The sequence below is a fragment of the Streptomyces sp. NPDC002640 genome (assembly GCF_053592575.1).
Genome location: NZ_JBSFVZ010000004.1, coordinates 1 through 57,671, shown reverse-complemented (window position 1 = coordinate 57,671; position 57,671 = coordinate 1). Strand labels below are relative to the sequence as shown.

At 73.1% G+C, this 57,671-nt stretch carries 45 protein-coding genes (1 of these 45 running past the window's edge); 32 read left to right on the top strand and 13 right to left on the bottom strand.

Annotated features, from left to right (window positions below):
• Positions 1 to 373, bottom strand: partial view of an ATP-binding protein gene (locus ACWD3O_RS06875; RefSeq protein ID WP_451415073.1) — the 5' end (the start) only. The gene continues 1,748 nt to the left of window position 1, outside the view; only the first 373 of its 2,121 coding nucleotides appear in the window; the start codon lies at positions 371 to 373; its stop codon lies off the left edge, out of view.
• A gap of 174 nt (positions 374 to 547) precedes the next feature.
• Here ACWD3O_RS06875 and ACWD3O_RS06870 point away from each other — a divergent pair, with 174 nt between their 5' ends.
• The 7 genes from ACWD3O_RS06870 to ACWD3O_RS06840 all read left to right on the top strand — a co-directional run bounded on the left by ACWD3O_RS06870 (position 548) and on the right by ACWD3O_RS06840 (position 9,402).
• Entirely contained in the window at positions 548 to 1,990 is a 1,443-nt protein-coding gene (locus tag ACWD3O_RS06870; protein ID WP_451412033.1) for an aldehyde dehydrogenase family protein, read from the top strand.
• Positions 1,991 to 2,079: 89 nt separating this feature from the next.
• Complete coding sequence (gene dxr / locus ACWD3O_RS06865) at positions 2,080 to 3,321, top strand: 1-deoxy-D-xylulose-5-phosphate reductoisomerase (protein WP_451415072.1); 1,242 nt, start codon at positions 2,080 to 2,082, stop codon at positions 3,319 to 3,321.
• Positions 3,322 to 3,332: 11 nt separating this feature from the next.
• Entirely contained in the window at positions 3,333 to 4,628 is a 1,296-nt protein-coding gene (locus tag ACWD3O_RS06860) for a M50 family metallopeptidase (RefSeq protein WP_451415217.1), read from the top strand.
• Between the two features lie 175 nt (positions 4,629 to 4,803).
• Entirely contained in the window at positions 4,804 to 5,961 is a 1,158-nt protein-coding gene (gene ispG, locus ACWD3O_RS06855; RefSeq protein ID WP_451412031.1) for a flavodoxin-dependent (E)-4-hydroxy-3-methylbut-2-enyl-diphosphate synthase, read from the top strand.
• 127 nt (positions 5,962 to 6,088) lie between these two features.
• The gene (locus ACWD3O_RS06850) at positions 6,089 to 6,937 is read left to right on the top strand and encodes a GNAT family N-acetyltransferase (protein WP_451412030.1); all 849 of its coding nucleotides are present in this window, start codon (positions 6,089 to 6,091) and stop codon (positions 6,935 to 6,937) included.
• A 119-nt stretch (positions 6,938 to 7,056) separates the two neighbouring features.
• Positions 7,057 to 7,605 (top strand): GNAT family N-acetyltransferase, encoded by a 549-nt coding sequence (locus ACWD3O_RS06845; protein ID WP_451412029.1) that lies wholly within the window; start codon positions 7,057 to 7,059, stop codon positions 7,603 to 7,605.
• A 96-nt stretch (positions 7,606 to 7,701) separates the two neighbouring features.
• Complete coding sequence (locus ACWD3O_RS06840; RefSeq protein ID WP_451412098.1) at positions 7,702 to 9,402, top strand: proline--tRNA ligase; 1,701 nt, start codon at positions 7,702 to 7,704, stop codon at positions 9,400 to 9,402.
• 143 nt (positions 9,403 to 9,545) lie between these two features.
• Here the strand turns inward: ACWD3O_RS06840 and ACWD3O_RS06835 are convergent, their stop codons facing one another.
• The 3 genes from ACWD3O_RS06835 to ACWD3O_RS06825 are packed head-to-tail and all read right to left on the bottom strand — an operon-like array spanning position 9,546 to position 11,513.
• Positions 9,546 to 10,451 carry an aminoglycoside phosphotransferase family protein gene (locus tag ACWD3O_RS06835; RefSeq protein ID WP_451415071.1) on the bottom strand — a complete coding sequence of 302 codons (906 nt, stop codon included), beginning with the start codon at positions 10,449 to 10,451 and terminating at the stop codon, positions 9,546 to 9,548.
• A gap of 33 nt (positions 10,452 to 10,484) precedes the next feature.
• The gene (locus tag ACWD3O_RS06830) at positions 10,485 to 10,898 is read right to left on the bottom strand and encodes a DUF4439 domain-containing protein (RefSeq protein ID WP_451415070.1); all 414 of its coding nucleotides are present in this window, start codon (positions 10,896 to 10,898) and stop codon (positions 10,485 to 10,487) included.
• An 18-nt stretch (positions 10,899 to 10,916) separates the two neighbouring features.
• Positions 10,917 to 11,513, bottom strand: a complete 597-nt coding sequence (locus tag ACWD3O_RS06825; protein WP_451415069.1) for a hypothetical protein — start codon at positions 11,511 to 11,513, stop codon at positions 10,917 to 10,919.
• A gap of 298 nt (positions 11,514 to 11,811) precedes the next feature.
• On the opposite strand from ACWD3O_RS06825, the gene rimP reads away from it, so the two are divergent.
• The 9 genes from rimP (at position 11,812) to ACWD3O_RS06780 (ending at position 23,879) form a co-directional block, all read left to right on the top strand.
• The gene (rimP, locus tag ACWD3O_RS06820; RefSeq protein ID WP_451412025.1) at positions 11,812 to 12,309 is read left to right on the top strand and encodes a ribosome maturation factor RimP; all 498 of its coding nucleotides are present in this window, start codon (positions 11,812 to 11,814) and stop codon (positions 12,307 to 12,309) included.
• A 2-nt stretch (positions 12,310 to 12,311) separates the two neighbouring features.
• Positions 12,312 to 13,304 carry a transcription termination factor NusA gene (gene nusA, locus ACWD3O_RS06815; protein WP_451412024.1) on the top strand — a complete coding sequence of 331 codons (993 nt, stop codon included), beginning with the start codon at positions 12,312 to 12,314 and terminating at the stop codon, positions 13,302 to 13,304.
• A gap of 146 nt (positions 13,305 to 13,450) precedes the next feature.
• Complete coding sequence (locus ACWD3O_RS06810) at positions 13,451 to 13,759, top strand: YlxR family protein (RefSeq protein ID WP_451412023.1); 309 nt, start codon at positions 13,451 to 13,453, stop codon at positions 13,757 to 13,759.
• 149 nt (positions 13,760 to 13,908) lie between these two features.
• Positions 13,909 to 16,959 carry a translation initiation factor IF-2 gene (gene infB / locus ACWD3O_RS06805; RefSeq protein ID WP_451415068.1) on the top strand — a complete coding sequence of 1,017 codons (3,051 nt, stop codon included), beginning with the start codon at positions 13,909 to 13,911 and terminating at the stop codon, positions 16,957 to 16,959.
• A gap of 222 nt (positions 16,960 to 17,181) precedes the next feature.
• Positions 17,182 to 17,475 carry a DUF503 domain-containing protein gene (locus tag ACWD3O_RS06800; RefSeq protein ID WP_451412021.1) on the top strand — a complete coding sequence of 98 codons (294 nt, stop codon included), beginning with the start codon at positions 17,182 to 17,184 and terminating at the stop codon, positions 17,473 to 17,475.
• 41 nt (positions 17,476 to 17,516) lie between these two features.
• A complete protein-coding gene (gene rbfA / locus ACWD3O_RS06795; protein ID WP_451412020.1) occupies positions 17,517 to 17,987 on the top strand; it encodes a 30S ribosome-binding factor RbfA in 471 nt (156 codons plus the stop codon).
• Complete coding sequence (gene truB / locus ACWD3O_RS06790) at positions 17,984 to 18,889, top strand: tRNA pseudouridine(55) synthase TruB (RefSeq protein ID WP_451415067.1); 906 nt, start codon at positions 17,984 to 17,986, stop codon at positions 18,887 to 18,889. The genes rbfA and truB overlap by 4 nt, the downstream gene beginning before the upstream one ends.
• 379 nt (positions 18,890 to 19,268) lie before the next feature.
• The gene (locus ACWD3O_RS06785; RefSeq protein ID WP_451415066.1) at positions 19,269 to 22,661 is read left to right on the top strand and encodes a trypsin-like peptidase domain-containing protein; all 3,393 of its coding nucleotides are present in this window, start codon (positions 19,269 to 19,271) and stop codon (positions 22,659 to 22,661) included.
• A 273-nt stretch (positions 22,662 to 22,934) separates the two neighbouring features.
• On the top strand, positions 22,935 to 23,879 hold the full coding sequence (locus ACWD3O_RS06780) for a bifunctional riboflavin kinase/FAD synthetase (RefSeq protein WP_451412017.1): 945 nt from the start codon (positions 22,935 to 22,937) through the stop codon (positions 23,877 to 23,879).
• A 163-nt stretch (positions 23,880 to 24,042) separates the two neighbouring features.
• Here the strand turns inward: ACWD3O_RS06780 and ACWD3O_RS06775 are convergent, their stop codons facing one another.
• The 3 genes from ACWD3O_RS06775 to eccE form a co-directional block, all read right to left on the bottom strand.
• Positions 24,043 to 26,910, bottom strand: coding sequence for an SCO5717 family growth-regulating ATPase (locus ACWD3O_RS06775; RefSeq protein ID WP_451415065.1), 2,868 nt, complete (start codon positions 26,908 to 26,910; stop codon positions 24,043 to 24,045).
• Positions 26,911 to 27,036: 126 nt separating this feature from the next.
• Positions 27,037 to 27,738, bottom strand: a complete 702-nt coding sequence (locus ACWD3O_RS06770) for a hypothetical protein (RefSeq protein ID WP_451412015.1) — start codon at positions 27,736 to 27,738, stop codon at positions 27,037 to 27,039.
• Complete coding sequence (gene eccE, locus ACWD3O_RS06765; protein WP_451415064.1) at positions 27,735 to 29,111, bottom strand: type VII secretion protein EccE; 1,377 nt, start codon at positions 29,109 to 29,111, stop codon at positions 27,735 to 27,737. The genes ACWD3O_RS06770 and eccE overlap by 4 nt, the downstream gene beginning before the upstream one ends.
• A gap of 210 nt (positions 29,112 to 29,321) precedes the next feature.
• Between eccE and eccB the strand changes: the two genes are divergently transcribed.
• Both eccB and mycP read left to right on the top strand, forming a co-directional pair.
• A complete protein-coding gene (gene eccB, locus ACWD3O_RS06760; RefSeq protein ID WP_451412013.1) occupies positions 29,322 to 30,845 on the top strand; it encodes a type VII secretion protein EccB in 1,524 nt (507 codons plus the stop codon).
• A 31-nt stretch (positions 30,846 to 30,876) separates the two neighbouring features.
• Positions 30,877 to 32,169: a type VII secretion-associated serine protease mycosin gene (gene mycP / locus ACWD3O_RS06755; protein WP_451415063.1), complete on the top strand. Its 1,293-nt coding sequence runs from the start codon at positions 30,877 to 30,879 to the stop codon at positions 32,167 to 32,169.
• On the opposite strand, the gene ACWD3O_RS06750 is transcribed toward mycP, so the two are convergent.
• The 3 genes from ACWD3O_RS06750 to ACWD3O_RS06740 form a co-directional block, all read right to left on the bottom strand.
• Positions 32,141 to 32,470 carry a hypothetical protein gene (locus ACWD3O_RS06750; RefSeq protein WP_451415062.1) on the bottom strand — a complete coding sequence of 110 codons (330 nt, stop codon included), beginning with the start codon at positions 32,468 to 32,470 and terminating at the stop codon, positions 32,141 to 32,143. The genes mycP and ACWD3O_RS06750 overlap by 29 nt on opposite strands.
• A gap of 216 nt (positions 32,471 to 32,686) precedes the next feature.
• The gene (locus ACWD3O_RS06745) at positions 32,687 to 34,732 is read right to left on the bottom strand and encodes a hypothetical protein (protein WP_451415061.1); all 2,046 of its coding nucleotides are present in this window, start codon (positions 34,730 to 34,732) and stop codon (positions 32,687 to 32,689) included.
• 38 nt (positions 34,733 to 34,770) lie between these two features.
• Positions 34,771 to 35,091: a hypothetical protein gene (locus ACWD3O_RS06740; RefSeq protein ID WP_451415060.1), complete on the bottom strand. Its 321-nt coding sequence runs from the start codon at positions 35,089 to 35,091 to the stop codon at positions 34,771 to 34,773.
• Between the two features lie 524 nt (positions 35,092 to 35,615).
• Between ACWD3O_RS06740 and ACWD3O_RS06735 the strand changes: the two genes are divergently transcribed.
• From ACWD3O_RS06735 to ACWD3O_RS06715, 5 genes are all read left to right on the top strand, one after another.
• Positions 35,616 to 36,062: a hypothetical protein gene (locus ACWD3O_RS06735; protein WP_451415059.1), complete on the top strand. Its 447-nt coding sequence runs from the start codon at positions 35,616 to 35,618 to the stop codon at positions 36,060 to 36,062.
• Positions 36,062 to 37,909 carry a hypothetical protein gene (locus ACWD3O_RS06730; protein ID WP_451415058.1) on the top strand — a complete coding sequence of 616 codons (1,848 nt, stop codon included), beginning with the start codon at positions 36,062 to 36,064 and terminating at the stop codon, positions 37,907 to 37,909. Before ACWD3O_RS06735 ends, ACWD3O_RS06730 begins: the two co-directional genes overlap by 1 nt.
• Before the next feature lie 22 nt (positions 37,910 to 37,931).
• On the top strand, positions 37,932 to 39,260 hold the full coding sequence (locus tag ACWD3O_RS06725; RefSeq protein ID WP_451415057.1) for a S8 family serine peptidase: 1,329 nt from the start codon (positions 37,932 to 37,934) through the stop codon (positions 39,258 to 39,260).
• A gap of 81 nt (positions 39,261 to 39,341) precedes the next feature.
• Positions 39,342 to 39,680, top strand: coding sequence for a WXG100 family type VII secretion target (locus ACWD3O_RS06720; RefSeq protein WP_451412004.1), 339 nt, complete (start codon positions 39,342 to 39,344; stop codon positions 39,678 to 39,680).
• 77 nt (positions 39,681 to 39,757) lie between these two features.
• Positions 39,758 to 40,054, top strand: coding sequence for a WXG100 family type VII secretion target (locus ACWD3O_RS06715; protein ID WP_451412003.1), 297 nt, complete (start codon positions 39,758 to 39,760; stop codon positions 40,052 to 40,054).
• 254 nt (positions 40,055 to 40,308) lie between these two features.
• On the opposite strand, the gene eccCa is transcribed toward ACWD3O_RS06715, so the two are convergent.
• Positions 40,309 to 44,283 (bottom strand): type VII secretion protein EccCa, encoded by a 3,975-nt coding sequence (eccCa, locus tag ACWD3O_RS06710; protein WP_451412002.1) that lies wholly within the window; start codon positions 44,281 to 44,283, stop codon positions 40,309 to 40,311.
• A gap of 356 nt (positions 44,284 to 44,639) precedes the next feature.
• On the opposite strand from eccCa, the gene eccD reads away from it, so the two are divergent.
• Positions 44,640 to 46,139, top strand: coding sequence for a type VII secretion integral membrane protein EccD (gene eccD / locus ACWD3O_RS06705; RefSeq protein WP_451415056.1), 1,500 nt, complete (start codon positions 44,640 to 44,642; stop codon positions 46,137 to 46,139).
• Positions 46,140 to 46,228: 89 nt separating this feature from the next.
• Here the strand turns inward: eccD and ACWD3O_RS06700 are convergent, their stop codons facing one another.
• Complete coding sequence (locus ACWD3O_RS06700; protein WP_451412000.1) at positions 46,229 to 46,504, bottom strand: DUF397 domain-containing protein; 276 nt, start codon at positions 46,502 to 46,504, stop codon at positions 46,229 to 46,231.
• Between the two features lie 283 nt (positions 46,505 to 46,787).
• On the opposite strand from ACWD3O_RS06700, the gene rpsO reads away from it, so the two are divergent.
• From rpsO to ACWD3O_RS06675, 5 genes are all read left to right on the top strand, one after another.
• Entirely contained in the window at positions 46,788 to 47,078 is a 291-nt protein-coding gene (gene rpsO / locus ACWD3O_RS06695; RefSeq protein ID WP_108954112.1) for a 30S ribosomal protein S15, read from the top strand.
• A 363-nt stretch (positions 47,079 to 47,441) separates the two neighbouring features.
• Entirely contained in the window at positions 47,442 to 49,658 is a 2,217-nt protein-coding gene (locus ACWD3O_RS06690) for a polyribonucleotide nucleotidyltransferase (protein WP_451411999.1), read from the top strand.
• Positions 49,655 to 51,034 carry a M16 family metallopeptidase gene (locus ACWD3O_RS06685; protein WP_451415055.1) on the top strand — a complete coding sequence of 460 codons (1,380 nt, stop codon included), beginning with the start codon at positions 49,655 to 49,657 and terminating at the stop codon, positions 51,032 to 51,034. The genes ACWD3O_RS06690 and ACWD3O_RS06685 overlap by 4 nt, the downstream gene beginning before the upstream one ends.
• 44 nt (positions 51,035 to 51,078) lie before the next feature.
• Positions 51,079 to 51,831 (top strand): 4-hydroxy-tetrahydrodipicolinate reductase, encoded by a 753-nt coding sequence (gene dapB, locus ACWD3O_RS06680; protein WP_451415054.1) that lies wholly within the window; start codon positions 51,079 to 51,081, stop codon positions 51,829 to 51,831.
• Positions 51,832 to 51,838: 7 nt separating this feature from the next.
• The gene (locus tag ACWD3O_RS06675) at positions 51,839 to 52,276 is read left to right on the top strand and encodes a hypothetical protein (RefSeq protein ID WP_451415053.1); all 438 of its coding nucleotides are present in this window, start codon (positions 51,839 to 51,841) and stop codon (positions 52,274 to 52,276) included.
• A 618-nt stretch (positions 52,277 to 52,894) separates the two neighbouring features.
• On the opposite strand, the gene ACWD3O_RS06670 is transcribed toward ACWD3O_RS06675, so the two are convergent.
• Positions 52,895 to 53,488 (bottom strand): hypothetical protein, encoded by a 594-nt coding sequence (locus ACWD3O_RS06670; RefSeq protein ID WP_451415052.1) that lies wholly within the window; start codon positions 53,486 to 53,488, stop codon positions 52,895 to 52,897.
• 236 nt (positions 53,489 to 53,724) lie between these two features.
• Here ACWD3O_RS06670 and thyX point away from each other — a divergent pair, with 236 nt between their 5' ends.
• The 3 genes from thyX (at position 53,725) to ACWD3O_RS06655 (ending at position 57,383) form a co-directional block, all read left to right on the top strand.
• Entirely contained in the window at positions 53,725 to 54,465 is a 741-nt protein-coding gene (thyX, locus tag ACWD3O_RS06665; protein WP_451411994.1) for an FAD-dependent thymidylate synthase, read from the top strand.
• A 202-nt stretch (positions 54,466 to 54,667) separates the two neighbouring features.
• Positions 54,668 to 55,567 carry a 4-hydroxy-tetrahydrodipicolinate synthase gene (gene dapA, locus ACWD3O_RS06660; protein WP_451415051.1) on the top strand — a complete coding sequence of 300 codons (900 nt, stop codon included), beginning with the start codon at positions 54,668 to 54,670 and terminating at the stop codon, positions 55,565 to 55,567.
• Positions 55,568 to 55,697: 130 nt separating this feature from the next.
• Positions 55,698 to 57,383, top strand: coding sequence for a ribonuclease J (locus tag ACWD3O_RS06655; protein WP_356139398.1), 1,686 nt, complete (start codon positions 55,698 to 55,700; stop codon positions 57,381 to 57,383).
• Positions 57,384 to 57,671 lie beyond the last annotated feature (288 nt).

Here is a 57,671-nt window from a genome sequence, read left to right as displayed (position 1 = left end):
CCTGGTCGCCGTGCTGGCCCGGCTGGGGCTGCGTGAGGCTCTGCGGGGCCATGGCGTAGTAGGGCCACAGCCACCAGTTGCCCAGGTAGCCGTTGTAGAGCAAGGACCAGACCAGCCACCCGGCCAGGAACGCGATCGCCGCTCCGGTCACCAGCTGCCGGGTCGGCGTGGCGTCCGGCTCCTGCTCCGGGCGCGGCCGGTGCCCGAACCGCCAGACGCCCGGCGACGCCTCGGGGCGGGGGGTGCGCAGCCAGGACAGGAAGGCGCTGCCGGCGGTCGGGGACGGCGCCGGACCGGCGGCCTCCACCGAGGGGGCGTGCCGGGGACGCGGCGGGTGGGTCGGATGCGTGTCCTGCGTACCGTCGGTGTCCATCAGGGCCCCCAGTGCGGCGCGTGTTCACATGTACCGGGGCTCAATGTAGTGGCCCGGCGGCCGCGTCCCGCGGTTCTCGCACGGTCCTGCCCCGCCGAAGTGGCGTAAAACCGACGACCACCGCTCCAACCGGGCCAGGTCGGCGTCCGCCGGCCCCGTCATACCGTGGTGGGCATGACCACCCACGCCTTCTGGGTCGCCGGCCGCGAGGCCACCGGCGACGAGACGTTCGACGTCACCAACCCCTACGACGGCCGGACCGTCGGCACCGTCAGCGTCCCCACCGAGGCCCAGGTGGAGGAGGCCGTCGCCGCCGCGCACGCCGTGCGGGACGAGTTCGCCGCCACCCCGGCGCACGTCCGCGCCGCCGCCCTCGACCACGTGGCGCGCCGCCTCACCGAGCGCACCGAGGAGATCGCGCAGCTGATCTCCGCCGAGAACGGCAAGCCGGTCAAGTGGGCCCGCGGCGAGGTCGGCCGGGCGATCTCCGTCTTCCGGCTCGCCGCCGAGGAGGCCCGCCGCTGGAACGCCGGCGAGGCGCAGCGGCTCGACACCGACCAGGGCGGCACCGGCCGCCTGGCCCTCACCCGCCGCATCCCGCGCGGCGTCGTGCTGGGCATCGCCCCGTTCAACTTCCCGCTCAACCTGAGCGCCCACAAGGTGGCCCCGGCCATCGCGGTCGGCGCCCCGATCATCCTCAAGCCCGCCCCGGCGACGCCGATCTCCTCACTGGTCCTCGGCGAGATCCTGGCCGAGACCGACCTCCCGGCCGGCTCCTGGTCCGTCCTGACCGTGCCCAACGACCGGATGCCGGCGCTGGTCCAGGACGAGCGCCTGCCGGTCATCTCCTTCACCGGCTCCGGCCCGGTCGGCTGGTCCATCCGCGACAGCGTGCCGCGCAAGCACTGCACCCTGGAGCTCGGCGGCAACGCCGCCGCCGTCGTCCTCGCGGACTGGGCGAGCGAGGCGGACCTGGAGTGGGCGGCCACCCGCATCGCCACCTTCTCCAACTACCAGGGCGGCCAGTCCTGCATCTCGGTGCAGCGGGTGATCGCCGACGCCGCCGTGTACGACCGCCTCCTGCCGCTGATCGTGGAGAAGGTCGAGGCCCAGGTCACCGGCGACCCCGCCGACGACGCCACCGACGTCGGCCCGCTGGTGAGCGAGGACGCCGCCAGGCGCGTCGAGTCCTGGGTCGACGAGGCCGTCCAGGCCGGCGCCGAGCTGCTCACCGGCGGTGTCCGGGACGGCGCCACCTATGCGCCGACCGTGCTGGCCGGCGTGCCCGACGGCGTCACCCTCTCCTGCGAGGAGGTCTTCGGCCCGGTGCTGACCGTGCAGCGGGTCGAGGGCGAGGCGGAGGCGTTCGCCGCCGTCGACGACTCGCCGTACGGCCTCCAGGCGGGCGTCTTCACGCACGACCTGCAGACCGCCTTCCGCGCCCACCGCGCCCTGGAGGTCGGCGGTGTGATCATCGGCGACGTGCCGTCCTACCGCGCGGACCAGATGCCGTACGGCGGCGCCAAGCAGTCCGGCGTGGGCCGCGAGGGCGTGCGCTATGCCATGGACGACTACACCTACGAGCGCGTCCTGGTGCTCACCGGCCTCGCCCTCTGAGGACCCGGCGGACCCGGACCGTCCGGACGCCGCCCCGAATCACACCGGGGCGGCCTCCGGGCGGGGTGGCCGGGGGCCACAATGGGGGGATGACTGACAGTCCTGCCCCGCTCGCCGACCCCCATCTCGTCTTCGATCCGTCCGACGGGCCGAGGGACGTGGTGATCCTCGGCTCCACCGGGTCGATCGGCACCCAGGCCATCGACCTCGTGCTCCGCAACCCGGACCGGTTCCGGGTGACCGCGCTGTCCGCCGCCGGCGGGCGGGTCGACCTGCTCGCCGAGCAGGCCCACCGGCTGCGGGTGCGGACGGTGGCGGTGGCCAGGGCGGACAAGGCCGCCGAGCTGCGCGAGGCGCTCGCCGCGCGGTACGGGTCCGAGCCGCTGCCGGAGGTGCTCGCGGGCCCCGACGCCGCCGCGGAGCTCGCCGCCTCGCCGTGCCACACCGTGCTGAACGGCATCACCGGCTCCATCGGCCTGGCCCCCACCCTGGCCGCCCTCGAGGCGGGGCGGACGCTGGCGCTGGCCAACAAGGAGTCGCTGATCGTGGGCGGCCCGCTGGTGAAGGCGGTCGCCAAGCCGGGGCAGATCATCCCGGTCGACTCCGAGCACGCGGCGCTCTTCCAGGCGCTCGCCGCCGGCACCCGCGCCGACGTCCGCAAGCTGGTGGTGACCGCCTCCGGCGGTCCGTTCCGCGGCCGCAGCAAGGCCGAGCTCGCGGCCGTCACCGTCGAGGACGCGCTGGCACACCCCACCTGGGCGATGGGCCCGGTGATCACCGTGAACTCGGCGACCCTGGTCAACAAGGGCCTGGAGGTCATCGAGGCGCACCTCCTCTACGACATCCCATTCGACCGCATCGAGGTCGTGGTCCACCCCCAGTCGTACGTGCACTCCATGGTCGAGTTCACCGACGGCTCCACGCTGGCCCAGGCGACCCCGCCGGACATGCGGGGGCCGATCGCCGTCGGCCTCGCCTGGCCGGAGCGCGTCCCGGACGCCGCCCCCGCCTTCGACTGGTCCCGGGCCTCCACCTGGGAGTTCTTCCCCCTCGACAACGAGGCCTTCCCGGCCGTGGACCTCGCCCGGCACGTCGGCGAGCTCGCGGGAACGGCCCCGGCCGTGTTCAATGCCGCCAACGAGGAGTGCGTGGAGGCGTTCCTGGCCGGCCGGCTGCCGTTCACCGCCATCATGGAGACGGTCGTCCGGGTGGTCGAGGAGCACGGCACGCCGGCCGCGGGAACTTCCCTGACCCTGCCCGACGTCCTCGAGGCGGAGACCTGGGCACGGGCCCGGGCCCGGGAACTGACGAGCGCGGAGGCGCGTGGATGACCACCACCCTGATGTTCGTGCTCGGCATGGTCGTCTTCTTCGTCGGCCTGCTGATCTCGATCGCCTGGCACGAGCTGGGACACCTGTCGACGGCCAAGCTGTTCGGCGTCCGCGTGCCGCAGTACATGGTCGGCTTCGGCCCCACCATCTGGTCGCGGAAGAAGGGCGAGACCGAGTACGGGATCAAGGCGATCCCGCTCGGCGGCTACATCCGGATGATCGGCATGTTCCCGCCCGGCAAGGACGGCCGGGTCGAGGCCCGGTCCACCTCGCCCTGGCGGGTCATGATCGAGGACGCCCGCTCGGCGGCCTACGAGGAGATCAGGCCCGGCGACGAGAACCGCATGTTCTACACGCGCAAGCCGTGGAAGCGCGTGATCGTGATGTTCGCCGGACCCTTCATGAACCTGGTCCTGGCCGTCGCGCTGTTCTTCGTCTACCTCATGGGCTTCGGCATCCGCGAGGAGACCAACGTCGTCAGCTCGGTGCAGAAGTGCGTGATCGCGGCCAGCGAGAACCGCGACGAGTGCCGGGACGGCGACCCGGCGGCCCCCGCGGCCGCCGCGGGCCTGCGGGCGGGCGACAAGATCCTCTCGGTCGGCGGCGTGGCCACCGGCGAGTGGAACGCGCTCTCCGATGCCATCCGCACCCGAGCCGGGGAGCAGGACGTCCCGGTCGTGGTCGAGCGCAAGGGCGAGCGGCTCACCCTGCGCGCCGACATCACCACCAACAAGGTCGCCAAGAAGGACGACCGGGGCATGCCGGTCCGCGGCGAGTACGTGAACGCCGGCTTCCTCGGCTTCGCCCCGGCCAGCGGCATCTTCCGCCAGGACTTCGGCGACTCCGTCGTCTGGATGGGCGACCGGGTCGAGGACGGCGTCAACGGGCTGATCGCCCTGCCCTCCAAGGTCCCCGCCCTGTGGGACGCGGCCTTCGGTGACGGACCCCGCGAGGACGACTCCCCGATGGGCGTGATCGGCGCCGCCCGGGTGGGTGGCGAGGTCTTCACCCTGGACATCCCCGCCAGCCAGCAGGTCGGCTTCTTCGTCTCCCTGGTCGCCGGCTTCAATCTCTCGCTGTTCCTGTTCAACATGCTGCCGCTGCTCCCGCTCGACGGCGGGCACATCGCCGGAGCCCTGTGGGAATCCGTCCGGCGTAACGTCGCCCGGGTCCTGCGGCGGCCCGATCCCGGCCCGTTCGACGTGGCCAAACTGATGCCGGTCGCGTACGTCGTGGCCGCCGTGTTCGTCTGCTTCACGCTGCTGGTGGGCGTGGCGGACGTGGTCAACCCGGTCCGCATCTCCTGACCGCCGGAGCCCGGCCGTCCGTTTCCTCCGTCAGGTCCCTTCTTGGGGGTATTTGCTCGGAGCGGGCGTGCCGGGCCCTCGCGCGGTGCCGTAATCTCGGATCCCGGAGCCCAACCGGGGCCTCGAGCGTGTCGACACACCTCGAGCTTGATCACACCATGGGGTTGCACAGCAGATGACTGCGATTTCACTCGGCATGCCGTCCGTTCCGACCAAGGTCGCCGAGCGCCGGAAGAGCCGTCAGATCCAGGTCGGAACGGTGGCCGTGGGCGGTGACGCCCCCGTCTCGGTGCAGTCCATGACGACGACCCGGACCTCCGACATCGGTGCCACGCTCCAGCAGATCGCCGAGCTCACCGCCTCCGGCTGCCAGATCGTGCGCGTGGCCTGCCCGACGCAGGACGACGCCGAGGCCCTGCCGGTGATCGCGAGGAAGTCGCAGATCCCGGTCATCGCCGACATCCACTTCCAGCCGAAGTACGTCTTCGCCGCCATCGAGGCGGGCTGCGCGGCCGTCCGGGTCAACCCCGGCAACATCAAGCAGTTCGACGACAAGGTCAAGGAGATCGCGCAGGCCGCCAGGGACCACGGCACGCCGATTCGCATCGGCGTCAACGCCGGTTCCCTCGACCAGCGCCTGCTGAAGAAGTACGGCAAGGCGACGCCGGAGGCCCTGGTCGAGTCCGCGCTGTGGGAGGCGTCCCTCTTCGAGGAGCACGACTTCCGCGACATCAAGATCTCGGTCAAGCACAACGACCCGGTCGTGATGATCGAGGCCTACCGCCAGCTGGCCGAGCAGTGCGACTACCCCCTGCACCTCGGCGTCACCGAGGCCGGTCCGGCCTTCCAGGGCACCATCAAGTCCGCCGTGGCCTTCGGCGCCCTGCTCTCCCAGGGCATCGGCGACACCATCCGCGTCTCGCTGTCCGCTCCTCCGGTCGAGGAGGTCAAGGTCGGCATCAAGATCCTCGAGTCGCTCAACCTGCGCCAGCGGACCCTGGAGATCGTCTCCTGCCCCTCCTGCGGCCGCGCCCAGGTGGACGTCTACAAGCTGGCCGAGGAGGTCACCGCCGGCCTCACCGGCATGGAGGTCCCGCTCCGCGTCGCCGTCATGGGCTGCGTGGTGAACGGTCCGGGCGAGGCCCGCGAGGCAGACCTCGGCGTCGCCTCCGGCAACGGCAAGGGCCAGATCTTCGTCAAGGGCGAGGTCATCAAGACCGTGCCCGAGTCCAAGATCGTGGAGACCCTGATCGAGGAGGCCATGAAGCTGGCCGAGCAGATGGAGGCCGACGGCGCCGCCTCCGGCGAGCCCACCGTCTCCGTCGCCGGCTGACCGGGATATCCCGCCCCGCCACGGGGCACCAGGGAGGGATCCGCAGCCCCGCACGACCCGGCGGCGCGTCCGCCGGGCGGCAAGTACAGTGGCGGAAACCGGCAGATCGTATGGCGAGGCCCTCCCCGTGTTGACGCAGACGACCACCAGGGTCCTGGAACCCGACGACCTGGACGCGGCGCTCGCGGTCCTCGACCGCGAGCCGGTCACGAACGCCTTCGTGGCCGCGCGCGTCCGGGTCGCCGGGCTGGACCCGTGGCGCCTCGGCGGCGAGATGTGGGGCTGGTACGAGGACGGCGTCCTCACCTCCCTCTGCTACGCCGGCGCCAACCTGGTCCCCATCTGCGCCACGCCCCGCGCCGTACGCGCCTTCGCCGACCGGGCCCGCCGGGCCGGGCGGCGCTGCTCCTCCATCGTGGGCCCCGCCGGACCGACGTCCGAGCTCTGGCGGCTGCTCGAGCCCCACTGGGGCCCGGCCCGCGACGTCCGCGCCCGGCAGCCGCTGATGGTCACCGACCGGGTGCCCGAGGACCCGGCCCCCGACCCGCGGGTGCGGCGGATCCGCAAGGACGAGATGGAGACCATCCTCCCGGCCTGCGTCGCCATGTTCACCGAGGAGGTCGGCGTCTCCCCGCTGGCCGGCGACGGCGGACTCCTCTACCAGGCGCGGGTGGCCGAACTCGTCTCCACCGGGCGCTCCTTCGCCCGCCTCGACGACGAGGGCAAGGTCGTCTTCAAGGCCGAGATCGGCGCCGCCACCCCCCAGGCCTGCCAGATCCAGGGCGTCTGGGTCGCCCCCGAGTACCGCGGCCAGGGCCACGCGGCGCCCGGGATGGCCGCCGTCCTGCGATACGCCCTGCGCGACGTGGCTCCGGTGGCCAGCCTCTACGTCAACGACTTCAACACCGCGGCCCGGGCCACCTACCGGCGCGTCGGCTTCCAGGAGGCCGGCACCTTCATGAGCGTCCTGTTCTGACCCGGAGGTCCGGCTCCCGCTGCTCCGGCCCCGGGCACGTGACCGGAGCCGGCTCCGGTTCCGGCTCCGCGGATGGTTTCGGGGGATGTCATCCGGCGGTCAGCGGGTAGTCTCCCGACATGCCGAACACCCCCTCCGGCCCCGTGGTCATCGCCCCCCTCGACCTGTCGTCGCGGGTCGACGAGGCGCTCGCCGTGCAGGCCGAGGCGTTCGGGCTGGGCGAGGACGAGATCGCGGTGCGCCGGCAGATCGTGCAGCGCCACATGACCCTCCGCGGTGCCCGGGCGCTCGGCGCCACCACTCCCGACGGACGGCTCGCCGGGTTCGTCTACGGCATGCCCAACGACCGCTCCCACTGGTGGTCCACCGTCGTCGAGCCCTACCTGCGGGCCCTGGGCAACGACCGGTGGCTGGACGACTCCTTCGTCATCACCGAGCTGCACGTCCACCCCGGCCACCAGAAGCAGGGCATCGGCCGGGCCCTGATCACCGCGATCACCGACACCGCGGACGAGCCCCGGTCGATCCTCTCCGCCATCGACCACGAGAGCCCCGCGCGGCGCCTCTACCGAGCCCTGGGCTACACCGACCTCGCCCGCCGCGTGCACTTCCCCAGCGCCACCGTCCCCTACGCGGTGATGGGCGCGCCGCTGCCGCTGCACCGCTGAGCAGGCCCCCGAACACCCGTCGGGGGGCAAACCGATTTCCGCCGCCGCCAGCCGCCCGGCTAACCTCGGGGCCATCACCCTTACGCAGCAGGAGTAATAAACATGGCCCAGGTCCAGCGCATGTCCCGGTTGATGGCGAAGACCCTGCGCGACGACCCGGCCGACGCCGAGGTCCTCAGCCACAAGCTGCTCGTCCGCGCCGGCTTCGTCCGCCGCACCGCCGCGGGCGTCTGGTCCTGGCTGCCGCTCGGCAAGAAGGTCCTCGCCAACGTCGAGCGGATCGTCCGCGAGGAGATGGACGCCATCGGCGCCCAGGAGGTGCTGCTCCCCGCCCTCCTGCCGCGGGAGCCCTACGACGCCACCGGCCGCTGGGACGAGTACGGCCAGGAGCTGTTCCGCCTCAAGGACCGCAAGGGTGCCGACTACCTCCTCGGCCCCACCCACGAGGAGATCTTCACCCTGCTGGTGAAGGACCAGGCGTCCTCCTACAAGGACCTGCCGGTCATCCTGTACCAGATCCAGAACAAGTTCCGCGACGAGGCCCGTCCCCGGGCCGGCGTGCTGCGCGGCCGCGAGTTCCTGATGAAGGACTCCTACTCCTTCGACACCGAGGACGAGGGCCTGGCTCGGTCGTACGCCCTGCACCGCGAGGCCTACCAGAAGGTCTTCGCGCGCCTCGGCCTCGACTACCGCATCTGCGCCGCCACCGCCGGCGCCATGGGCGGCTCCAAGTCCGAGGAGTTCCTGGCCCCCGCCGAGGCCGGCGAGGACACCTTCGCCGACTGCCCGAACTGCGAGTTCGCCGCCAACACCGAGGCCGTCTCCTTCGCGCTGCGCCCGGTGGACGCCGCCGGCCTGCCCGCCCTGGAGGAGATCCCCACCCCGGACACCCCGACCATCGAGACGCTGGCCGCCTCGCTGGGCGTGCCGGCCTCCGCCACCCTGAAGAACCTGCTGGTCAAGGTCGACGGCGAGATCGTCGCGGTGGGCGTGCCGGGCGACCGCGAGGTCGACCTGGGCAAGGTCGAGGCCCACTTCGCGCCGGCCGCGGTCGAGCTGGTCACCGCCGAGGACTTCACCGGCCGCGCGGACCTGGTCCGCGGCTACGTGGGCCCGCAGGGCCTGGAGAAGGTCACCTACATCGCCGACCCGCGGGTCGCGCCCGGCACCGCGTGGATCACCGGCGCCAACAAGGAGCACACCCACGCGAAGAACGTGGTCGCCGGCCGCGACTTCGAGGTCGACGCCTACGTGGACGTCGTGGTCGTCGAGGAGGGCGACCCCTGCCCCAACTGCGGCACCGGCCTGAAGCTGGACCGCGCCATCGAGATCGGCCACATCTTCCAGCTGGGCCGCAAGTACACCGACGCCATGAAGCTGGACGTGCTCGGCCAGAACGGCAAGCCGGTCCGGGTCACCATGGGCTCGTACGGCATCGGCGTCACCCGCGCCGTGGCCGCGCTGGCGGAGCAGACCGCCGACGACAAGGGCCTGTGCTGGCCGGCCGAGGTCGCTCCCGCCGACGTCCACGTGGTCGCCGCGGGCAAGGCCGCGCAGACGGAGCTGGCCCTGGAGGTCTCCGAGCAGCTGGCCGCCCGGGGCGTCAGGGTGCTGGTGGACGACCGCGCCGGGGTCTCGCCGGGCGTGAAGTTCACCGACGCCGAACTGATCGGTGTGCCGAAGATCCTGGTCGCGGGGCGCCGCACCGCCGAGGGCGTCGTCGAGCTGAAGGACCGCCGCACGGGCGAGCGCGAGGAGCTCCCCGTCGCCGAGGCCGTCGCCCGCCTCACGGCGTAGTCACCCCTCCACGGCCCCGGGCTCCCGCCGACCGACGACACCGCGCCGGTCACGGGGACCCGGGGCCGCCGTGACCGCGCCCTCGGCGGGCCGCCGAGGGCGCGGTCAGGGTCACAGAGGCACGACGGGACCCCCGTGGGGGCTCAGAGCCAGGTGGCGAAGTCGAGGAGCCAGTCGGCGTCGCGGAGGCGGCCGACGCGGCGGGCCCGGAGACCGGACTCGACGGCCCGGAAGACGGTCCACCCCCGCAGCCGCTCCCGGTCCACCTCCAGCGACTCCGCCAGCTTCTTCACCCGCCGCCGCGTCGTCGCCGCCCCCGACGGCATCGCGACCAGGTCCTCCACCCGGTCCCGCACCAGCCGCGCCAGGTCGAAGGCGCACTCACCGACCACCGGGTCCGGCCCCACCGCCAGCCACGGCATCCGCTCCCCGGACAGCACCTTGCTCTGCCGGAACGTGCCGTGCAGCAGCAGCCGCTCCGGCGGGTCGGCCAGCAGCTCATCCCGCAGCCCCAGCGCGGTGTCCAGCAGCCCCGCCGCCTCGTCGTCGGGACCCCGCACACCGGCCCGCATGGCCTCGGCCTGCCGCCCCGTGCGCTCCTCCACCGTCTCGAAGACATGGCCGGACGGGGGCTCGACCCACAGCCGCCGCAGCGTCGCCGCCCCCTCCAGCAGCGCCTTCGCCTCCGGCAGCGTCCGCACCGAGACGTCCGGGTTCAGCCGCTCCAGCAGCAGCGCGCCCTCGACCGGCCCGGCCCCCGCGTCCAGCAACTGCGCCGCGCCCAGCCCGTGCCAGTGCGCCAGCGCCGCCCGTTCACTCGCCGGCCGGGAGCGCGGCGGGATCAGCTTGAGCACGGCGGGGGAGCCGTCGTCGCGCCGCACCAGCACGACCAGCGAGCTCCGCCCGCCCGGCACCTGCACCCGCTCCACCGTCAGGCCGAGCGCGGCGACGGCCCTGTCCAGGGCCCCGGGCAGCCCGCGCAGCCATTCCTCGCCCCCGGTGGTCTCCGCCAGTGCCCTGACCAGGCGCGGCGGCGGTTCGAAAGCCATGCGCGAGTCGTTCCCCTTCTGCTGAGCCGGCGGTCACGCCCGTTCGGCGAGCCCAGGGAAGGCTACGCCGCCGCCCCGCCAGCGGGCCGCCCGGACCGCCGCGTCCCGCAGCGCGTCGGCCGCGGCCCGGCGCCGCTCGCCCCGCCCGGACCGCACCAGCTCGGCGTAGACCGCCGCCAGCCGGTCCTCCAGCTCGGCGGCCAGCCGCACCGCCGCCTCGCCGTCCGGCACCTCGAACGGCAGCGCGTACGCCGCCTCCGCGGCCGCCGGTTCACCGCCCAGGTCCCGCACCGCGCGGACCAGGTCGTCCCGGCGTGCCCGGTGGGCCTCGAACGCCTCACGGGCCTCCGACCGCCGCCCGTCGCCGACCCGGCCGCCGACCACCCCGTAGCCGTAGACCGCCGCGTGCTCCGCGCGCAGCGCCGCCTGAACCGCCTCCAGACTCATCCCGGACCCCTCCATCGGTCAGTCGTTCCTCAGCAGGTACACGTGGACCGCCCCGGCCGCGGCGACCGAGGCCAGCAGCCTGGCGGCGTCACCGCCCAGGCCGTCCAGCTCCTTGGTGCGGCGTGCCGACAGCTCCTGCTCGGCCCCCGCCAGCGAGCCCAGCGCCTCCTTCTCGTCCCCGGGCACCGCGGGCCCCGACGGGGAACCGGACGCCGAGCCCGACGCCGAGCCCGAGGCCGAGCCGGACGGGACGGGCGACTCGGCGGGCGACGCGGAGTGCGGGCCGCCGGACGGCGCCGGCGAGGCCTTCGGACCGGCCTGGCCCCGGCACGCCTCCGCGTGCCGCAGCACCGCGTCCCGCAGCGGCGTCAGCCGGGCGGCCAGCCCGGGATGGACGGCCAGCACCGCGTCGTACGAGGCCGCGAGTTCCGCGCTGTCCGCCGCGGCGGACAGCAGGGCCCGCTCGTCGGCCGTCGCGGTGCGCGCGGCGTCGGGACGGCCGGGGGCGGAGCCGGCGGAGCAGGCGGCGAGCAGCGCCGCCGCCGCTCCGGTCGCCGCGGCGAGCAGGGTTCTTCGGCGCGGCCCGGAGCGCGGGCGCGGGGGAGTCAACGACACGGCGGGCGTCCTCGGTCGAGTGGCGGGTGCCTGGTGCTGTCGGCGTGGACCTGCTCCCGCCGGGTTCGCCGGGACCTCCACGGCTTCGCCCGGCCGGAGTGACGTTCCGTCACCCCGTCAACTCCCGCCGACAGATGTGTGATCACCGTACCCGCGTCCGACTCCCGCGCCGACGACCGGTGCTGCGCCACGGCGGGCGGGACACCCGGTGGACGGCAACACCCCCCGCGACCGGATACCCTTTGACCTGACACGCGACCTATCCCACAACAGCACACGCGGCCGAGGAGTCACCCGGATGAGCACCACCCAGAGCGAGAGGCTGCGAGAGCTGCTGGAGCCGCTCGTCACCTCGCAGGGGCTCGACCTCGAGGAGATCGAGGTGGAGACCGTCGGCCGCAAGCGGGTGCTGCGCGTGACCGTGGACTCCGACACCGGGGCCGACCTGGACCAGATCGCCGATGTGAGCCGCGCGCTCTCGGCCGAGCTGGACACCACGAACGTGATGGGCGAGGCGGAGTACACCCTCGAGGTCGGCACCCCCGGCGCGGAGCGGGCCCTCACCGAGCACCGGCACTACGTGCGCGCCACCAACCGGCTGGTCAGGTTCCAGCTCGCCGAGGGCGGCGAACTGGTCGCCCGGATCCTCGGCGTCGACGACGAGGGCCTCGACCTGGAGGTCCCCGGTGTCAAGGGCCGCAAGGCCACCACACGCAGGCTCGCCTTCCCGGACGTCGCGAAGGCGCGGGTCCAGGTCGAGTTCGGCCGCAAGAACACGAATGACGAGGAGGCGTAGCCGTGGACATCGACATGAGCGCCCTGCGGGGCCTGGTACGGGAGAAGGAGATCTCCTTCGACCTGCTGGTCGAGGCGATCGAGTCGGCGCTCCTCATCGCCTACCACCGGACCGAGGGAAGCCGCCGCCGCGCGCGCGTCGTGCTCGACCGGGAGACCGGTCACGTGACCGTGTGGGCGAAGGAGGACCCGGACGAGCTCGAGGAGGGGCAGGAGCCCCGCGAGTTCGACCACACCCCGTCCGACTTCGGCCGGATCGCCGCGACCACCGCCAAGCAGGTCATCCTGCAGCGGCTGCGCGACGCCGAGGACGACGCGACGCTCGGCGAGTACGCCGGCCGTGAGGGCGACATCGTGACCGGTGTCGTCCAGCAGGGCCGCGACCCCAAGAACGTGCTCGTGGACATCGGCAAGCTGGAGGCCATCCTGCCGGTGCAGGAGCAGGTCCCCGGCGAGGACTACAAGCACGGCACGCGACTGCGGTCGTACGTCGTCCGGGTGGCCCGCGGTGTCCGCGGTCCCTCGGTGACGCTGTCGCGCACCCACCCGAACCTGGTGAAGAAGCTCTTCGCCCTGGAGGTCCCGGAGATCGCCGACGGCAGCGTCGAGATCTCCGCGATCGCCCGCGAGGCCGGCCACCGCACCAAGATCGCCGTGCGGTCCACGCGCAGCGGCCTCAACGCCAAGGGCGCCTGCATCGGCCCCATGGGCGCCCGGGTCCGCAACGTGATGAACGAGCTCAACGGCGAGAAGATCGACATCGTCGACTGGGCGGACGACCCGGCCGAGATGGTGGCCAACGCGCTGTCCCCCGCCCGGGTGAACAAGGTGGAGGTCGTGGATCTCGCCGCCCGGTCCGCCCGGGTGACGGTCCCGGACTACCAGCTCTCGCTGGCGATCGGCAAGGAGGGCCAGAACGCCCGCCTCGCCGCCCGTCTCACCGGCTGGCGGATCGACATCCGTCCGGACACCGAGCAGGACGGCCAGGAGGCCTGAACCGGGGCCCCGCCCGACCGAGGAATCAGGGTGTGACCTGCGGCACGGAATGTTTGAGCCGTGTCAACGGTTGACATCAGGACAGAGACGACCGTGCGACGCCTGCCCGCTCGGGCCGGTGTCGGTACGGGGAGGTAGACTGAGCTGTGTCTGGCCGGACGCTTACCCAGGCGCGCCCTGAGCACGGCCCTGAACGCACGTGCGTGGGGTGCAGGGAGCGGGCGGCCAAGGACGAGCTGCTGCGGATCGTGGCGGTCGAGGGCGAGTGCGTCCCCGATCATCGCGGTACGCTGCCGGGCCGGGGTGCGTATCTGCACCTCGCCGTGGTCTGTCTCGACCAGGCGGTCCGCCGCAAGGCGTTCCCCCGGGCGTTCCGCGTCCAGGGAGTGCTCGACACGGCGGCACTGCGCCGGCACGTCGAGCGGACGACCGTCGCCGATACGGCGGCAACGTAAGAAGCGTCGCGCGGAGGAGCCGCGCGGCCCAGGTACCTCGCGAGTCTGAAAGCAGGTCGAGATTGCGATGAGCACTCGATGAGTACGCGATGAGTACGCCCATGAAGTAGCGACGGTCCGGCTTCCAACCCGGACCTCAAAGGAGCGAAGTGGCTAAGGTCCGGGTATACGAACTCGCTAAGGAGTTCGGAGTTGAGAGCAAGGTCGTCGTGGCCAAGCTCCAGGAACTCGGTGAATTCGTCCGATCGGCGTCCTCGACGATCGAGGCGCCCGTTGTACGCAAACTGACTGACGCCTTCCAGCAGGGTGGCGGTGGCGGCAAGGCCGCCCCGAAGCCCGGCGCGAAGAAGGCCGCCCCCAAGCCCGCCCCCGCGCCGTCCCCGGCGCAGGCGGCGCGTCCGGCTGCCCCGAAGCCGCCGGCCGCCCCCAAGCCCGCGGCGGAGACGCCCGCGGGCGGTGCGCCGACCCCCGGTCCGCGCCCCACCCCGGGCCCCAGGCCCGGTCCGAAGCCGCCGGCCGCGCCGGCTGCTCCGGCTGCTCCGGCCCAGCCGGAGTTCACCGCTCCGCCCGCCCCCGCCGCCCCGTCGCCGCGCCCCGCCGCGCGTCCGGGCCAGGGTGCCCCGAAGCCCGGCGGCCGTCCGGCCGGTCAGGGCCAGGGTCAGGGTCAGGGTGGCGGCCGTCCCGGCCAGGCACCCCGTCCGGGTCAGGCTCCGCGTCCGGGCGCCCGTCCGGCCGGTCCCCGTCCGGGCAACAACCCCTTCACCTCCGGCGGCAACGCCGGCATGGCGCGTCCGCAGGCTCCCCGCCCGCAGGGTGGCGCCCGTCCCGGTCCCGGCGGCGCCCCCGGCGCCGGTCCGCGCCCGCAGGCCCCCGGCCAGGGCGGCGGTCCCCGTCCCCAGGCTCCGGGCGGCGCGCGTCCGACCCCGGGCGGCATGCCCCGTCCGCAGGGCGGTCCCCGTCCTGGCGGCGGCCCCGGCGGCCCGCGTCCGAACCCCGGCATGATGCCGCAGCGCCCCGCTGCCGGCAGCCCGCGTCCCGGCGGCGGCCCCGGCGGCCGCGGTCCGGCCGGTGCCGGTCGTCCCGGCGGCGGCGGTCGTCCGGGCGGCGGCGGCTTCGCCGGCCGTCCGGCCGGTCCCGGCGGCGGCGGTCGTCCCGGTGGCGGCGGCGGCTTCGCCGGTCGTCCCGGTGGCGGCGGTCCCGGCGGCGGTGGCGGCGGCTTCGGCGGTCGTCCCGGCTTCGGTGGTCGTCCCGGCGGCCCCGGTGGCCGTGGTGGCACGCAGGGTGCGTTCGGCCGTCCCGGCGGTCCGGCGCGTCGTGGCCGCAAGTCGAAGCGGCAGCGCCGTCAGGAGTACGAGGCCATGCAGGCCCCGTCGGTCGGCGGCGTGATGCTGCCTCGCGGCAAGGGCGAGACCGTTCGCCTGTCGCGTGGTGCCTCGCTCACCGACTTCGCGGAGAAGATCAACGCCAACCCGGCGTCGCTCGTCGCGGTCATGCTGAACCTCGGCGAGATGGTCACCGCGACGCAGTCCGTCTCCGACGAGACGCTGCAGCTCCTGGCCGACGAGATGAACTACACCCTCCAGGTGGTCAGCCCGGAGGAGGAGGACCGCGAGCTGCTCGAGTCCTTCGACCTCGAATGGGGCGAGGACGAGGGCGACGAGGAGGACCTGGTCGTCCGTCCTCCGGTGGTCACCGTCATGGGTCACGTCGACCACGGAAAGACCCGACTGCTCGACGCGATCCGCAAGACCAACGTCATCGCGGGCGAGGCCGGCGGCATCACCCAGCACATCGGTGCCTACCAGGTCGCGACCGAGGTCAACGAGGAAGAGCGTCGGATCACCTTCATCGACACCCCGGGTCACGAGGCGTTCACCGCCATGCGTGCCCGTGGTGCCCGGTCGACCGACATCGCGATCCTGGTCGTCGCGGCCAACGACGGCGTCATGCCGCAGACGGTCGAGGCGCTGAACCACGCCAAGGCGGCCGACGTGCCGATCGTGGTCGCGGTCAACAAGATCGACGTCGAGGGCGCGGACCCGACCAAGGTGCGCGGTCAGCTGACCGAGTACGGCCTGGTGGCCGAGGAGTACGGCGGCGACACCATGTTCGTCGACATCTCCGCCAAGCAGGGTCTGAACATCGACAGCCTGCTCGAGGCGGTCGTCCTGACCGCCGACGCCTCGCTCGACCTGCGTGCCAACCCGCACCAGGACGCGCAGGGCATCGCGATCGAGTCCCGTCTGGACCGCGGCCGCGGTGCCGTGGCCACCGTCCTCGTCCAGCGCGGTACCCTCCGCGTCGGCGACACGATGGTCGTGGGCGACGCCTACGGCCGCGTGCGGGCGATGCTCGACGACAGCGGCGCCAACGTCGCCGAGGCGGGTCCGTCCACCCCGGTGCAGGTGCTGGGTCTGACCAACGTCCCGGGCGCCGGCGACAACTTCATCGTGGTGGACGAGGACCGTACGGCCCGTCAGATCGCGGAGAAGCGCGCCGCCCGCGAGCGGAACGCCGCGTTCGCCAAGCGCACGCGCCGCGTCTCCCTCGAGGACCTGGACAAGGTGCTCAAGGCCGGCGAGGTCCAGCAGCTCAACCTCATCATCAAGGGTGACGCCTCCGGTTCGGTCGAGGCCCTCGAGTCCTCGCTGCTCCAGCTGGACGTCGGCGAAGAGGTCGACATCCGCGTCCTGCACCGCGGCGTCGGTGCGGTCACGGAGTCCGACATCGACCTGGCGATGGGCTCCGACGCCATCGTGATCGGCTTCAACGTGCGCGCCGCCGGGCGTGCCGCGCAGATGGCCGAGCGCGAGGGTGTGGACGTCCGGTACTACTCGGTCATCTACCAGGCGATCGAGGAGATCGAGGCGGCCCTCAAGGGCATGCTCAAGCCGGAGTACGAGGAGGTCGAGCTCGGCACCGCGGAGATCCGCGAGGTCTTCCGCTCGTCCAAGCTCGGCAACATCGCCGGTGTGCTCATCCGCTCCGGCGAGGTCAAGCGGAACACCAAGGCCCGCCTCATCCGCGACGGCAAGGTCATCGCGGAGAACCTCAACATCGAGGGCCTGCGTCGCTTCAAGGACGACGTCACCGAGATCCGCGAAGGCTACGAGGGTGGTATCAACCTCGGAAACTTCAACGACATCAAGGTCGACGACGTCATCGCGACGTACGAGATGCGCGAGAAGCCGCGCGCGTAAGCACGTGGCTCACGGTGGCCGGCGGTACCTCGGTACCGCCGGCCACCGGCGTGTGGACGGCCTGCGGGCAGTCTCCGGGCAGTCCCCGGGCGCCTCCGGGCACCGACACGGGGCTGCCCGGCGGCCGCCCGGGGCGCCGTAATTAATCGTCGGTGGAGCCGCGATGCGGGGTACGGTTCAAGGAGCCACCGATCCCGGACCGGCGGGTCATCCGGATACACCATGTACGTGGGGACTCTGTCCTTCGACATCCTCCTCGGCGACATACGCTCGCTGAAGGAGAAGCGCTCCATCGTCCGCCCCATCGTCGCCGACCTGCAACGCAAGTTCGCGGTCAGCGCCGCCGAGGTGGACCACCTGGATCTCCTCCGCAGGGCCGGCATCGGCCTGGCGGTGGTCTCCGGGGACGCGTCGCACGTGACCGACATACTGGACCGCTGCGAGCGGATGGTCGCCGGCCGCCCGGAGGTGGAGCTGCTGTCCGCGAGACGGCGGTTCCACGGCGACGACGACTGACACACGGAATACGAACAGGAACAGGAACGGGAGACGGACCAGTGGCCGACAACGCGCGGGCTAAGAGGCTGGCGGACCTCATCCGAGAGGTGGTGGCCCAGAAGCTGCAGCGTGGGATCAAAGACCCGCGGCTCGGCTCGCACGTCACCATCACGGACACCCGGGTGACCGGGGACCTCCGGGAGGCGACCGTCTTCTACACGGTCTACGGCGACGACGAGGAGCGGAAGGCCGCCGCGGCCGGACTGGAGAGCGCCAAGGGCATCCTGCGCTCCGAGGTCGGCCGGGCCGCCGGGACGAAGTTCACCCCCACCCTCACCTTCGTCGCCGACGCCCTGCCGGACACCGCCCGGACCATCGAGGACCTCCTCGACAAGGCCCGGCAGTCCGACGCCAAGGTGCGCGAGGCGTCCGCGGGCGCCAGCTACGCGGGCGGCGCGGACCCCTACCGCAAGCCGGAGGACGACGCCGACGACGAGACCGCGGCCGGGACGGACGACACCACCGCATGACGCAGCACACCACCACGCCCGACGGCCTTGTCATCGTCGACAAGCCGTCGGGCTTCACCTCGCACGACGTGGTCGCCAAGATGCGCGGGATCGCGAAGACCCGCCGCGTCGGCCACGCCGGCACGCTCGACCCGATGGCCACCGGCGTGCTGGTGCTCGGCGTCGAGCGGGCCACCAAGCTCCTCGGGCACCTGGCGCTCACCGAGAAGGAGTACCTCGGCACCGTCCGGCTCGGCCAGACCACGGTCACCGACGACGCCGAGGGCGAGATCACCGCGTCCGCCGACACCACGGGGATCACCCGCGAGGCGATCGACCAGGGCGTCGCCGAGCTGACCGGCCGCATCATGCAGGTGCCGTCCAAGGTCAGCGCCATCAAGATCAACGGCGTGCGGTCCTACAAGCGGGCCCGTGAGGGCGAGGAGTTCGACATCCCGGCCCGCCCGGTGACGGTCTCCTCGTTCCAGGTGCACGACGTGCGCGGCGCGACCGCCGAGGACGGCACCGCGGTGACCGACCTGGTCGTCTCCGTGGTCTGCTCCTCCGGCACCTACATCCGGGCGCTCGCCCGCGACCTCGGCGCCGGACTCGGCGTGGGCGGTCACCTGACCGCGCTGCGCCGCACCCGCGTCGGGCCCTACCGCATCGACGCCGCCCGCACGCTCGACCAGCTCCAGCAGGAGCTGACCGTGATGCCGGTGGCGGAGGCCGCCACCGCCGCCTTCGCGCGCTGGGACGTCGACGCAGGGCGCGCCCGGCTGCTGCTGAACGGCGTCCGCCTCGAGATGCCCGACGAGTACGCCGACCGCGGGCCGGTCGCCGTCTTCGGGCCGGACGGCGTCTTCCTGGCGCTCGTCGAGGCGCAGAAGGGCAAGGCCAAGAGCCTGGCCGTCTTCGGCTGAGCGCCCCTCGCCGTTCGGCGCTCGCCGGTCGCGGCTTGCCGGTGCCGCTTGGCGGTCCGTGCTTCCGGTACCGCGCTTCCGCCGGTACCGCGCTTCCGGTCCCGTCGGTTCTCCTGGAGGGCTTTCGCCCTGTCGGGCTTGCGTCCGGCGGGACCGTGGAGCGGCGGCGGCACGGGGACGCTTGGCCGCTCCACGGGTTTCCCCCCTCGGTTCCCCCGGGGGAACCTCTTTCCATCCGCTCCGTGATATTCACCCGTCCGGACGGGCGCTCGGAGTGAACGGAGGGAGCGGAAGGGGGCGCGTTTCCCCGCAGCCCCGCCCCGCTGATCATCGTCGGCCTACCGTCGGAGCCGAGCGGCACGGCAGCGGGAGGACGGGCATGGCGGGAGCGAACGCGGGGACGGAGGGCGTCCGGCGGCGGCCGGACGGCGCACGCACCGTCCCCGGGGCGGCACTGGTCACCCTCTGCGACCTCGCCGGACGCCCGCGCGGAACCGGCTTCGCCGCCGACCACCACGGCACCGTGATCACCGCCCACGAGGTGGTGGACGGCCTGCCCCGGCTGCTGATCAGGGCCGGTGAACAGCTCCTCACCACGCCCGAGGGCGCCGTCACCCCCCTGCCCGGCCTGGGCCTCGCCCTGGTGCGCGCCGAAGGGCTGGAGGCCGCCCCGCTGCCCGTCTCCCCCCGCGCGGCCGTCGGCCCCGGCGCCTACGTCCGGATCGTCGCCGCCGGGCTCCGCGAGGCCCGGGTGCTCGGCGTGACCGACGCCGTCCACCGCGCCCACACCCTGCGTGGCGTCCTCGAACTCGCCATCGGCACGGCCGGACGCGAGGCGCTGCGGCCCGGCGGCGGCGCCGCCGGGGGACCCGTCCTCGACCCGGTCACCGGCGCGGTGCTCGGCGTCGTCGCCACCGACCTGCGCTCCTGCCCGCCAGGCTCCGCCCCCGGCCCCGCCACGAACCCCGGCCCCGCCACGAACCCCGGCCCCGCCACGAACCCCGGCCCCGCCACGAACCCCGGCCCCGCCACGGACCCCGGCCTGCTCGGCGGGCACCGCGCCGCAGGCTACGCGCTGCCACTGCCGGCCACTCCCGGCCCGCTCGCCGACCTGCTGGCCCGCAACGCCGCCACCGTGCCCGCCTACGGCCCCGACCTCAACCTCGCCGCCCTGGTCGAGCTCACCGCCACCTCGGTGGCCTCCGACGGGCCCGCCCGCGGACCGGTCGAGCCCGTGCCGCGGGCCGCGGCGGACCGCGAGTTCACCGCCTTCGAGCAGGGCGCCGCCCCCGTGCTCGGACTCGTCGGCCCACCCGGCAGCGGCCGCACCACCGCCCTGGCCGAGCTGGCCTCCCGACGGCACCGCGCCGCCGACGCCGCCGCCCCGACCCTCTGGCTGCGGGGAGCCGACCTCCAGGACACCGACACCTCGGTGGCCGACGCCGCCCGCCGCGCGCTGGACCGGGCCGCCCGGATCGCCGCGGCCGCCCGCTTCCCGCCTCCGGCCGACGGAACCCGCGATGCACACCCCGACACGGCCTGGCTCGGTGACCTCTCGCCCGAACGGGTCGCCGGCATCGCCCGGGACGCCGGACGGCCCCTGCTGATCGTGCTCGACGGGCCCGAGGAGATGACGCCGCTCCTCGCCCACCGGCTGCCCGCCTGGACCGAGGGCACCGCCGACTGGCTCCTCGCCGCCGGCGCCCGGATGGCCGTCGGCTGCCGCGCCGAGTACTGGGAGCGGGCCGGCGCCGAGTTCCCGCCCGAACTCCTCCACGTCCCCGCGGGCGACCACGCCGGCACCGGAACCCTGCCGCCCTGCCTGCGCCTCGGCGACCTCACCGCCGAGGAGGCCCGCCTCGCCCGCCGTCGGTACCGCATCCCCGACGGCGTGCTCACCGGGAGCGACGCCCGGCACCCGCTCATCCTCCGGCTGCTCGCCGCCGTGCGCGCCGCCCTGCCCGACGCCGAGGACCGCCCGCTCACCCGGCACGAGGTCTTCGCCGCCCACCTGGACCTCGCCTGCCTGCGCGTCGCCGTCCGGCTCGCCGCCACCCAGGGACAGCGCGGCACCGCCATCCGCCGCCTCGCCGCCAAGGTGGCCGGACAGGTCCACGAGGCGGCCCGCCGCAGCCTCGGCCCCGGGCAGGGGCTCCTCGACCGGGACGCGTTCGAGGCCCTCTTCCCCTGGGGCCCCGCCCCCGCACGCCTCGGCGGCGGCACCGGCTGGGCCCGCGCCGTGCTCACCGAGGGCCTCCTGGTCCCGGCCGGAGCCGGATACCGGTTCGCCGACGAGGAGTTCGCCGACTGGCTCCAGGGCCTCCACCTCGACGTCGACGAGGCGCTGCGCGCCCTGGTGCTGCGCCGCCGCACCGGCGAGGCCGCCGGACGCCCCCTCCCGGTGCCCCGGCACCGCATCGGTCCCGTCGTCCAGGCGCTGCTCCACCTCGGGCGGGACCACGGCTCCGCCGAGCTCGGCCGCCGCCTGAACGCGCTGGCCGCCGCCGCGGAGACCGCCGGTGACCCCTGGTGGGCCGCCCGCCTCCTCACCGGAGCCCTCCTCGGCCTGCCCGACGCCGGCCCGCACACCACGCTGCTGCGCGGTCTCGCCGACCGGACCGCCGCCCGCCAGCGCGAAGGCCGACCCGCACCCGAGGAGTACGGCCCCGCCTTCTGGACCGCCCTCCCGCTGGACACCGGGGAACGCCTCGGACTGCTCCACCGCCTGCTGGTGACCGCCCCGGCCGGCACCGGCAGCCGCTGGCTGGACGCCACGGCCCGGCTGCTCGCGGAGGACCCCGCCCCCGCCCAGCGGCAGCTCACCCACTGGTTCGACGACGAACGCCCGCTGCCCGCCGCCCCGCACGCCACGGTCGCCTCCGCCGCCCAGGCGCTGCTCTACACCCACCGGCACCGCGGCCTGGACGACCTCACCGAGGCACTGGCCGACTGCGCCCACCCCAAGGCCGCCGAACTCCTCGCCGTCCTCGCCGAGGAGGAACCCTCCGCGCTCTGCCGCGCCGTCGACCGCTGGGCCCACGACCCGGGGACCGGCCGCCGCGTCGCCGCCGTCGTCCACGGCCGCCTCGCCGCCCGGCACGCCCGCACCGACGCCGACCGCGACCTGCTGCGCCACGCCGCCCTCGCCCTGCTGTCCCGCCCCGAGGACGCCGCGCTGCACGGCGGGGCGCTCGCCGTCCTGGTCCGCGACCCCCGTACCCGCGCCCGCCACCTCCCCGACGCGCTGCGGCGCTTCGTGGCGGGCGACCCGCAGCTGCCCGCCGAGGCGCTGGTGCCCGCCCTGGCCACCCACCCCGAGCCGGTGCTCGACGCCTTCCGCGACCGGCTCCGGCAGCCCGGCGGCGGCGAGGCGCTGGACGCCCTCGCCCAGGTCACCGCACCCGCCCTGGCCCGGCGGATCGCCGTCCTGGTCCGCGAGGCCGTGGAGAGCTGCGGCTCGCCCCGCGGCACGACCTCCGTGGCCGCCGCCGTCGCCGGGTACGTCGACCGCCGCCTCGACCACGGGCCCACCGTGCGGGCGGTACTGCTCCCGCTGGTCACCGGGCTGATCGCGGACGGCCCGCCGCCGGTGCGGGCGGCGCTGGCCGCGGTGCTGGCCCGGCCCGGCACGCCCGCCTCCCGCCCGCTGCGGCAGGAGCTGCTGGCCCGGCTCCTGGAGAGCGAGGGCGAGCCGGTGGTGGCCGCGGTGGTGCCCGCCGCCGGACCTCCCGCACCGGGGCCCCGTCCGGCGGCGGGGGCGTCCGCCGGCTGAGGGAGGGACGCCCGCCAGGGCCGCCCGCCGAGGGTGCCCGCCGAGGGTGCCCGTCGAGGCCGCCCGTCGAGGCCGCCCGAAGGCGCCTCGCGGGCGGCTTGCGGGCGGCTCGCGGGAGCGGGGAGGTCACTTTCCTGTCCCGATCAGCTGTCGATCCGTGGTCGATCGGCCGTTGATCACCCATGCCGATGCCGGTGGCCCGGCGGCGGCATGGCACTCTTGGAGTCGCATCACAGGCACACACGGACACGGGTTCGACGAGGAGCGGTCACAGTGCAGCGCTGGCGTGGCTTGGAGGACATCCCCCAGGACTGGGGGCGCAGCGTCGTCACCATCGGCTCCTACGACGGGGTGCACCGCGGGCATCAGCTGATCATCCGCCACGCCGTGGAGCGCGCCGTCGCCCTCGGCGTCCCCTCCGTGCTGGTCACCTTCGACCCGCACCCCAGCGAGGTCGTACGCCCCGGCAGCCACCCGCCGCTGCTCGCCCCGCACGCCCGGCGCGCCGAGCTCGCCGCGGAGCTGGGCATCGACGCGGTGCTGGTGCTGCCGTTCACCAAGGAGTTCTCCAAGCTCTCGCCCGCCGAGTTCGTGGTGAAGGTCCTGGTCGACAAGCTGCACGCCCGCGCGGTCGTCGAGGGCCCCAACTTCCGGTTCGGCCACAAGGCCGCCGGCGACGTGGCCTTCCTGACCGAGCAGGGGCACACCTACGACTTCGAGGTCGACGTCATCGACCTGCACGTCAGCGGTGACGCGGGCGGGGGCGAGCCGTTCTCCTCCACCCTCACGCGGCGGCTGGTCGCCGACGGCGACGTCGAGGGCGCCGCGGAGATCCTGGGCCGCCCGCACCGCGTCGAGGGCGTCGTCGTCCGCGGCGCCCAGCGCGGCCGTGAACTCGGCTACCCCACGGCGAACATCGACACCGTGCCGTTCAGCGCCGTCCCGGCGGACGGGGTGTACGCGGGCTGGCTGAACGTCGCCGGGGAGACCATGCCCGCCGCGATCTCCGTCGGCACCAACCCGCAGTTCGACGGCACGGCCCGCACGGTCGAGGCGTACGCCATCGACCGCGTGGGGCTGGACCTGTACGGGATGCGGGCCTCCGTGGACTTCCTCGCCTTCGTCCGCGGCCAGGCGAAGTTCGCGACGCTCGACGAACTGCTCGAGGCGATGGCGCGCGACGTCCAGCGCTGCCGCGAACTCATCGCCGCCGCCTGATCCGCACGGACGCCGCCTGCGCGGGCACGGCCGCCGTGCCCGCGCCCGGTGCGGCAGGCCGTGGCGTCCACGCACGAAGGCCCGCGCCCACCCTCCCGGGGACCTCGTCCGGGGCGGGTGGGCGCGGGCCTTCGCCGTACGCGCGCGGGGCGAGCCCTCGCGGTCACTGCGCGGGCGGCGCCGGGGGCTGCTGCGGGTACTGCTGGTGGTGCGGGTGCTGCGGCGCCTGGGGCGGCTGCTCGGGGTAGCCCTGCTGGGGCTGCTGGGGAGGCTGCTCCGGGTAGCCCTGCTGGTGGGGCTGCTGCTGGGGCGGCTGTTGCGGGTAGCCCTGCGGCGCCGGGGGCTGCTGCGGGTACCCCGGGTACGGCTGCTGCGGCGGCACCTGCCCGTACGGCTGCTGCGGGGGCTGCGGCTGCTGCGGGGGCTGACCGTACGGCCCCGGCGCGGCCGGAGCCCCGTACTGCCCCGGCATCGGCGGCGCCGCCACCGGCGGCGGATTCCCGTCCGAGGTCCACAGCCCCTGCGACTGCTGGTGCCGCACGAAGTCCTCGGCCACCAGCGCCGCCAGGTTGAAGTACGCCTCCCGCACCTTCGGCCGCATCATGTCGAGGTCAACCTCCGCGCCCGCGGCCAGGTGCTCGTCGAACGGCACCACCACCACGCCGCGGCAGCGGGTCTCGAAGTGGCTGACGATGTCCTCCACCTTGATCATCTTGCCGGTCTCCCGGACCCCGGAGATCACCGTCAGGGACCGCGACACCAGCTCCGCGTAGCCGTGCGCGGAGAGCCAGTCCAGCGTGGTGCTCGCACTGCTCGCGCCGTCCACCGACGGCGTGGAGATGATGATCAGCTGGTCGGCCAGGTCCAGCACGCCGCGCATGGCGCTGTAGAGCAGGCCCGTGCCGGAGTCGGTGAGGATGATCGGGTACTGGCGGCCCAGGACGTCGATGGCCCGCCGGTAGTCCTCGTCGTTGAAGGTCGTGGAGACCGCGGGGTCCACGTCGTTGGCGATGATCTCCAGCCCGGAGGACGCCTGCGACGTGAAGCGGCGGATGTCCATGTAGGAGTTGAGGTACGGGATCGCCTGCACCAGGTCGCGGATGGTCGCCCCGGTCTCACGGCGGACCCGGCGGCCGAGCGTGCCCGCGTCGGGGTTGGCGTCGATCGCGAGGATCTTGTCCTGCCGCTCACTGGCGAGCGTCGAACCCAGCGCGGTGGTGGTCGTCGTCTTGCCGACGCCGCCCTTGAGGCTGATCACCGCGATCCGGTAGCAGGAGAGCACCGGCGTGCGGATCAGCTCCAGCTTGCGCTGCCGCTCCGCCTCCTCCTTCTTGCCGCCGATCCGGAACCGCGCGCCGGCGGCCGCCGGGCGACCGCTCTTGGGCCGCTGCCGCTTGGAGTTGAGCAACCGGTCGGACGACAGCTCCACCGCGGCCTGGTAACCCAGCGGCGCCGCACCGGGGTTGACCGGCTGCCGCTGGTCGTGCTGCACGGGCTGCGGCCACGCGGCGGCGGGCATGCGGGGGTCCGCCGGAGGGGCGGGCGGCTGCGGGGCGGCCGGTCCCTGCTGCGGGAACCCGTAACCGGCCTGCGGGGACTGGGCGTTGGGGTCGGCCGGAGGCTGCGCCTGCGGGGCCTGCTGGGCCTGGTGCGGCTGCGGGGCCTGGTCCGGCTGCGTCGGGGGCTGCGGGAAGCCGTAGCCCTGCGGCTGCGGCTGCGGAGTGGCGGGGAAGCCGTAACCCTGCGGGGGCTGGGGCTGCGTTGGGGGCTGCTGCGGGAAGCCGTAACCCTGCTGGGGCTGCTGCGGCTGGGCCGGCGGGAAGCCGTACCCCTGCGGCTGCGGCTGCGGTTGGGGCTGCTGCTGGGCCTGCGGCGGCACACCGGGGACCTGCGGCGTGCCCTGGGGCTGCTGGGCCCACGGGGCGGGAGCCTGCGGTGCCTGCGGCTGGAACGGCGCCTGCGGCGGTGCGGGCGGCTGCGCGGGAGCCTGCGGCGGCTGGCCCGGCCATTGTCCCGCCGCCTGCGGGGCGGCCGGCTGGTACTGCGGGGGCAGCGGCGGAAGCGTCCCCGGCTGCTGCGGCGGAACCTGCGGGCCCCAGCCCTGCGGGGCGGCCGGCTGCCCGGCGGCGGCCTGGGCGTCCGCGCCGTGGCTGTCGCCGTGCCCGTCGGGCGTCTGCGCGTGGTGCGCCTGCGGCGTGGGAGCCGCCCGGGGGAAGTCGCCCCCGGCCTCCTCGGGCGCGGCGGCGGCCTGCGGCCCCGCGCCCGGCTGTTCCGGAGCCGCCTCGGCGGCCTCACCGTCCGGCTCACCTTCCGCCCGACCGTCCGCCTGACCGGCGCCACCCTCGTCGGGCCGCCCGGCGTCCGTGCCGTCCGTACCGTCCGCGCGGTCCTCGCCCGTCCCGGAGTCGCCCGTCTCCGCCCGGTCCTCGCCGTGCCCCGGGGCCGGCGTCGCACCGGACGGCACCGACACCACGTCCGCGGCCCCGGCGTCGGCGCTCTCCCCGGCCGGACCGGACGGCGCCCCGGAAGCGGCACCGGCACCGGCCTCCGCCCCGGACCCGTCGTCCGCCGCGGCACCGGTCACCGCGGCGCCCTCGGCGGGAGCGGGGTCCGGCTCCGCCGCCCCGGTGCCGCCGGACGTCCCGCCGTCCGGGGACACCGCCTGCACCGCCGCCGCGGCGCGTTCCTCGATCTCCCGCCGCAGCGCGGCCGCCGAGATCCGCATCGTCGCGCCGGTCTCCACGTCCCCGCCGCCGAACGGCAGGTCGCCGCCCTGCGCGTTGCCCTGCCCCTCGCCATCCGAGGAGGCGGTCGGCCCCGGGGGAGCCGGCGGGGACACCGGGGTGGACGGCGTCGAAGGAACCGACGGAATGCCGGAGTCGGCGGGCTGGGCGGCGTTCTCCCGGTACCAGGCAGGCGTGTCGTAGTCGATGGTGAACTCGCCCGTCGTCTCGACGGCGGACTCCGCGTCGGACTGGTCATCGCCCGGTGTGGTCCAACCCCCGTGGATACCATCCCGATCGCTGTTCACAATTCCTCCTGGTTGGTCGAGCGCAGGCGCACCCCCAGCCTAATCACCCCGGTCGCCGGAGCGGCAGGCCCGTCGACCGGTGGACAGCGGGGGGCCCGGCCGCCCCGGGCCCGCGGACGGCGGCCCTCAGTCCATGCGCCGGGGAGTGCCCAGCAACCCGACCTCGGCGTCGGTGGGTTGGGTCATCACGTACTGCCGGTCCCGGTCCGCGCACCACAGGGTGACGCCGTCGGCCAGCGTCGGCAGCGAGTCCACGTCTCCGCGCGGCAGCGCCAACGCCCGCCCCGTCTCGGTCGCTTCGTCCGGCGACAGCCGCTGCACGCCGACCAGCCGCGCCTGGCGCATCAGCCGCGGCGCGACCGGCGACAGGTACGGCAGCAGGGTGAGCACCGCCTGCCAGGGGCCGGCCACCACCCGGCCGCGCGGCGGACGCATGCCGCAGTCCCGCACCACCAGCACCGGAGCGCCGGCCGACGCGCCCAGCGGCGGCACCCGGCCCACGTCGTACACCGACAGCCCGTTCTGCCCGCCGCCCATGGCGTGCACCATCTGCATCCACGCCTGCGGACGGCCCGTCTCCACGGCCACCCGCGCGCCGGTCGCCGCGGCCCGCAGCGCCAGCACCTGCGTCGTCCAGAGGCTGCCGATCAGCACGATGTCGTACGGCGTCGGCCGGTTGAGGCCCAGCACGGCGGGCTGGCCCTCGGCGTCCACACCGATCACCACGCCGTCGTCGCCGATCGGCAGGGTCAGCGACCCCAACTGCTCCAGGGGCACGCTGTGCCGTCCGTGCCGGGGGCCGAGCAGGCCCGAACCACGCGTGATCATCGCGCTCCTCCCAGCGGCAGAGTGGCGAGCACGCCGGGCAGCTGCTCCCGGTCCAGCCGGGCCAGGCCGACACCGGCGCGGCGCGCGGCGTCCTGCAACGCCCGCCGGGCGGCGGTGAGTTCCTCGGCGCTGCGGCCGGTGACCCGCAGGTGCCCGGTCAGCGCCGCGGCCTGGCCCTCGGCCCGGCCCACCGTGAGGCTGAACGTGGTGGCCAGCGCGGGCACCGCCGTCAACTGGGCGACCAGCTGCGGCAGGGCGGCGCCGCTGCCGCCGAACGACGGCCAGCGGCGCACCCAGTAGGCGGTGTGACGGCGGTTGTCGCAGCGCCAGTTGCGGGTCGACTCCTCGGTCCGGCGCTCCCGGGCCTCCGTGCGGCCCGCCTCCGCCGTCACCAGGGGGTTGGCGCAGGCCGACGTCGCGATCGCCGCGACCAGCTCCTCCTCGTCCAGGATGTTCACCCGGAACCCGGCGCCGGTCAGCCGGCTGGCGAGATGGTCCGCCACCCGCACCACGCACTTCTGGGCGCCCTCGGCGCCACCGCCGCGCGCGGCCACCGCCTCCGCGCAGAGCTCCGGGTCCAGCTTCAGCGCGATCCAGGTGATCCGGACCGCCGGAGCGCCCGTGCTCGCCTGCAGCGGCGCGTAGTTGGTGACGGCCACCGACTGCTGCGGCAGGTGCAGCGCGGGGGCGGGCTGGGTGTGCAGCACGATCTGCGCGGACTCCAGCCGGATGTCGTCCACCTCGAGCGCGTCCCCGACCAGCGCCAGCGGCAGCGGACGGCGGCTGCGCTCGGCGCGCAGCGCGGTGGCGTCAGCCTCGATCTGGAGCACCGCCGTGAGGAAGGTGCCGTCGCCGACCAGGCCCACCGGCCGCCGGTCCCGGCCGCCGTACGCGTAGGTCCGCAGCGCCGGCTCGCACTCCACCGCCGGAGCCAGTCCCGGCTCCGTGCCGGGCGGCACCGTCAGGCCGGCGGCGCGCTTCTGCCGGGCCCGCAGCTCGCGCGCCGTGGCGATCCACTCGGGGAGCGACCGGCCGCGCCGCCGCACCAGGGCCAGGGCCAGCAGCAGCACCGCGACCACCGCGGCGGCCACCAGGGCCACCGTGCCGATCACCCAGCCGACCACCAGGGCCGCCGCGGCCAGCTCGACCAGCACGGCCCGGCGCAGTCCCTCGGAACTGCCGCGCCCCGCACGGGACCTGAGCTGCACCGAGCCCGAGCCCGAGACGGAGCCCGAACCGGAGCCCGAGCCGGCAGCCGGGCCGCGCGCGGCCGCCGCGCGGGCCGGTGCCGCCGGGGCAGGCGTCGCCGAGGAGCCCCGCGCCGATCGTGACCGTGACCGGTCACGGGACCTCGCCCGTGTCCCGGAAGCCATCACCCACACCCCCGCAGTGCTCGCCGTCGTGCGCCCGGCCGAACCGATTCGACCGGCCGGTTCCGCAAATCCTGTGCCGCATAGGTACCTTGAAGGCTTCGGTACCCTACCCGCTCGACCAGGCCCCTCGGGTACCAGGCCTCTCACGTACCAGGCATAGTAGGGGGCCGTCCGACAACGCGGCGGAACACGGGGAGAAGCAGGGCACCGATGGCATCCCGGAGAGACCAGCTCAACGCCTACACGTTCGCGAAGCGCCGCATGCTCGCGTCATTCACGCACTCGGCCTCCGGAGGCTCCGAGGAGAGCGCGCCCAGGCCGCTGCGCGGCGTCCTGCCCGGCGTGATCACCGGTGTCGTCGTGATGGCCGTCTTCGGGGCGTGGGGCATGTTCAAGCCGACCGCGCCCAAGGGCTGGGACACGCCCTACGAGAAGGTGATCGTCGCCGACAAGTCGACCACCCGGTACGTCGTCCTGCGGACCAAGGGCAAGGCCCAGCTGCACCCCGTGCTCAACATGGCCTCGGCCAAGCTGCTGCTCAAGGACGGCAAGGGCCAGGTGATCACGGTCGACGAGAAGATCCTGGACACCAAGATCCAGCACGGCGTCACCGTGGGCATCCCCTACGCCCCCGACCGGCTGCCCGACCGGGACGAGGCCGCGGCGAAGAAGCGCTGGATGGTCTGTGAGCGGGCGGGCCAGGGCGGCTCCGTGCAGAAGGCCGCGTTCGTCTTCGCCGAGCGCGAGATGAAGCGCACCGAAGGCTCCCAGCGGCTCGGCGGCGGACAACTCCTGTACGTCCAGGGGCCGGACGAGGCCCGCTACGTCGTCGACGCCACCGGCACCGCCTACCGGATCGACGAGGTCGAGAAGGAGGAGACCGAGCTCGCGAACCTGATCCGCGTCGTCGTCGGCTCCGAGCGCGAGCCGCAGCGCGTCTCCCGCGAATGGCTGGCCACCCTGCACCAGGGCGACCCGCTGTCCTTCCCCGACATCGAGGGAGACCCGGGCCGGCCGGCCGACGCCCCCGGCCAGCTGGACGACACGGCCAACCGCGTCGGCATGGTGCTCAAGGCGCGCGACGGCGACCGCGACCGCCACTACGTGGTGCTGCCGGGACGCGTCACCCCGGTCTCCGACTTCGTGGCCACCCTGCTGCTCGCCAACAGCGCGCTGGTGTCCGTCGGCCAGGACGGCAAGGCCCTCGCGGTCAGCCCCGGCGCGCTGCAGCCCGAAGGCACCTTCGCGGACGACCGGACGTGGCCCGCCGCCGCCCCGGTCGGCGTCAACGACCCCTCCGGCGTGGGCAAGGCGCGGGACACCGTCTGCAACACCCTGATGGGCGTCGACCGCGCCTCCGGACGCACCCAGCTGCGGACCTGGGCGGGCGACACGTTCCCCGCCGTCCTCGCCACCGGCTCCACCAGCGCCTACGTCACCCCCGGTTCCGGGCAGGTGTACCAGCAGTACAAGGGCAGCGCGACCGAGGTCGGCCCCATCTTCCTGGTCACCGACACGGGCCTGCGGTACGTGCTGCAGTCCAACGGCGACAGCACCGGCGAGGACGCCCGGATCGGCCGCTCCCAGGAGGACCAGCAGGCGGAGCTGGAGGCGCGCAAGCTCCTCGGCTACGAGGACATCAGGCCCACCCCCGTCCCGGCCGAGTGGTCCGTCTACCTGCCCACCGGCCCCCGCCTGTCGACCGCCGACGCCAGGCAGCCGCAGGGATCGTGACGTGCCGGTGAAGGAAGGAAAGGGAGGGGCAGTGACCCCCAGGCGCAGGCCGGCCGTGACCCGGCGCGGGCCGGCCGCGATCCGGCGCAGGCTGGCCGTGACGCTGGCCGCGGCGGCGATCACGCTCCCGGTCGGCCTGACCGTGACCGCCACCCCGGCCGTCGCGGACGACGTCACCGGCCAGTGCACGTTCCCCGCCGAGAACTACTCCGGGCGCCCCTGGTCGCTGCAGCGGGTGCTCCTCGACGAACTGTGGGAGCAGTCCACCGGCAAGGGCGTCCGGGTCGCGGTGATCGACACCGGCGTCGACATCAAGCACCCCCAGCTCCGCGACGCCGTCGACGCGAGCAGCGGCGCGAACTTCCTGCCCGCCAAGGCGGACGGCAAGCCCCTGGACCGCGGCAGCGCCAAGGGCACCGACGACCAGGTCGGCCACGGCACCAAGGTGGCCGGCATCATCGCCGCCCGCCGCTCCGACGAGACGGGCTTCGCCGGACTCGCCCCCGCGGCGACGATCATCCCGATCAAGCACAACGACGCCCAGGGCCACGGCAAGGTCGACGAGATGGTGAAGGCCATCGACCACGCCCGCCAGGCGGGCGCCGAGGTCATCAACATCTCCCAGGACACCGGTTCCCCCGTCGACTCCACGCCGCAGCTCAAGGCGGCCGTCGAACGCGCGCTCCAGGCGGACATCGTGGTGGTCGCCTCCGCGGGCAACGAGGGGATGGGCGGCGCCAGCAAGAACTCCTACCCCGCCGCCTACGAGGGCGTCCTGGCGGTCGCCTCCTCCGACCGCAACGGCGAGCGCGCCCCGTTCTCCCAGTCCGGCGACTTCGTGGACGTCGCGGCGCCGGGCGTGGACATGGTCTCCACGGTCCCCGGCGGGGGCCACTGCGCCGACAACGGCACCAGTTTCTCCGCGCCGTACGTGGCCGGCGTGGCCGCGCTGCTGCGGGCCAAGCACCCCGACTGGACGCAGGAGGAGGTCGTCGCGCAGATCCAGGCGACGGCGGAGCGGACGGTCGCGGGGCACGACCGGCTCGTCGGGTGGGGCGTCGTCGACCCGGTGCGGGCGCTCACCGAGGACGACCGGCCCACCCGCTCCCCGGAACCCGACGGCGGCCTCGCCGGCGCGGAGCCGCCGTCGCCGGCGCCGATCGCCCTCGGCGAGGCCCCCGACGAACGCGACGCCCGCCTCGGCACCTACGTCGCCCTCGCCGCCGCCGCCACGACCGCCGCCCTCACCGGCACCGCCATCGCCCTCCGCGACGCCCGCCGCCGCCGGCGGGGGATCACCGCGGCAGACAGTTCAGCGACTTGACGGTGGCGGGCATGTAGGCCCGCATGAACCGCTCCACGTCGCGTTCGCGACCGGGTTTCATGGGGCCTTCGGCCATCTTCAGGGCCAGGGTGAAGTTGTCGGCACCACCGGCGTCGCGGCAGCTTTTGCTGGCGATTGCACCGTTGTTCGCGAGCACTGCCTGATCTCCGATGCCTCGCACCGGACGGGGCTCGAAGAGGCCGATTGTAGGGCCGTTCCTGGCCAGCGCCATCAGGTCGGGTTTTCCGCCTCCGGCCGAGAACCACAGCTGGAACACTTCTTTACGCTCCACGAAGATCACGCACCAAGCATCCGAGCCGGGCTTCCTGAAGCCTGGGGTGGTCCATTCGCGTACGGCGCCTCCACCGGTCAGCAGGGGAGCCGAGAGACTGGGGTTGATCGGTGTTCCGCAAAGCGACTCAGGGAGCGCGTCTGTGCTCCTCCCCGCGCCGCAAGCAGTGAGAAGCATTGTCGTCGCAATGCTGCAGACAGTGGTCAACAAGCGGGTGCCCATGAGTTATCGCGGTGCTCCCGTGATGCCTCGACCGTGATCCATGCCGCCGACGGCCGCCATCTGAACCTCGTTTCTCAGTGCGTCATTCGGTGCGCCACCTCCAGATCCGTGGAGCTGCCACCAGGTGTCGGTCAGCGCGCGCAGTTGTGCTCCTCGCGCGCGATAGTCGAACTCGCGTCCTTCACGAAGGTTCTCCTCGTAGCGAGTCCTCTCCCCTTGCATCCAGCTTTCCGTTGCTGCGTCGATTCCGTACTGCACTTCCGAGCCGACCAGCGGAACACGCCCGGCCACGCTGCTGGTGACCGCCAGCCACTCGGGTGGCTCGGGCGGCCTCGATCCCAGCTGGAGGGACTGCGCCCGGACCTCCTCCATGAAGCCGACCGTGCGAGCCGCCTGGATCAGCGAGTCCTGCGGGTGCTCGGGCCCGGACCGGTGGATGGCGTCCACCATGGGCGTGTTCAGCCCCATGTTGAGCGTGGCGTACCCCTGCGGGTCCCTGGAGACCTGCTTCGCCACCTCGAAGAGGTCCGTCTGCGTGATCGGCCCCGCCGCGTCGTCGAACCCGCTCGCCACCTCGACGACCGTCGCCCCATGGTTGGCCATCACCCGCCCCATCGGCTCCCGCAGCGCCGGCGGAAGGGCGTTCTCACGGGTGGCCAGGTGCTCGACGGCGTGCTGGAAGACCTTCTCGTTCGCCTCCGAATGGCGGACGAACCCACCCGTCGTGTCCCGCGGGTCGATCCCCGTGGCGGCGGCCTCCAACGCCGCGCCGAACCCGACACACATGTCCGTGTCGACCCGCTGCTGGTCGGGGTCGGCGACCGGTGCCCCGGACGCCTCGGCCACCAGCGTGTACCAGTCCCGCTCCGCGGCGAGGTACTTCATCCGCTCCTCGTCCTGCAGATACGCCGCCGCGCCCTCAGGGTCCCGGCTCATCAGCCCCAGCACCCCGTCCACCGGGTCGTTGGCGAACCAGCCGTCCTCGCCGGCGATCGGGCCCACCATGTCCCACAGGTGCGGATCCTTCCGCTCGGCCGCGATCAGGTCGTCCCCCAGATCGGCGAGGTACCGGGAACCGAACTCCCCGCCCTGGCCCATCAGCGTCACCAGCGACTGGTAGCCACGCTCCGCGGCCATGTGGTCCGCCGCGAACTGCGAGCCGTACTCGCGGACGCCCGCCTCCCGCATCTCGGCCCGCCACCCCTCGTACCACGGCGACCCCGTATCCCGCGTCGCCGACGCCAACGTCCGCGACAACCCCGACGCGATGTCCGCCATCCCCCGGGCCTGCTCGCCGCCGACCGTGTGGACCAGGTCGTTCGCCCGGCTGCTGATCGTGAGCAACCCCTCCGCCCCCACCCCGCTCAGGAACATCCGGCTGAAGTCCGCGTCGTGCTGGTTGTCCCGGAACAGCCGGCGCAACTCGTCCACCTCCGCGGCGCTCAGCGTCGCCCCGTCGGCCATCCGTTTCGCCAGTGCACTCCCGGCCCGCGCCTCGTACTCCTCGACGTCGTGCAGCGCCTCCGCGTTGAATCCCCCGGCCGTGCCGTCGTCACGGCGTCCGTCCCGCGTCGCGGCCCGCAGCGCGAGGGCGACCCCGGCGTCGGCGTCGTCGACCGCCCGCACCGCGGCGTCGATCCGCCGCTGCCACTCCTCGGCCGACCCGCAGGTCTCCCCGGGCGCGGGCGGCCGCGCCCGGCTGTCCACCGTGACGACGCCCCGCCCGGAGATCCGCAGCCCCGCCGCCACCGCCTCCGCCCGCACCGCCTCGAGCCGCTTGCGGAGGTCGGCGAACTGCGCGTACGCGTCCAGCAGCAACGAGCAGACCGCCATGGCCTCCTTCCGCGCCGCCCGGTACTCCTCCAGCGTCACGTCGAACGCGGACCCCGCCGCCTCGGCCGCGACCCCCGTCCAGCTCCCCGGCTGTCCGGCACCCGCCGCGACGGCGTGCACCTCGCTCAGGTAGTCGCCCTCCTGAGTAGCGAACTCACCCGCCATATCCCGCCATTGTTCGGCGGCGTCCATCAGCACGGAAAGCTCCGCGTTCATGATCTCGTGGTACGTCGGCACCGCTGTCCGCCCCTTTCCTAGAACGAGTCCAGCGGCGAGGGCCGGCGCAGCCCTTGCTCGACCGCGAGGTCCGTGCCGGTGTAGAGGCGTGCCGACCCGCCGAGGGCGGTCCGCTCCGCACCCAGCCGGTGCATCAACGCGTCGACCTGGCCGTTCCACGCCTCCTGGGCCTCGCGCAGTGCCTTGCCGCTGACCCAGCCGTCCCCGTCCTCGGCGGCGAGCGCCTTCGCCGCTCGCCCAGTGGCCGTCTCGGCGGCCCGGCCGGCCTTGCGGGTACCCGGCTCCAGCCGCAGCTCCAGCGCCCGGGCCGCCGCTCTCTTCCGGACCGGGTACGACACGAGGTCCGGCTGTGCTCCGGGCCCGGGTCCCACCGCGCCTCCCACCGGCAAGGGTCCGGTTCCGGTCGACTCCTCCAGCGACACCGCTGCGTCCCTCCGTCAACTCGTGTGCACTTCGCGTGATCAATCGGTGACGGAAGGTAGCAGTGGGAGTGGGTGGTGCGCGCACGCGCCCGGGCCGCGGGCCCGCTGCGCGACGGCCTCATCCCTGTGAACCCGGCCCCTTCTTGATCAACGCGCTGAGCTGGAGCTTCACCCGCAGGTGTTGCGGGCCACGTGGCCGTGCGGCCCCGGAGCCCCGGGCCTCCGGTGCGCTCTCGAGGCGTGTGGTGTAGACGTAGAGACCCCACTGCCGGTGGAGGCGCCTGACGCGTCCACAGTGCTCGCAAGCTGTATCAAGGCCGTTGCACAAGGCAGTTGGGAGTGTCACGGGAAGTGACTACAGTGGTCTTGTTGCGACATGAACGCTTCACGGGTCGGGCCAGGACCACTGAAGCGGGCGACGACAACGGGGAGATGACACGATGGCGCTGCCACTGGACGACGGGGCGGGCGTGGGTGTGCCGCGTACCGCCGACCTCAGGCGAGGCGTTGAAGCGCTCAGCTCGTTCAAGAAGCGTGTCGACGCGGTGCTCGCCGACCTGAACGGGTCGCCTGCCAACGCGCAGCAGGTGGCCAGCCTCACCCTGACGCGCGACGCGCTGGCCGGCGGCGGAGCCTTCGGCGAGGCGGTCGGCCTCTATTCCCAGTACGCCCGGGCCCACGAGCGCGTGAGCTCCCTGTCGCGGACGCTCGGCCTGCAGATAGAGGCCCTCCAGATCGCCGTGCACGGTGCGGACGTCGGCTTCGACAACCTCGAGGAAGAGACGCGGCGGCGGTTCTACGAGATCAAGACTGAACTCGACATCGAAGCGCGCCGCGAGCAGGAGCTCACGCGCAACACGAAGCGTCAGTACGAGGGCGGTTTCTAATGGGGAGCAACGACGACAAGAACTACGACGCGCTGATCTCGGACGAGCTCGAGCAGGTCCAGCAGAACGCCGATGTCATCAACATCGTCAACGCGATCGAGCAGGCCTTCGACGGTTTCCTGCCCGGTGGCGGCACCCGCTTCCTCGGCCGCACCAGCTTCGAGGGTCACCGCCTCAACGACATGATCGACATGGTGGAGCCCACCAAGCCGGAGCAGGTCGAAGAGGTCGGCACGTCGCTGCTGAAGGCGGGAGAGGCGATCACCGCGGCCGCGCAGTTGCTCGGTGGCGACATCGACGCCGTCGACTGGGAGGGCGATTCCGGGGACGCCTTCCGTACCTGGAGCAAGAACCTCGTCAGCAAGGCGGAGGCGCTTGCCACCTACTCGAAGGCGGTCGGTGAGCAGATCACCCTGGCCGGCTCCGGCCTCGCGTCGGTCCGCAAGTCGATGCCGCCGCGTGACACGCGGGACGACCCCAAGTCCGTCTCCGACATCCCCCCGGCCAAGCGGGTGGAGAGCAACGAGGAGTACGCCGCCGCGCTGAAGGCCGAGCAGGACCGGCAGGAGGCGATCAATCAGATGATCCGCCTCTCCTCCTTCTACGCAGTGTCCGAGGAGTCCCTCGCGGCGCAGGAGCCTCCGACGTTCGAGCCGATGCCGAATGTGGATGTCCCACCGCCGACCAACGCGGGTGGGTACAGGGACGACCCGACGGGCGGTGGCTACGCGGGGCCCGGCAACAGCCCCACCATCGCGCCGCGAACCACTCAGACCGAGGTGGACGCGGTGGCCGGGCGTGTCGACGGAACTGCGGTCGGGACTGCTCCTGCGGTGCTTCCTGGTTCCAACGGGTCCATGCAGATCGACAGCGTGGCCACGGCGCCGCCGCCCCAGGAGACCACTCGGCCGGTGACGGCGGCTCCCTCGCCCACCACAGGTCCCGCGGCAACGGGTACGCCTGTTCCGCCCGTCATGACCAACATCGGCGGCCGACCCGCCGGCGGCACGACCGGCGGCGTCAACGCGCGACAGATCCCGGTCACCGCGCAGGGCCAGGTCCCGCGGGGCACCACGAGCGGCACCAGCCCCGTCGGTCAGGCGGGCGGGCGCGGCCCGATGGGTCCGATGGGGCCGACGGGCCAGCAGGTGTCCGCGACCGGTCGCACGGGCGCGACGGGTGCCGCCGGTGCCAGGAGCCCCATGGGCCCCATGGGGCCGACGGGCCAGCCGACGACCACCGGTCGCGCAGCCGGAGCTGGTGCTCGAGGGGTCACAGGTCCGATGGGACCGACGGGCCAGCCCACGGCCTCCGGACGCACCGGTACAGGTGCGCGCGGCTCTGTCGGGCCGATGGGGTCGATGGGGCAGGGCCAGGCGGCCTCCGGACGACAGGCCGGTGGGCGTGGTGCCGGTCCCGTGATCGGCGGCATGCCCGCGTCGCGCGGCACGAGTGCCGGCGGTAACGCGTCGGGACGTCAGGGGATTCGCCCCGTGCAGAGCGGTGCCACGGCGGCCGGGGGAGTGGTCGGTGGGCGTCCTGCCGCCACCACGCCCAATGGACCGAACGGCACCCGCGTACCGCGCGGCACCGTGATCGGCGGTGACGCCGGGGTGGTGCGTGGGGCGGGCGAGCAGCCCGGACGCAGGGGCGTCGTCGGCGTCACCGGGGCCTCGGCCCTGGGGGCGACCGGCGCGGACCGGCCGACCGGACAGCAGGGGCAGAGCCCCAAGGCGCCCCCTGGCGGAGTGGTCGGAGCACCGAGGCCGACAGGCTCCAGGCGAAGCCGCGACAAGAAGCGTTACAACGACGGCGAGCGGCGTGAGACGCCGCCCACCAACGGCTGACAGAACGAGGACAGGCAAGGACATGGTGTCGGTCATCAGTAGACCCGGTGGGCGGACGGCCACGGGCATCGCACGCAGGACGCGCGGGCGGCTGTCCGCTGCCGGAGCGACGCTGGGCGCGCTTGCCATGATCTCCGTGGGCATGGTTCCGTCCGCCTCGGCGGCGGAGGCTCCGGACGCGTGGCACCTCAAGGCCATGCAGGCCGAGCAGATGTGGAAGGTCAGCACAGGCGAGGGCGTGACGGTCGCCGTCATCGACTCGGGTGTCAACGCCGACACACCGGCTCTCAAGGGGCAGGTCGTCGAGGGCGGTGTCCCCGCGGACGTGGCCTACAAGGCGACTGTCGACTACGACGCACACGGCACGACCATGGCGGAGACCATCGCCGGTACGGGGGCCGGCGGCGGAATCAAGGGGCTGGCGCCAGACGCGAAGATTCTCCCGATTCGCATCGCCCTGAAGTCGCTCAAGGACAAGGCTGACGCGAAGAAGGCCCCGACCATCGCCGAAGCGATCAGGGCGGCCGCTGACAGTGATGCCCAGATCATCAACATGTCCTTCGGTGGTGACTACATCATCGACGAAGAGGCGGAGGCCGTCGCCTACGCCTACTCGAAGGGCAAGCTGCTGTTCGCCGGTGTCGGCAATGACGCCGAGCGTGGTGGCTTCAGCGGGAAGTACATCGGCTACCCGGCCGGTTACCCGTACGTCGTGGGGGTCGGGGCGGCAGACAAGACCGGTACAGCCGGCGATTTCTCAGAGCACGGCGTCCACGTGGACATTGCCGCGCCCGGCCTGGAGCTCCCCGGCTGGTGCGATGCCTCCTTCCGCGCCTACTGCGTCGAGCAGGGGACCAGCAGTGCCACCGCCGTGACCTCCGCGGCGGCGGCCCTGATCTGGTCGGCTCACCCCGACTGGACCAACAACCAGGTACTGAACGCCCTGCTTGAGACCGCAGGCCGTGACTGGCCCCGGGAAGAGCCGAGTACCTACCTGGGGTACGGGCTGATCCGCCCCCGCCTGGTACTGGCCGAGTCGGGCTTCGATCCCGGCGCCCCCGACGTCGACCCACTGCTGAAGGAACACGAAGCCGCCTTCCACAGTGGATCCAGGTTCAAGCCCACCCCCGAGCCCACCCCCACCACCCCGGCCGGAGCCTCCGGCGAGGCCGAGGCCGAGGCCCCGGCGGACTCCGGCAAGCCTGCCCCCGGTGGGGAGGGCGAGACCGCCGCCGCGGCCGAGGCCGGCGACGGCAGCAGCCTCGTGTGGCCGATCGCCGGTGCGATCGCCGCCGTGGTGGTGATCGGCGGCGTCACCGTCGTCGTCATGCGGAAGCGACGCTCCGCCTGATCCGCGCGGCCGTGAGCCGCACCGGAGCCAACCGACCAACCGACCGGCACATCACGACCGTTGACGAAGGGATCACAGGTCATGTCAGATGGACAGCTTCTCCGGGACAGCGAGGTCATCGCCCTCGAGAAGAACATCGTCGACCGCTTCGAGTCGATCAAGGGTCAGATGACCCGACTGCAGGGCACCATCGACCAGCTCGAGGGCCACTGGCGCGGTATCGGCGCCAACGCCTTCAACCGCAAGCAGGTCGAGATCAACGAGCACATGCGCGACATCGGCCAGCTGCTCGTCAAGTTCCTCGAGAACGTCAACATGACCCGCAAGGACAAGGACAACCTCGAGGACGACGTGCGGGCCACGATCGACTCGATCGACGTGCAGTACGGCGGCAAGACCTCCGCGATCAGCGGTTACTGAGCCGACCCGGCGCCGACTCGCGGGTCGGCACCGCAACCACCTGACGAGGACGAGCAGAGACGAGGAACACCATGTCCATGAGCCAGGACGAGCTTGCCGTCAAGTACGGCGGTCTCGACGCGCTGACCACCGAGCTGGGCAACCAGGCGAAGAAGCTGGACACCGACCTCCAGGCCCTGAAGTCCGCGATCGCGCAGGCCGCGACGGGCTGGGAGGGCGAGGCCGCCACCGCGTTCCAGCAGGTGATGGTGGAGTGGGACAAGCACGCCAACGCCATCCACACCGCGCTGATGCAGATCGGTCAGAAGGTCAGCCAGGCCGGCGGTGACTACCGCGGCGGCGACCTGAAGGCGGCCAGCTACTTCCAGGGCTGACAACCTCAGGCACACGCACCGGAACCGGGGCGGGACGCGCACGGAGGGCGCCCCGCCCCGGTTCCTTTTGCCCTCACCGCCCCGCCCCGCCCTGACCGCCGAACTCCTACCGCCCTGACCGCCAAACTCCGACCGCCTCGCCCCGCCCTGACCGCCCTGACCGCCAAGCTCGACCGCTCCGTCCGCCCCGACCGCCCCGCCCCGACCGCGCCAACCGCGGCGCGGTCGCGCTCAGGGCCTGGCCGGACCGCAGGTCACCCCCAGTGCCCCTCCGGCACGAGCCCCGTCTGCACCAGCGGCTTCCCCCGCTTGCGGGAGACGAAGACGCCCCGTCCCGCCGGCATCGGCCGCGGCCGGACCCCGCCGAGCAGGTCGCCCTCGCCCGGGTCGCCGGCCAGGACCACGCCCTGGGCGCCCAGTTCCTTGATGCGCTGCACGAACGCCTCGTAACCGGCCCGCCCGGCGCCCGCGCTGGAGCGGGCGATGATGAACCGCACGCCCACGTCCCGCGCGAACGGCAGGAGTTCGGTCAGACCGGCCAGCGGGTTGCCCTGCGAGGTCGACACCAGGTCGTAGTCGTCCACCACCACGTACACGGTGGGCCCGCTCCACCAGCTGCGGTCCCGCAGCTGCTGCGCGGTGACGTCGGCGGTGGGGGAGCGGCGCCGCATCAGGTCCGCCAGCGCCGCCATGTGGTGCTCCATGGTGTTGGACATGGGGATGTACTCGGCCAGGTGCGAGTCCGGCGTGACGTCCAGCAGCGAGCGCCGGTTGTCGACCACGAACAGCTTGCACTCGTCGCCCGGGTACCGCAGCGTGAGCTGCCGGATCAGCAGCCGCAGCAGGTTGGACTTGCCGGACTCGCTCTCCCCGAAGATCAGGAAGAACGGGTCCTGGTCGAAGTCGACGAACACCGGCTCCAGGTTGTTCTCGTCCAGCGCGAACGCCACGCCGCGCTCCGGGAACCGGTCGCCGCCCGGCAGCTGCTCCAGCGGCAGACGGCGCGGCAGCAGCCGCACCTGGGGCGCCCCCGGCGCCGTCCAGTGCCGGGAGACCTCCGCGGCCAGCGCCGCCGTCGCGTCCGCCAGGTCGGAGTCCGAGGTCAGGCCGTCGATGCGCGGCACCGCCGCCATGAAGTGCAGCTTCTGCGGCGACTGGCCGCGCCCCGGCACGCCGGCCGGCACGTTCGCCGCCACCTTCCGGTCGAACTCGGAGTCCATCGGGTCGCCGAGCCGCAGCTCCAGCCGGTTCATCAGCTGGTCCTTCAGGTTCGAGCGGACCTCCATCGACCGCGAGGCGGTGATGACCAGGTGGATGCCGTAGCCGAGACCGCGCGCCGCGATCTCCAGCACCAGCGGCTCCAGCGCCTCGTACTCGCCCTTGAAGTTGCCCCAGCCGTCGATGATCAGGAAGACGTCGCCCCACGGCTGGTCCGTCACCGGGATGACCCCGCGCGCCCGCCGCGCCCGGAACTCCGCGATCGACGGGATGCCCGCCGACCGGAAGTACTCCTCGCGCCGGTTCAGCACGCCGTACACCTCGGCGACCGTGCGCCGCACCCGCTCCGGGTCCAGGCGGGAGGCCACACCACCCACGTGCGGCAGCCCGTCGAGCGCCGCCATGCCGCCGCCGCCGAAGTCCAGCCCGTAGAACTGCACCTCGTGCGGGGTGTGGGTGAGCGCGAACGCCGACACCAGGCTCCGCAGCAGCGTCGACTTGCCGGACTGCGGACCGCCCAGGATCTGCATGTGGCCGGCCGCGCCCGAGAAGTCCACCCACAGCGGGTCGCGCCGCTGCTCGAACGGCTTGTCCACGATGCCCACCGGCACCACCAGACGCCCCGCGCCCTCGTACCCCGGCTGGGTGAGGCCGCGGCCCTCCACGGCCGTCAGACCCGGCAGCAGGCCGTCCAGCGACGGCGGGCTGTCCAGCGGCGGCAGCCACACCTGGTGCGCCGCCGGCCCCTGCGCCTCCAGCCGCTTGACGATCACGTCCAGCACCGTGTCCGCCAGCGCGTCGTCGGTCCCCGGGACCGCCGACTCCTCACGCTGCCGCGGCACCGCCGCGTAGCGCACCGGCACCTCCGCGGCGGTGAACAGCACCGGCCGCCGGTCCACCGGCAGCGGCCCGCCCGCCAGCGCCGCCTGCTGCGCGCCCGAACGGTAGACACCGGACACGTAGGCGGCCTTGAACCGGACCATCTCGTCGGTGCCGAACTTCAGGAAGCCGGAACCCGGCACGTTCGGCAGTTCGTAGGCGTCCGGCACGCCCAGCGCCGCCCGGGACTCCGCCGCCGAGAAGGTCCGCAGACCGATCCGGTACGACAGGTACGTCTCCAGGCCGCGCAGCCGGCCCTCCTCCAGGCGCTGCGAGGCCAGCAGCAGGTGCACGCCCAGCGACCGGCCGATACGGCCGATCTGCACGAACATCTCGATGAAGTCCGGCTTGGCGGTGAGCAGTTCGCTGAACTCGTCGATGACCAGCACCAGCGAGGGAATCGGCTGCAGCGCGGCACCGGCCGCGCGCGCCTTCTCGTAGTCGTGGATGTTCGCGTAGTTGCCCGCGTCCCGGAGCATCTCCTGGCGGCGGTTGAGCTCACCGCGGATGGAGTCGCCCATGCGGTCGACCAGCGTCAGGTCGTCCGCCAGGTTGGTGATCACCGCGGCCACGTGCGGCATCCGCGCCATGCCCGCGAAGGTCGCGCCGCCCTTGAAGTCGGCGAGCACGAAGTTCAGCGTCTCCGAGGAGTGGGTGACCGCCAGGCCCAGCACCAGGGTGCGCAGCAGCTCCGACTTGCCGGAACCGGTCGCGCCCACGCACAGGCCGTGCGGGCCCATGCCCTCCTGCGCGGCCTCCTTGAGGTCCAGCATCACCGGACGGCCGTCCTCGCCGACACCGATCGGCACCCGCAGCCGCTCCGCCAGCGCCCGCGGCCGCCAGGTCCGCTTGGGATCCACCGAGGCGGCGTCGCCCAGGTTCAGCAGGTCGGTGAACTCCAGGTTGGCCAGCAGCGGTTCGTCGTCGTCCCCGCCGGAAGCCATCCGCAGCGGCGCCAGCTGCCGCGCCAGCGCCTCGGCCGACGCGTACGACATGGCGTCCGGCGTCCCCTCGTACACCGCGCCGTGCGCCGACTCCAGCCGCAGCGAGGACGGCCGCACCGACATCGCCAGGTCGCCGGGGGCGCCCACCTGGTCACCGGGCACCACCTCGATCACGGTGACGCCCTGCAGCCCCTCCGGGTTCGCCAGCACCGAGTCCTGCGGCAGCGACACCCCGTCCAGGACCAGGACCAGGTGCGGCGTGTCCGGCAGCGGCGCCGCCGCCGGGTGGAACCGGGGCCTGCCCGTCAGGCGCGCGGCCAGCAGGTCCTCCAGCGCCCGCGGGTCCTCGGAGATCAGCCGGCGGCTGCCCGCGCCGTCCGGGCTGCCCGGCGCCTGCGCGTGCGGCAGCCACTTGGCCCACTCCCACCGTTCCGCCGCGCCCCGGCCCGCGGCGACCGCCACGACCAGGTCCTCGGGGGAGTGCAGCGAGGCCAGCGAGCCGGTCATCGCCCGCACCAGCGCCCGCGCCGACTCCGCCTCGCCGCTCACCGTCACCCGGTAGAACGCCCGCAGGGACACCGCCATCGGCAGGTCCTCCAGCGTGGAGTGCACCGCCACGAACCGCTGCATCGCCCCCGCGGTCAACGGCTCCAGCTGGTCCACCGGCCCCGTCTGCGGCGCGATCAGCGGCGACGCCAGCTGCTGCGGACCCAGACCGATCCGCACCTGCGCGAAGTCCTCGTCACCGGGCCGCCGTTCCCACACCCGGCTGCCCTCGGCGACCAGCGCCCACAGCTGCTCGGGCGAGGGGTGCAGGTAGTACTGCGCGTCCCGCTGCGCCGTCGCGGTGTCCACCGCCCGCTGCCGGACCTGCGTCAGGTACCCCAGGTAGTCACGCCGCAGATCGGCCAACTGCCCCTGGTTGCCGCGCCGGAAGCGCACCACCATCGCCACCGACATGGCGATGGTCGAGGCGATCATCACCATGCCCATGATGCGCATGAACGGCCGGTCGCTCATGAAGAAGAAGACCACCGAACCGCCCATGCCGAGCGTCGGGAGCAGCTGCATCAGCACGCTCTCCTGCGGCCCGCGCGGCAGTTCCGGCGGCGGCTGCAGCACGATCTCTTCCGTGGGCACCTCGGACGGCAGCGCCCGCGGCGGACGCTTCACGACGATGTGGCTCACTGGTCACCAATCCCCTTGCCGGGCTCCGCCATTGTCCAGGGCTCCCCGTGGTCCGGGTATGCGGGCCGCGGCGTGATCCTACTGAGTCCACCCGGGGGCGGTGAGCGGTATGGTGCCGGATGTTCGCCCCGACCGGACGGCCAGGGCCGCCCGTCGATGCGGACACACGTGAACGAGCCCGGACAACACGGACGTTCGGCCGCGACGGAACGCACCACCGGCGCCCGGCACCCACCGGATCGCCGCGGTTCCGTCACACGCCCACGTCTCACGCGCACGTCACAAGCACCCGTCACCAGCGGTCTTCCCGAGTCCCAGCACCGTGACCGCACACCACCACCGAGGGGGAGCAGAAGGTGAGCACCACGGCCTCCGCGCCGGCCACCGGACAGGCCGGCCCCGGACCGGCGGGCCCGTCCGGAACGGGCGCCGGCTCCGGACTCGGCTTCTGCCGGGTCACCATCGTCGCGCCCGACAGCCGCATCGACGTGGCGCTGCCCGACGACATCCCGGTCGCCGACCTCCACCCGGAGATCCTCCGGCTGTCCCGGCAGAGCCCCGAGGAGGGCGCGCCCGTCGGCTACCACCTGGTCCGCCGGGACGGCACCGTCCTCGACAGCGCCCGCTCCTTCGCGGCCCAGCGCATCCTCGACGGCGAACTGCTCACGCTGCGGCCCTTCTCCGCCTCGCTGCCGCCCGCCGTCTTCGACGACGTCTCCGAGGCCGTCGCCTCGGCCGTCTCCCGCGACCGCACCCTCTGGAACGGCGACCTCACCCGCACCGGCGGCCTGATCGCCGGAGCGGTGCTGCCCGCGCTGCTCGCCTTCGTCGCCTGGACCTCCCACCCCGGTCACGACATGCACGGCCTGCCCGGCATCCTCGCGGCCGTCGCCGGCGTCGTCCTGGTCGTCCTGGCCTGCGTCCGCGCCCGCGTCTACGACGACCGCGCGGCCGCCCTAGCCCTGGGCCTGGGCGCGCTCCCCAACATGGGCGTGGCCGGCTCCGGCCTGCTGCCCCTCGCGGAGGGCACCGGCATCGGCAAGCTCCAGTTCCTCCTGGGCTGCGCCGCCGTCCTGCTCGCCGCCCTGGTGCTGATGCTCTGCTCCCCGCGCGGCGACGGCCCCTTCGTGGCCTGCGTGGTCGCCTCCGCCCTCGGCACGGCCACCGTCTTCATCGCCCTGCTGGCCCGCTGGAACGCCACCGAGACGGCCGCGCTCTGCGCCCCGCTGGCCGTCGGCGCCCTCGCCTTCCTCCCGGGGATGTCGCTGCGGTTCGCCCGCCTTCCCATCGGCTTCGACCCGCCGCGCACCGGCGCCTCCGCCGCCTACGGCCTCGAGACCGAGCCCCAGGACCCGGTCGACCTGCACCGCGTCGAGGAGCGCACCCGGCGCGGCCACGAACTCCTGGTCGGCCTGGTCGGCGGCTGCGCGCTGGTCGCCGCCGTCGCCTGCGCGGTCCTCGGCTTCTCCGACGGCCTGTGGGCCCGGCTCCTCGCCCTGGCCACCGGCATCGCGCTGCTGATGCGGGCCACCCTGTTCCGCTACACCGCGCAGGTGGGCCCGCTGCTCGCGGCCGGACTCGCCTCCCTGGTGCTGCTCGGCCTCGGCCTCGCGCTCAACCCGCCGGCCACCGCCGACCCCTCCGCGCTGGAACTGCGCACCGTCTGGCTGGTCGCCGCCATCGCCGTCACCACGGCGCTGATCACCGGCATCGGCCTGGTCGCCCCGCGCGGCGGCCCCACCCCGTTCTGGGGCCGCTTCCTGGAGATCGCCGAGTCCTTCGTCCTGCTCACCCTGGTCCCGCTGGCGCTCGCCGTCTTCGGCGTCTACGAGGCGGTCCGCGCCATGACCGGCTGACCGGCACCGGCCGCACGACAGCACGGCCGCACGACAGCACGGCGAGGGGGGTGCGGCGCCGCCGCACCCCCCTCGCCGTGCTCCTCCGCTCAGTTCTCCCCGGCCGGCTCCAGGTCGAACTCGCCGTCCCGCGCCCCCAGCACGAAGGCCCGCCACTCCGCCTCCGTGTACCGCAGCACCGTGTCCGGGTCCAGCGACGACCGCATCGCCACCGCCCCGCCCGGCAGCTGGGCGATCTCCACCCGCTCCTCGTGCTGCTCCGTGCCCGGCGCGGAGCGCCACTCCACCCCGGAGATGTCCAGCGCGTACAACTCGTCCCGCTCCCGCTCCTTGCGGGCCTTCACGTCTTCCTCTGTCTCCGCCATGCGAAGCCCCTTCCGAACGGGCCCGAACCCGGGCCGGGTCGATCCGCGACGTACCCTAGTGCCCGTCCCACGGCCCCCGGCCGACTTCGCCGACCCGCGCGAAGGACCCCCCTGCGGGCCTGGTACTCTGGGCGACGGCCGTTTGTGTACGCGCCACCGGACCCGCCCGAGGCGGTCTGGAGGACGCGCCCAGCGGATCCCCGCCTCCCGAGTAACGGAAGCTCCCCCGAGACACAGACCGGGGGCACTCGGTGGCCTTTTGTGGACATCTCAAGGAGTACGCGTGTCGCTCGACGCCGCTACGAAGAAGCAGATCATCACCGAGTTCGGCACCAAGGAAGGTGACACCGGCTCCCCCGAGGTCCAGGTCGCGCTCCTGACCCGCCGCATCTCCGACCTGACGGAGCACCTCAAGAGCCACAAGCACGACCACCACTCCCGTCGTGGTCTGCTGATCCTGGTCGGCCAGCGTCGCCGCCTGCTGCAGTACCTGGCCAAGAAGGACATCCAGCGCTTCCGCGCCCTGGTCGACCGCCTCGGCATCCGCCGTGGTGCGGCCGGCGGCGCCAAGTAAGACGCCGTGAAGGGAGCGGTTCCCGTCGAGGGGGCCGCTCCCTTTGCCGTACGCACGGAAACGTGCGAGGTGTCGGCCACACTTTGTAGTGTGGTAGCACGACGTACGACACACGACACAGTGTGATCGGAGGGCCCGCACGGGGTACCCCGTAACACTGGTCGCACCATGAACCGTCCCCATGGACGGTTCACCCGAACGAGGGGAAGCGCACCTCGCCGCCGCCGGTCCTCGGTAGTGGCCCCCGGGGAGACAGCCCCGGGTGCTTCGATCGAAGACCGGCCCGCAAGGTACGGCGCGCTTCTCCGCCGAGTCCCCCTGCCACACGGGCAGCCAGGGACGAAGACGAGGAGAAGAACACTGGTGGAGAACGAGACCCACTACGCCGAGGCCGTCATCGACAACGGTTCCTTCGGCACCCGCACCATCCGCTTCGAGACGGGCCGCCTGGCCCGTCAGGCCGCCGGCTCCGCCGTGGCCTACCTGGACGACGACACCATGGTGCTGTCGGCCACCACCGCCTCCAAGAACCCCAAGGACCAGCTCGACTTCTTCCCCCTCACGGTGGACGTCGAGGAGCGGATGTACGCCGCCGGCAAGATCCCCGGCTCGTTCTTCCGCCGTGAGGGCCGTCCCTCCGAGGACGCCATCCTCACCTGCCGCCTGATCGACCGCCCGCTGCGCCCCTCCTTCAAGAAGGGCCTGCGCAACGAGATCCAGGTCGTCGCCACGATCATGGCGCTCAACCCCGACCACCTGTACGACGTCGTGGCCATCAACGCCGCCTCCGCGTCCACGCAGCTGGCCGGCCTGCCCTTCTCCGGCCCGATCGGCGGCGTCCGCGTCGCGCTGATCAACGGCCAGTGGGTCGCCTTCCCGACGCACACCGAGCTCGAGGACGCCGTCTTCGACATGGTGGTCGCGGGCCGCGTCCTGGAGGACGGCGACGTCGCGATCATGATGGTCGAGGCCGAGGCCACCGAGAAGACGATCAAGCTCGTCGAGGGCGGCGCCGAGGCGCCGACCGAGGAGGTCGTCGCCGCCGGTCTGGACGCCGCGAAGCCCTTCATCAAGGTGCTCTGCAAGGCCCAGTCGGACCTCGCCGCCAAGGCCGCCAAGCCGACCGGCGAGTTCCCGGTCTTCCTGGACTACCAGGACGACGTCTTCCAGGCGCTCTCCTCCGCCGTCCGCCCCGAGCTGACCCAGGCGCTCACCATCGCCGGCAAGCAGGAGCGCGAGGCCGAGCTGGACCGCGTCAAGGGCCTCGCCGCCGAGAAGCTCCTCCCGGAGTTCGAGGGCCGCGAGAAGGAGATCTCCGCCGCGTACCGCTCGCTCACCAAGCAGCTGGTCCGCGAGCGCGTGATCAAGGAGAAGAAGCGCATCGACGGCCGCGGTGTCACCGACATCCGCACCCTGGCCGCCGAGGTCGAGGCCATCCCGCGCGTCCACGGCTCCGCCCTGTTCGAGCGTGGCGAGACCCAGATCCTGGGCGTCACCACCCTCAACATGCTCCGCATGGAGCAGCAGCTGGACACCCTCTCCCCGGTGACCCGCAAGCGCTACATGCACAACTACAACTTCCCGCCGTACTCCGTCGGCGAGACGGGCCGCGTCGGCTCCCCCAAGCGCCGTGAGATCGGCCATGGCGCCCTCGCCGAGCGCGCCATCGTGCCGGTGCTGCCGACGCGCGAGGAGTTCCCCTACGCGATCCGTCAGGTCTCCGAAGCCCTCGGCTCCAACGGCTCGACGTCCATGGGCTCCGTCTGCGCCTCCACCATGTCGCTGCTGAACGCCGGTGTGCCGCTCAAGGCCCCCGTCGCCGGCATCGCCATGGGCCTGATCTCCCAGGAGATCAACGGCGAGACGCACTACGTCGCCCTCACCGACATCCTCGGTGCGGAGGACGCCTTCGGCGACATGGACTTCAAGGTCGCCGGCACCAAGGAGTTCGTGACCGCCCTCCAGCTCGACACCAAGCTGGACGGCATCCCGGCCTCCGTCCTCGCCGCGGCCCTCAAGCAGGCCCGCGACGCCCGTCTCCACATCCTCGACGTGATGATGGAGGCCATCGACCGGCCCGACGAGATGTCCCCGAACGCCCCGCGGATCATCACCGTCAAGATCCCGGTGGACAAGATCGGTGAGGTCATCGGCCCCAAGGGCAAGATGATCAACCAGATCCAGGAGGACACCGGCGCCGAGATCACCATCGAGGACGACGGCACCATCTACATCGGTGCCTCCGACGGCCCGGCCGCCGAGGCCGCGCGCGCCACGATCAACAGCATCGCCAACCCGACGATGCCCGAGGTCGGCGAGCGCTACCTGGGCACGGTCGTCAAGACCACGACCTTCGGCGCCTTCGTCTCCCTGATGCCCGGCAAGGACGGTCTGCTGCACATCTCGCAGATCCGCAAGCTGGCCGGCGGCAAGCGCGTGGAGAACGTCGAGGACGTCCTCGGTGTGGGCCAGAAGGTCCAGGTCGAGATCGCCGAGATCGACTCCCGCGGCAAGCTCTCCCTCGTTCCCGTGATCGAGGGCGAGGAGCAGGACGACGCGAAGGACGACAACGAGAAGTGACCTCTCGTAGCTCCACGGCGACGGCCCGCACCGGTTCCCCGGTGCGGGCCGTCGCCCGTACCCAAACCCTGATCAAGGGCCAGAACGGCGGCGGCACCGTCCGCCGCACCACCCTCCCCGGCGGCCTGAGGATCGTCACCGAGACCCTGCCGTCCGTGCGCTCGGCGACCTTCGGCATCTGGGCCAACGTCGGCTCCCGGGACGAGACCCCGGCGCTGGGCGGCGCCACCCACTACCTGGAGCACCTGCTCTTCAAGGGCACCTCCCGGCGCAGCGCGCTCGACATCTCGGCCGCGATCGACGCGGTCGGCGGCGAGATGAACGCGTTCACCGCCAAGGAGTACACCTGCTACTACGCCCGCGTGCTGGACACCGACCTCCCGCTCGCGATCGACGTGGTCTGCGACATGCTCACCGGCTCGCTGATCCGCCAGGAGGACGTCGACGTCGAGCGCGGCGCGATCCTCGAGGAGATCGCGATGACCGAGGACGACCCGGGCGACTGCGTGCACGACCTGTTCGCGCACACCATGCTCGGCGACACCCCCCTCGGCCGCCCCGTCCTCGGCACGGTGGACACCGTCAACGCGCTGAACGCCGACCGGATACGGCGCTTCTACAAGAAGCACTACGACCCGACCCGCCTGGTCGTCGCCGCGGCCGGCAACCTGGACCACGGCAAGGTGGTCCGCCAGGTCCGCGCCGCCTTCGAGAAGGCCGGCCTGCTCACCGACCCCGAGGCGGTCCCGGTCGGCCCCCGCTCCGGCAGCCGCACCCTGCGCACCGCCGGCAAGGTCGACCTGATCTCGCGCAAGACCGAGCAGGCCCACGTCATCCTCGGCATGCCCGGCATCGCCCGCACCGACGACCGCCGCTGGTCGCTGGCCGTCCTCAACGCCGCCCTCGGCGGCGGGATGTCCTCCCGGCTCTTCCAGGAGGTCCGGGAGAAGCGCGGCCTCGCCTACAGCGTGTACTCGTACACCTCCAGCTTCGCCGACTGCGGCCTCTTCGGCGTCTACGCCGGCTGCCGGCCCAGCCAGCTGCACGACGTGCTGAAGATCTGCCGCGACGAGCTCGACCGGGCCGCCGCGGAGGGACTTCCGGACGAGGAGATCGCCCGCGCGGTCGGCCAGCTCAAGGGATCCACGGTCCTCGGCCTGGAGGACACCGGCGCGCTGATGAACCGCATCGGCAAGAGCGAGCTGTGCTGGGGCGACCAGATGTCCGTCGACGACGTCCTGGCGAGCATCGACGCGGTCACCCCCGATGATGTGCGGGAGGTCGCCCGGGACATCCTGGGCCGCCGTCCGTCCCTCTCGGTCATCGGCCCGCTCAAGGACAAGCAGGCGTCCCGCCTGCACGAGGCCGTGGCCTGAGCCGACCGGACCCCGCGGGGCCCGCGAAAGGAAGCAAGAGCGACATGAGCAAGCTGCGTGTGGCGGTCCTCGGCGCCAAGGGGCGCATCGGCTCCGAGGCCGTCAAGGCGGTCGAGGCCGCCGAGGACATGGAGCTGGTGGCCGCCCTCGGCCGCCACGACAGCCTGGACGCCCTGACGTCCGCCGGCGCCCAGGCGGTGGTCGAACTGACCACCCCCGACTCGGTCATGACCAACCTCGAATACTGCGTCGCCCAGGGCATCCACGCCGTCGTCGGCACCACCGGCTGGAACGACGAGCGGCTGGCGACCCTCGGCGGATGGCTCGAGGCCTCGCCCGCCACCGGCGTGCTGATCGCGCCGAACTTCTCCATCGGCGCCGTCCTCACCATGAAGTTCGCGCAGATCGCCGCGCCCTACTTCGAGTCGGTGGAGGTCGTCGAGCTGCACCACCCGAACAAGGTGGACGCCCCGAGCGGCACCGCCCGGCGCACCGCCGAGCTGATCGCCGAGGCCCGCCGCGCTGCCGGCAGCGCGCCCATGCCCGACGCCACCGCCACGGCGCTGGACGGGGCCCGCGGCGCCGACGTCGACGGCGTCCCGGTGCACGCGGTCCGCCTGCGCGGTCTGCTGGCCCACCAGGAGGTCCTGCTCGGCGGCGAGGGCGAGACCCTCACGGTGCGCCACGACTCCCTGCACCACAGCAGCTTCATGCCGGGCATCCTGCTCGGCGTGCGCCGCGTGGTGGACACCCCGGGCCTGACCCACGGGCTCGAGCACTTCCTGGACCTGGGCTGACGACGAGATGCGCGCGAAGATCACCTATGCCGTCACGGCGCTGGCCCTGATCGCCTACTTCGTCCTGGCCGGCAGCCGCGGCGTCATGCTCATCCAGGTCGGCACCCCGCTGACCGTCGCCCTGGGCGCCGCCGTGCTGGTGCTGCCCGTGGTGGGCCTCTGGTTCCTGTGGAAGAACACCCAGTTCGCCCGCCGCGCGGGGGTCCTGGCCGCCGAACTCGAGGCCGAGGGCGGACTCCCGGTCGACGACCTCGCGCGCACGCCCAGCGGGCGCATCGACCGCGACTCCGCCGACGCCGTCTTCGCCCGCCGCAAGGCGGAGACGGAGGCCGCCCCGGACGACTGGCGCACCTGGTTCCGGCTCGCCGTGGCCTACCACGACGCCCGCGACACGACGCGGGCCCGCAAGGCGATGCAGCGGGCCATCCAACTCCACGACGCCTGACCGCCCGCCCACGGCCCCGCCGCCCCTCCCCGGGACGACGGGGCCGCGCCGCCCGCCGCGCGGGGCAGCGACGCCCCGCCCGCCCCTTGCGGGGCACCGCCGGCGCTGTACGGCTCTGTGCAGGGCAGCGACGACCCGACGACTCTCGCAGGGCGGGTGCGACGACGCCGCACGGCTCTCTGCATCGCACGGCTCGGATCCGTACGGCTCCACCGGGGCGGCGGCGCCCCCACACGCGTCTCGCCGGGCAGGGTCGACGCCGTACGGCTCTTGCAGGGGGAGCGGCGACCCGACGGCTTTCGCAGGGCGGGTACGACGAAGACGTACGGCCTCTCCAGGACAGCGGCAATTCCGCACGGCGGCGGCACCCCCGCACGGGTCTCGCAGGGCAACGGTCGGCTCCGTACGGCTCTACCGGGGCGGTGGCGACCCCGACGGCATTACAGGGCGGCGGCGCCCCCGCACGGCTCTAGCCGTGCAGACTCGGCTTCGTGCGGCTCAGCAAGGCGCGGCGCCCCCGCACGGCTGCAGCAGCGCGGCGGCGCCCTCGCACGGCTCTAGCAGCGCGGCGGCGCCCCCGCACGGCTCCCCAGGCGCGGCAGTGCCCGTCGTACGGGCCTAGTCGGCAGTCCTACGCGCGGCGACCACCCGGTACTCGTCCGCCCACGCCTCGACCGTGTCGGACGCCCGGTCGAACGCGGCCGGCCGCCCCAGGAAGTCGGCGCCGTGCGTGCCGAGCAGCACCACCGGCCCGTCCGCCGGCGCTCCGGCGTTCCGCCCGCTCCGGGCCTCCAGCACCAGCCCCTGACCCTGCACGGTGCGCGGCAGACCCATCCAGCGGACCGGCTGCTGCACCACCCGGAGCGTCCCGACCCGCGCCCACGGCGTGGTCCGCGTCGTGAGCAACCCGACGTGCCGCAGCCCCGCCGAACTCACCCAGACGCCGATCCGCAGACCCCGCAGCGCCCCGGCGATCATCAGCACCGCGAGCCCGAACCAGATCCAGGCCGCCGTCACCGACGTGGTCGCGGCGATGATCATGGCGGCGACCAGCACGAACGAGGCGAGCAGCAGCACCAGCGCGGCGAGGCCGACACGCCACGGGCCCGGCCGGTAGGGCCGCCGCCACCGCTGACGGTCGTGATGCGGCAGGACCACGTCCTCCGTCTCCCCGTCGAACGCGCGGTCGGCCGTCAGAAAGGGCAGGGGCACGGCGGGTCCTCACTCGATCCACGATCCATACACACGAACGATGTCCGGTGAGGCTATCGAGCCGTGTCCGGGCCCACCACCCAGGGGCCGCCCGATCGGCCGGGCGGGCCGGAACCGAAAGCCGCGGACGGGGTCAGATCGCCGCATGCCGTTCGTCGTAGAGTGAACGACTGCCTGCCGAAGGCCGCCCCGCAGGGCCGAAACCACCCCCGACCTCGCCGAAGGAATGCCGCACCGTGACCGACACCCCTCCCGACGACCTCACGCCCAGCTTCCGGAGCGACGTCACCGTCGAGCTGGTCAAGCACACCGCCTCGGACGCCGACGTGCTCTTCGCCGCCCGCGTCTCCACCCTGGGCGAGCAGTCCTTGGAGGAGCTGGAGAAGGAGCCCGGACGCTCCAAGGGGCTGATCAACTACCTGATGCGCGACCGCCACGGCAGCCCCTTCGAGCACAACTCGATGACCTTCTTCGTCAGCGCCCCGATCTTCGTGATGCGCGAGTTCATGCGCCACCGCGTCGGCTGGAGCTACAACGAGGAGAGCGGGCGCTACCGGCAGCTGGAACCGGTCTTCTACGTCCCCGGCACCGACCGCAAGCTGGTCCAGCAGGGCCGCCCCGGCAAGTACGAGTTCGTCGAGGGCACCCCCGAGCAGCAGGAGACCGTCACCCGCACCATGACGGAGACCTACCAGGAGGCCTACCGCGCCTACCTGGAGATGCTCTCGGCCGGCGTCGCCCGCGAGGTGGCCCGCGCGGTCCTGCCCGTCGGCCTGTTCTCGTCCATGTACGCCACCTGCAACGCCCGCTCGCTGATGCACTTCCTCGGCCTGCGAACCAAGCACGAACTCGCCCGGGTGCCCTCCTTCCCGCAGCGCGAGATCGAGATGGTGGCGGAGCAGATGGAGCAGGAGTGGGCCAAGCTCATGCCGCTCACCTACGAGGCATTCAACGGCAACGGCCGCGTCGCCCCCTGACCCGGACGGCCTTCGCACGGACGCGTACGCTTCCTCCGCCCGAAGTGTCCGGATTGCAGGACTTCGCGAAGTTAATCTAGCCTGACGATACGGGCCCGGCACTGCTTGAACCCCCGAGCAGGCAGTGCCGGGATCCCGTTCGTCCGCAATGTCCGACCCCCGAGGGCGCACCAGGCCCGGTGCAGCGAGTAGCGTGTTAGGCATGGCACCGACCTCCACTCCGCAGACCCCCTTCGGGAGGGTCCTCACCGCCATGGTGACTCCGTTCACGGCGGACGGCGCGCTCGACCTCGAGGGCGCCCAGCGGCTTGCCACCCATCTCGTGGACGCCGGCAACGACGGTCTGATCGTCAACGGCACCACCGGTGAGTCGCCCACCACCAGCGACGCGGAGAAAGCGGCCCTCCTGCGGGCCGTCCTGGAGGCCGTCGGCGACCGGGCGCACATCGTCGCCGGTGTCGGCACCAACGACACCCACCACAGCATCGAGCTCGCCCGCACCGCCGAGGAGCTCGGCGCCCACGGCCTGCTCACCGTGACGCCGTACTACAACAAGCCCCCTCAGGAGGGCCTGTACCGGCATTTCACGGCGATCGCCGACGCCACCGGCGTGCCGGTGATGCTCTACGACATCCCGGGCCGCAGCGGCGTCCCGATCGCCACGGAGACCCTGGTCCGCCTCGCGCAGCACCCACGGATCGTCGCCAACAAGGACGCCAAGGGCGACCTGGGCGCCGCGAGCTGGGCGCTCTCCCGCTCAGGCCTGGCCTGGTACTCCGGCGACGACGTCCTGAACCTGCCGCTGCTGTCCATCGGCGCGGTCGGCTTCGTCTCGGTCGTCGGCCACCTGGTCGCCCCGGACCTGCGCGCGATGCTCGAGGCCCACCTGGGCGGCGACGTGCACAAGGCCGCCGAGATCCACCAGAAGCTGCTCCCCGTCTACACGGGCGTCTTCCGCACCCAGGGCGCGATGACCACCAAGGCCGCCCTGGCCCTGCAGGGACTGCCCGCCGGACCGCTGCGCGCACCCCTGGTCGAGCTGACTCCGGCGGAGCTCGAGCAGCTCAAGCTCGATCTCACCGCCGGCGGGGTACAGCTCTGAACACCGGACTTCACAACTGAATACGCAGGGCTGACAGCGCCTGCACCTTTCACACGACAACTGCTTCCGCACGAACGTCACGCGCGCCACGTGCCCCCGGGCACGTGGCGCGCGTGGTGAGGAGAGTCTTTTGAGTCATCCGCATCCTGAACTCGGCCCGCCGCCCAAGCTTCCCAAGGGCGGACTGCGGGTCACCCCGCTCGGCGGCCTCGGTGAGATCGGTCGGAACATGACCGTCTTCGAGTTCGACGGCCGCCTGCTGATCGTCGACTGCGGCGTGCTCTTCCCCGAGGAGGAGCAGCCCGGAATCGACCTGATCCTGCCGGACTTCTCGTCCATCCGGGACCGCCTCGGCGACATCGAGGGCATCGTCCTGACCCACGGCCACGAGGACCACATCGGCGCGGTGCCCTACCTGCTGCGCGAGCGGCCGGACATCCCGCTGATCGGCTCCAAGCTGACCCTCGCGCTGATCGAGGCCAAGCTCCAGGAGCACCGGATCCGCCCGTACTCGCTCGAGGTCGCGGAGGGCAACCGGGAGCGCCTGGGCCCCTTCGACTGCGAGTTCGTCGCGGTCAACCACTCCATCCCGGACGCCCTCGCGGTGGCCATCCGCACCCCAGCGGGCATGGTCGTCCACACCGGCGACTTCAAGATGGACCAGCTCCCGCTGGACGGCCGCCTCACCGACCTGCACGCGTTCGCGCGGCTGAGCGAGGAGGGCATCGACCTCCTGCTCAGCGACTCGACGAACGCCGAGGTCCCGGGCTTCGTCCCGCCCGAGCGCGACATCTCGAACGTGCTGCGGTCCGTCTTCGCCGGCGCCCGCAAGCGCGTCATCGTGGCGAGCTTCGCCAGCCACATCCACCGCGTCCAGCAGATCCTCGACGCCGCCCACGAGTACGGCCGCAGAGTCGCCTTCGTCGGCCGCTCGATGGTCCGCAACATGGGCATCGCCCGGGACCTCGGCTACCTGCGGGTGCCGCCGGGCCTGGTCGTGGACGTCAAGACGCTGGACGACCTGCCGGACCACGAGGTCGTCCTGGTCTGCACGGGTTCACAGGGCGAGCCGATGGCCGCGCTGTCCCGCATGGCCAACCGCGACCACCAGATCCGGATCGTCCCCGGCGACACCGTGATCCTGGCGTCCTCCCTGATCCCGGGCAACGAGAACTCGGTGTACCGGGTGATCAACGGCCTCACCCGCTGGGGTGCCAACGTCGTCCACAAGGGCAACGCCAAGGTCCACGTCTCGGGCCACGCCTCGGCCGGCGAGCTGCTGTACTTCTACAACATCTGCCGCCCCCGGAACCTGATGCCGGTGCACGGTGAGTGGCGCCACCTGCGCGCCAACGCCGAGCTGGGTGCCCTGACCGGCGTCCCGCACGACCGCATCGTGATCGCCGAGGACGGCGTGGTCGTCGACCTGGTCGACGGCAAGGCCAAGATCACCGGCAAGGTGCAGGCCGGCTACGTCTACGTCGACGGCCTCTCCGTCGGCGGGGTGGGCGAGCCCGCGCTCAAGGACCGGAAGATCCTCGGCGACGAGGGCATCATCTCCGTCTTCGTGGTGGTGGACTCCTCCACCGGCAAGATCAGCGCGGGCCCGCACATCCAGGCCCGCGGCTCCGGCATCGAGGACAAGGCCTTCGGCGACGTCCTGCCGAAGCTGGTCGAGGTGCTGGAGCGGCAGGCCCAGGAGGGCGTGGTCGAACCGCACCAGATGCAGCAGCTCATCCGCCGCACGCTGGGCAAGTGGGTGTCCGACACCTACCGCCGCCGGCCGATGATCCTGCCGGTCGTCGTCGACGTCTGATCGGCGACGCCAGGCAGTGCACCCGGAGGGGAGCGCCTCGATTTGCATACGGGCGCTCCCCTCCAGTACGTTTACGGCTCCGCCCAGGGGGGCACCCGCAACGCTTACGGCGTCCAGGGGTGCCGACCAGGAGGGCGGGAAAACCGACTCAGAACTTCTGATAAAGTCGGATCCGCCGGAAAGGAAAAGCGCTGCGAAAGTGGTGCTGGAACTGGAAAGCACCGAGGAAATCGGAACGGAAACGGTCTGATAGAGTCGGAAACGAAGGAAGCGCCCGGAGGAAAGCCC

Excerpts from the sequence above, each read along its gene's own strand:
- dapB (WP_451415054.1), top strand. The coding sequence starts at position 51,079 with ATGAGCAAGCTGCGTGTGGCGGTCCTCGGCGCCAAGGGGCGCATCGGC.
- ispG (WP_451412031.1), top strand. The coding sequence starts at position 4,804 with ATGACTGCGATTTCACTCGGCATGCCGTCCGTTCCGACCAAGGTCGCC.
- ACWD3O_RS06870 (WP_451412033.1), top strand. The coding sequence starts at position 548 with ATGACCACCCACGCCTTCTGGGTCGCCGGCCGCGAGGCCACCGGCGAC.
- ACWD3O_RS06700 (WP_451412000.1), bottom strand. The coding sequence starts at position 46,504 with ATGGCGGAGACAGAGGAAGACGTGAAGGCCCGCAAGGAGCGGGAGCGG.
- ACWD3O_RS06735 (WP_451415059.1), top strand. The coding sequence starts at position 35,616 with ATGGCGCTGCCACTGGACGACGGGGCGGGCGTGGGTGTGCCGCGTACC.
- ACWD3O_RS06800 (WP_451412021.1), top strand. The coding sequence starts at position 17,182 with ATGTACGTGGGGACTCTGTCCTTCGACATCCTCCTCGGCGACATACGC.
- dapA (WP_451415051.1), top strand. The coding sequence starts at position 54,668 with ATGGCACCGACCTCCACTCCGCAGACCCCCTTCGGGAGGGTCCTCACC.
- ACWD3O_RS06730 (WP_451415058.1), top strand. The coding sequence starts at position 36,062 with ATGGGGAGCAACGACGACAAGAACTACGACGCGCTGATCTCGGACGAG.
- dxr (WP_451415072.1), top strand. The coding sequence starts at position 2,080 with ATGACTGACAGTCCTGCCCCGCTCGCCGACCCCCATCTCGTCTTCGAT.
- ACWD3O_RS06835 (WP_451415071.1), bottom strand. The coding sequence starts at position 10,451 with ATGGCTTTCGAACCGCCGCCGCGCCTGGTCAGGGCACTGGCGGAGACC.
- ACWD3O_RS06845 (WP_451412029.1), top strand. The coding sequence starts at position 7,057 with ATGCCGAACACCCCCTCCGGCCCCGTGGTCATCGCCCCCCTCGACCTG.
- ACWD3O_RS06720 (WP_451412004.1), top strand. The coding sequence starts at position 39,342 with ATGTCAGATGGACAGCTTCTCCGGGACAGCGAGGTCATCGCCCTCGAG.
- ACWD3O_RS06745 (WP_451415061.1), bottom strand. The coding sequence starts at position 34,732 with ATGAACGCGGAGCTTTCCGTGCTGATGGACGCCGCCGAACAATGGCGG.
- ACWD3O_RS06770 (WP_451412015.1), bottom strand. The coding sequence starts at position 27,738 with ATGATCACGCGTGGTTCGGGCCTGCTCGGCCCCCGGCACGGACGGCAC.
- ACWD3O_RS06715 (WP_451412003.1), top strand. The coding sequence starts at position 39,758 with ATGAGCCAGGACGAGCTTGCCGTCAAGTACGGCGGTCTCGACGCGCTG.
- ACWD3O_RS06785 (WP_451415066.1), top strand. The coding sequence starts at position 19,269 with ATGGCGGGAGCGAACGCGGGGACGGAGGGCGTCCGGCGGCGGCCGGAC.
- ACWD3O_RS06725 (WP_451415057.1), top strand. The coding sequence starts at position 37,932 with ATGGTGTCGGTCATCAGTAGACCCGGTGGGCGGACGGCCACGGGCATC.
- ACWD3O_RS06860 (WP_451415217.1), top strand. The coding sequence starts at position 3,333 with ATGTTCGTGCTCGGCATGGTCGTCTTCTTCGTCGGCCTGCTGATCTCG.
- truB (WP_451415067.1), top strand. The coding sequence starts at position 17,984 with ATGACGCAGCACACCACCACGCCCGACGGCCTTGTCATCGTCGACAAG.
- eccB (WP_451412013.1), top strand. The coding sequence starts at position 29,322 with ATGGCATCCCGGAGAGACCAGCTCAACGCCTACACGTTCGCGAAGCGC.
- eccE (WP_451415064.1), bottom strand. The coding sequence starts at position 29,111 with ATGGCTTCCGGGACACGGGCGAGGTCCCGTGACCGGTCACGGTCACGA.
- ACWD3O_RS06675 (WP_451415053.1), top strand. The coding sequence starts at position 51,839 with ATGCGCGCGAAGATCACCTATGCCGTCACGGCGCTGGCCCTGATCGCC.
- ACWD3O_RS06830 (WP_451415070.1), bottom strand. The coding sequence starts at position 10,898 with ATGAGTCTGGAGGCGGTTCAGGCGGCGCTGCGCGCGGAGCACGCGGCG.
- rimP (WP_451412025.1), top strand. The coding sequence starts at position 11,812 with ATGAGCACCACCCAGAGCGAGAGGCTGCGAGAGCTGCTGGAGCCGCTC.